The 55,442-nt window shown below is 50.5% G+C and carries 62 protein-coding genes and 1 tRNA gene (1 of these 63 cut by a window edge); 15 read left to right on the top strand and 48 right to left on the bottom strand.

Annotation, left to right across the window (positions count from 1 at the left end; translation table 11 throughout):
* The first annotated feature begins 56 nt into the window (after positions 1-56).
* The 4 genes from ACFQ1T_RS00835 to ACFQ1T_RS00820 all read left to right on the top strand — a co-directional run bounded on the left by ACFQ1T_RS00835 (position 57) and on the right by ACFQ1T_RS00820 (position 5,671).
* A complete protein-coding gene (locus ACFQ1T_RS00835) occupies positions 57-596 on the top strand; it encodes a YfiR family protein (RefSeq protein WP_194749156.1) in 540 nt (179 codons plus the stop codon).
* A gap of 6 nt (positions 597-602) precedes the next feature.
* Positions 603-2,678: a bifunctional diguanylate cyclase/phosphodiesterase gene (locus tag ACFQ1T_RS00830; protein ID WP_275356528.1), complete on the top strand. Its 2,076-nt coding sequence runs from the start codon at positions 603-605 to the stop codon at positions 2,676-2,678.
* Between the two features lie 72 nt (positions 2,679-2,750).
* Positions 2,751-4,025, top strand: a complete 1,275-nt coding sequence (locus tag ACFQ1T_RS00825; RefSeq protein WP_313988519.1) for an OmpP1/FadL family transporter — start codon at positions 2,751-2,753, stop codon at positions 4,023-4,025.
* A gap of 173 nt (positions 4,026-4,198) precedes the next feature.
* Entirely contained in the window at positions 4,199-5,671 is a 1,473-nt protein-coding gene (locus ACFQ1T_RS00820) for a porin (RefSeq protein ID WP_379073416.1), read from the top strand.
* 60 nt (positions 5,672-5,731) lie between these two features.
* Here the strand turns inward: ACFQ1T_RS00820 and ACFQ1T_RS00815 are convergent, their stop codons facing one another.
* The 3 genes from ACFQ1T_RS00815 to ACFQ1T_RS00805 all read right to left on the bottom strand — a co-directional run bounded on the left by ACFQ1T_RS00815 (position 5,732) and on the right by ACFQ1T_RS00805 (position 10,007).
* Positions 5,732-8,329 (bottom strand): EAL domain-containing protein, encoded by a 2,598-nt coding sequence (locus ACFQ1T_RS00815; protein ID WP_379073415.1) that lies wholly within the window; start codon positions 8,327-8,329, stop codon positions 5,732-5,734.
* A 275-nt stretch (positions 8,330-8,604) separates the two neighbouring features.
* Positions 8,605-9,264 carry a pyridoxamine 5'-phosphate oxidase family protein gene (locus tag ACFQ1T_RS00810; protein ID WP_194749152.1) on the bottom strand — a complete coding sequence of 220 codons (660 nt, stop codon included), beginning with the start codon at positions 9,262-9,264 and terminating at the stop codon, positions 8,605-8,607.
* 287 nt (positions 9,265-9,551) lie between these two features.
* The gene (locus ACFQ1T_RS00805; protein WP_275356524.1) at positions 9,552-10,007 is read right to left on the bottom strand and encodes a hypothetical protein; all 456 of its coding nucleotides are present in this window, start codon (positions 10,005-10,007) and stop codon (positions 9,552-9,554) included.
* Positions 10,008-10,307: 300 nt separating this feature from the next.
* On the opposite strand from ACFQ1T_RS00805, the gene ACFQ1T_RS00800 reads away from it, so the two are divergent.
* The gene (locus tag ACFQ1T_RS00800; protein WP_379073414.1) at positions 10,308-12,554 is read left to right on the top strand and encodes an EAL domain-containing protein; all 2,247 of its coding nucleotides are present in this window, start codon (positions 10,308-10,310) and stop codon (positions 12,552-12,554) included.
* Positions 12,555-12,579: 25 nt separating this feature from the next.
* Here ACFQ1T_RS00800 and ACFQ1T_RS00795 read toward each other — a convergent pair whose 3' ends face one another.
* The 3 genes from ACFQ1T_RS00795 to ACFQ1T_RS00785 form a co-directional block, all read right to left on the bottom strand.
* On the bottom strand, positions 12,580-13,314 hold the full coding sequence (locus ACFQ1T_RS00795) for a hypothetical protein (protein WP_379073413.1): 735 nt from the start codon (positions 13,312-13,314) through the stop codon (positions 12,580-12,582).
* A 206-nt stretch (positions 13,315-13,520) separates the two neighbouring features.
* On the bottom strand, positions 13,521-13,955 hold the full coding sequence (locus ACFQ1T_RS00790; protein WP_379073412.1) for a hypothetical protein: 435 nt from the start codon (positions 13,953-13,955) through the stop codon (positions 13,521-13,523).
* A 446-nt stretch (positions 13,956-14,401) separates the two neighbouring features.
* Entirely contained in the window at positions 14,402-14,725 is a 324-nt protein-coding gene (locus ACFQ1T_RS00785) for a hypothetical protein (RefSeq protein ID WP_379073411.1), read from the bottom strand.
* 244 nt (positions 14,726-14,969) lie between these two features.
* Between ACFQ1T_RS00785 and ACFQ1T_RS00780 the strand changes: the two genes are divergently transcribed.
* Both ACFQ1T_RS00780 and ACFQ1T_RS00775 read left to right on the top strand, forming a co-directional pair.
* On the top strand, positions 14,970-15,383 hold the full coding sequence (locus tag ACFQ1T_RS00780; RefSeq protein WP_379073410.1) for a DUF4398 domain-containing protein: 414 nt from the start codon (positions 14,970-14,972) through the stop codon (positions 15,381-15,383).
* Positions 15,383-16,321, top strand: coding sequence for an OmpA family protein (locus tag ACFQ1T_RS00775; RefSeq protein WP_379073409.1), 939 nt, complete (start codon positions 15,383-15,385; stop codon positions 16,319-16,321). The genes ACFQ1T_RS00780 and ACFQ1T_RS00775 overlap by 1 nt, the downstream gene beginning before the upstream one ends.
* Positions 16,322-16,687: 366 nt before the next feature.
* Here the strand turns inward: ACFQ1T_RS00775 and ACFQ1T_RS00770 are convergent, their stop codons facing one another.
* The 6 genes from ACFQ1T_RS00770 to rpsU form a co-directional block, all read right to left on the bottom strand.
* Complete coding sequence (locus ACFQ1T_RS00770; RefSeq protein ID WP_379073408.1) at positions 16,688-17,023, bottom strand: hypothetical protein; 336 nt, start codon at positions 17,021-17,023, stop codon at positions 16,688-16,690.
* A 299-nt stretch (positions 17,024-17,322) separates the two neighbouring features.
* Positions 17,323-17,401 (bottom strand) — tRNA-Ile (locus tag ACFQ1T_RS00765).
* 20 nt (positions 17,402-17,421) lie between these two features.
* A complete protein-coding gene (rpoD, locus tag ACFQ1T_RS00760) occupies positions 17,422-19,371 on the bottom strand; it encodes an RNA polymerase sigma factor RpoD (protein ID WP_194749144.1) in 1,950 nt (649 codons plus the stop codon).
* A 149-nt stretch (positions 19,372-19,520) separates the two neighbouring features.
* Entirely contained in the window at positions 19,521-21,260 is a 1,740-nt protein-coding gene (dnaG, locus tag ACFQ1T_RS00755) for a DNA primase (protein WP_313986364.1), read from the bottom strand.
* A gap of 78 nt (positions 21,261-21,338) precedes the next feature.
* Positions 21,339-21,782 (bottom strand): GatB/YqeY domain-containing protein, encoded by a 444-nt coding sequence (locus tag ACFQ1T_RS00750; protein WP_194749142.1) that lies wholly within the window; start codon positions 21,780-21,782, stop codon positions 21,339-21,341.
* Between the two features lie 151 nt (positions 21,783-21,933).
* Positions 21,934-22,146, bottom strand: a complete 213-nt coding sequence (gene rpsU / locus ACFQ1T_RS00745; RefSeq protein ID WP_018987466.1) for a 30S ribosomal protein S21 — start codon at positions 22,144-22,146, stop codon at positions 21,934-21,936.
* Between the two features lie 139 nt (positions 22,147-22,285).
* On the opposite strand from rpsU, the gene tsaD reads away from it, so the two are divergent.
* Positions 22,286-23,308, top strand: coding sequence for a tRNA (adenosine(37)-N6)-threonylcarbamoyltransferase complex transferase subunit TsaD (gene tsaD, locus ACFQ1T_RS00740; protein WP_379073407.1), 1,023 nt, complete (start codon positions 22,286-22,288; stop codon positions 23,306-23,308).
* A gap of 109 nt (positions 23,309-23,417) precedes the next feature.
* On the opposite strand, the gene plsY is transcribed toward tsaD, so the two are convergent.
* A complete protein-coding gene (gene plsY / locus ACFQ1T_RS00735) occupies positions 23,418-24,029 on the bottom strand; it encodes a glycerol-3-phosphate 1-O-acyltransferase PlsY (RefSeq protein ID WP_194749140.1) in 612 nt (203 codons plus the stop codon).
* Between the two features lie 109 nt (positions 24,030-24,138).
* Here plsY and folB point away from each other — a divergent pair, with 109 nt between their 5' ends.
* Both folB and ACFQ1T_RS00725 read left to right on the top strand, forming a co-directional pair.
* Entirely contained in the window at positions 24,139-24,489 is a 351-nt protein-coding gene (gene folB, locus ACFQ1T_RS00730) for a dihydroneopterin aldolase (protein WP_379073406.1), read from the top strand.
* A gap of 15 nt (positions 24,490-24,504) precedes the next feature.
* Positions 24,505-25,596: a hypothetical protein gene (locus ACFQ1T_RS00725; protein ID WP_379073405.1), complete on the top strand. Its 1,092-nt coding sequence runs from the start codon at positions 24,505-24,507 to the stop codon at positions 25,594-25,596.
* A gap of 21 nt (positions 25,597-25,617) precedes the next feature.
* Here the strand turns inward: ACFQ1T_RS00725 and xerD are convergent, their stop codons facing one another.
* The 22 genes from xerD to ACFQ1T_RS00615 form a co-directional block, all read right to left on the bottom strand.
* Positions 25,618-26,535, bottom strand: a complete 918-nt coding sequence (gene xerD / locus ACFQ1T_RS00720) for a site-specific tyrosine recombinase XerD (protein ID WP_379073404.1) — start codon at positions 26,533-26,535, stop codon at positions 25,618-25,620.
* 6 nt (positions 26,536-26,541) lie between these two features.
* Positions 26,542-27,018 (bottom strand): methylated-DNA--[protein]-cysteine S-methyltransferase, encoded by a 477-nt coding sequence (locus ACFQ1T_RS00715; RefSeq protein ID WP_379073403.1) that lies wholly within the window; start codon positions 27,016-27,018, stop codon positions 26,542-26,544.
* 104 nt (positions 27,019-27,122) lie between these two features.
* Entirely contained in the window at positions 27,123-27,512 is a 390-nt protein-coding gene (gene rplS, locus ACFQ1T_RS00710) for a 50S ribosomal protein L19 (RefSeq protein WP_194749841.1), read from the bottom strand.
* Between the two features lie 33 nt (positions 27,513-27,545).
* Positions 27,546-28,295 carry a tRNA (guanosine(37)-N1)-methyltransferase TrmD gene (trmD, locus tag ACFQ1T_RS00705; RefSeq protein WP_379073757.1) on the bottom strand — a complete coding sequence of 250 codons (750 nt, stop codon included), beginning with the start codon at positions 28,293-28,295 and terminating at the stop codon, positions 27,546-27,548.
* 18 nt (positions 28,296-28,313) lie between these two features.
* Positions 28,314-28,865, bottom strand: a complete 552-nt coding sequence (gene rimM / locus ACFQ1T_RS00700; RefSeq protein WP_338656302.1) for a ribosome maturation factor RimM — start codon at positions 28,863-28,865, stop codon at positions 28,314-28,316.
* 22 nt (positions 28,866-28,887) lie between these two features.
* A complete protein-coding gene (gene rpsP / locus ACFQ1T_RS00695) occupies positions 28,888-29,316 on the bottom strand; it encodes a 30S ribosomal protein S16 (RefSeq protein ID WP_379073402.1) in 429 nt (142 codons plus the stop codon).
* 81 nt (positions 29,317-29,397) lie between these two features.
* A complete protein-coding gene (gene queC / locus ACFQ1T_RS00690) occupies positions 29,398-30,096 on the bottom strand; it encodes a 7-cyano-7-deazaguanine synthase QueC (RefSeq protein WP_194749837.1) in 699 nt (232 codons plus the stop codon).
* 2 nt (positions 30,097-30,098) lie between these two features.
* Complete coding sequence (gene queE, locus ACFQ1T_RS00685) at positions 30,099-30,740, bottom strand: 7-carboxy-7-deazaguanine synthase QueE (protein WP_379073401.1); 642 nt, start codon at positions 30,738-30,740, stop codon at positions 30,099-30,101.
* 84 nt (positions 30,741-30,824) lie between these two features.
* Positions 30,825-31,688, bottom strand: coding sequence for a YbgF trimerization domain-containing protein (locus tag ACFQ1T_RS00680; RefSeq protein ID WP_194749835.1), 864 nt, complete (start codon positions 31,686-31,688; stop codon positions 30,825-30,827).
* On the bottom strand, positions 31,675-32,226 hold the full coding sequence (gene pal / locus ACFQ1T_RS00675; protein ID WP_338656296.1) for a peptidoglycan-associated lipoprotein Pal: 552 nt from the start codon (positions 32,224-32,226) through the stop codon (positions 31,675-31,677). Before pal ends, ACFQ1T_RS00680 begins: the two co-directional genes overlap by 14 nt.
* A gap of 61 nt (positions 32,227-32,287) precedes the next feature.
* Positions 32,288-33,583 carry a Tol-Pal system beta propeller repeat protein TolB gene (gene tolB, locus ACFQ1T_RS00670; RefSeq protein ID WP_379073755.1) on the bottom strand — a complete coding sequence of 432 codons (1,296 nt, stop codon included), beginning with the start codon at positions 33,581-33,583 and terminating at the stop codon, positions 32,288-32,290.
* A gap of 99 nt (positions 33,584-33,682) precedes the next feature.
* Entirely contained in the window at positions 33,683-34,519 is an 837-nt protein-coding gene (gene tolA, locus ACFQ1T_RS00665; RefSeq protein ID WP_379073400.1) for a cell envelope integrity protein TolA, read from the bottom strand.
* A gap of 21 nt (positions 34,520-34,540) precedes the next feature.
* Entirely contained in the window at positions 34,541-34,933 is a 393-nt protein-coding gene (locus tag ACFQ1T_RS00660) for an ExbD/TolR family protein (RefSeq protein WP_194749831.1), read from the bottom strand.
* A gap of 11 nt (positions 34,934-34,944) precedes the next feature.
* On the bottom strand, positions 34,945-35,619 hold the full coding sequence (gene tolQ, locus ACFQ1T_RS00655) for a protein TolQ (RefSeq protein WP_194749830.1): 675 nt from the start codon (positions 35,617-35,619) through the stop codon (positions 34,945-34,947).
* Positions 35,616-36,011: a tol-pal system-associated acyl-CoA thioesterase gene (gene ybgC, locus ACFQ1T_RS00650; protein ID WP_379073399.1), complete on the bottom strand. Its 396-nt coding sequence runs from the start codon at positions 36,009-36,011 to the stop codon at positions 35,616-35,618. The genes tolQ and ybgC overlap by 4 nt, the downstream gene beginning before the upstream one ends.
* Position 36,012: 1 nt before the next feature.
* Positions 36,013-37,059 carry a Holliday junction branch migration DNA helicase RuvB gene (gene ruvB, locus ACFQ1T_RS00645; RefSeq protein WP_194749828.1) on the bottom strand — a complete coding sequence of 349 codons (1,047 nt, stop codon included), beginning with the start codon at positions 37,057-37,059 and terminating at the stop codon, positions 36,013-36,015.
* Between the two features lie 129 nt (positions 37,060-37,188).
* Positions 37,189-37,764 (bottom strand): Holliday junction branch migration protein RuvA, encoded by a 576-nt coding sequence (ruvA, locus tag ACFQ1T_RS00640; protein ID WP_194749827.1) that lies wholly within the window; start codon positions 37,762-37,764, stop codon positions 37,189-37,191.
* On the bottom strand, positions 37,761-38,321 hold the full coding sequence (ruvC, locus tag ACFQ1T_RS00635) for a crossover junction endodeoxyribonuclease RuvC (protein ID WP_194749826.1): 561 nt from the start codon (positions 38,319-38,321) through the stop codon (positions 37,761-37,763). Before ruvC ends, ruvA begins: the two co-directional genes overlap by 4 nt.
* A 59-nt stretch (positions 38,322-38,380) precedes the next feature.
* Positions 38,381-39,109 carry a YebC/PmpR family DNA-binding transcriptional regulator gene (locus ACFQ1T_RS00630; RefSeq protein WP_379073398.1) on the bottom strand — a complete coding sequence of 243 codons (729 nt, stop codon included), beginning with the start codon at positions 39,107-39,109 and terminating at the stop codon, positions 38,381-38,383.
* A 180-nt stretch (positions 39,110-39,289) separates the two neighbouring features.
* Entirely contained in the window at positions 39,290-40,210 is a 921-nt protein-coding gene (locus ACFQ1T_RS00625; RefSeq protein WP_379073397.1) for a DMT family transporter, read from the bottom strand.
* A 16-nt stretch (positions 40,211-40,226) separates the two neighbouring features.
* The gene (locus tag ACFQ1T_RS00620) at positions 40,227-40,601 is read right to left on the bottom strand and encodes a YybH family protein (RefSeq protein WP_379073396.1); all 375 of its coding nucleotides are present in this window, start codon (positions 40,599-40,601) and stop codon (positions 40,227-40,229) included.
* Positions 40,602-40,629: 28 nt separating this feature from the next.
* Complete coding sequence (locus ACFQ1T_RS00615) at positions 40,630-41,139, bottom strand: MarR family winged helix-turn-helix transcriptional regulator (protein WP_275356496.1); 510 nt, start codon at positions 41,137-41,139, stop codon at positions 40,630-40,632.
* Between the two features lie 112 nt (positions 41,140-41,251).
* On the opposite strand from ACFQ1T_RS00615, the gene ACFQ1T_RS00610 reads away from it, so the two are divergent.
* On the top strand, positions 41,252-41,683 hold the full coding sequence (locus ACFQ1T_RS00610; protein ID WP_194749821.1) for a CBS domain-containing protein: 432 nt from the start codon (positions 41,252-41,254) through the stop codon (positions 41,681-41,683).
* A gap of 68 nt (positions 41,684-41,751) precedes the next feature.
* Here ACFQ1T_RS00610 and trhP read toward each other — a convergent pair whose 3' ends face one another.
* From trhP to ACFQ1T_RS00570, 8 genes are all read right to left on the bottom strand, one after another.
* Positions 41,752-43,098: a prephenate-dependent tRNA uridine(34) hydroxylase TrhP gene (gene trhP, locus ACFQ1T_RS00605; protein ID WP_379073395.1), complete on the bottom strand. Its 1,347-nt coding sequence runs from the start codon at positions 43,096-43,098 to the stop codon at positions 41,752-41,754.
* 55 nt (positions 43,099-43,153) lie between these two features.
* Positions 43,154-43,573 carry a secondary thiamine-phosphate synthase enzyme YjbQ gene (locus ACFQ1T_RS00600; protein ID WP_194749819.1) on the bottom strand — a complete coding sequence of 140 codons (420 nt, stop codon included), beginning with the start codon at positions 43,571-43,573 and terminating at the stop codon, positions 43,154-43,156.
* Between the two features lie 116 nt (positions 43,574-43,689).
* Positions 43,690-44,478 (bottom strand): quinoprotein dehydrogenase-associated SoxYZ-like carrier, encoded by a 789-nt coding sequence (locus ACFQ1T_RS00595; protein WP_379073394.1) that lies wholly within the window; start codon positions 44,476-44,478, stop codon positions 43,690-43,692.
* A 95-nt stretch (positions 44,479-44,573) separates the two neighbouring features.
* Positions 44,574-45,002: a VOC family protein gene (locus ACFQ1T_RS00590; RefSeq protein WP_275356493.1), complete on the bottom strand. Its 429-nt coding sequence runs from the start codon at positions 45,000-45,002 to the stop codon at positions 44,574-44,576.
* Between the two features lie 61 nt (positions 45,003-45,063).
* Positions 45,064-45,585 (bottom strand): adenine phosphoribosyltransferase, encoded by a 522-nt coding sequence (locus ACFQ1T_RS00585; protein ID WP_379073393.1) that lies wholly within the window; start codon positions 45,583-45,585, stop codon positions 45,064-45,066.
* Between the two features lie 91 nt (positions 45,586-45,676).
* Positions 45,677-47,467: an aspartate--tRNA ligase gene (aspS, locus tag ACFQ1T_RS00580; protein WP_194749815.1), complete on the bottom strand. Its 1,791-nt coding sequence runs from the start codon at positions 47,465-47,467 to the stop codon at positions 45,677-45,679.
* 33 nt (positions 47,468-47,500) lie between these two features.
* On the bottom strand, positions 47,501-48,100 hold the full coding sequence (locus tag ACFQ1T_RS00575; RefSeq protein WP_275356490.1) for a DUF502 domain-containing protein: 600 nt from the start codon (positions 48,098-48,100) through the stop codon (positions 47,501-47,503).
* Positions 48,101-48,110: 10 nt separating this feature from the next.
* Positions 48,111-48,377 carry an FmdB family zinc ribbon protein gene (locus ACFQ1T_RS00570; RefSeq protein ID WP_379073392.1) on the bottom strand — a complete coding sequence of 89 codons (267 nt, stop codon included), beginning with the start codon at positions 48,375-48,377 and terminating at the stop codon, positions 48,111-48,113.
* 126 nt (positions 48,378-48,503) lie between these two features.
* On the opposite strand from ACFQ1T_RS00570, the gene ACFQ1T_RS00565 reads away from it, so the two are divergent.
* Positions 48,504-48,698, top strand: a complete 195-nt coding sequence (locus ACFQ1T_RS00565) for a hypothetical protein (protein ID WP_379073391.1) — start codon at positions 48,504-48,506, stop codon at positions 48,696-48,698.
* Between the two features lie 26 nt (positions 48,699-48,724).
* On the opposite strand, the gene ACFQ1T_RS00560 is transcribed toward ACFQ1T_RS00565, so the two are convergent.
* Positions 48,725-49,096, bottom strand: coding sequence for a glycine cleavage system protein H (locus tag ACFQ1T_RS00560; protein WP_194749811.1), 372 nt, complete (start codon positions 49,094-49,096; stop codon positions 48,725-48,727).
* Between the two features lie 214 nt (positions 49,097-49,310).
* Between ACFQ1T_RS00560 and pbpG the strand changes: the two genes are divergently transcribed.
* Positions 49,311-50,393, top strand: a complete 1,083-nt coding sequence (pbpG, locus tag ACFQ1T_RS00555) for a D-alanyl-D-alanine endopeptidase (RefSeq protein ID WP_194749810.1) — start codon at positions 49,311-49,313, stop codon at positions 50,391-50,393.
* 57 nt (positions 50,394-50,450) lie between these two features.
* Here the strand turns inward: pbpG and ACFQ1T_RS00550 are convergent, their stop codons facing one another.
* The 3 genes from ACFQ1T_RS00550 to ACFQ1T_RS00540 all read right to left on the bottom strand — a co-directional run bounded on the left by ACFQ1T_RS00550 (position 50,451) and on the right by ACFQ1T_RS00540 (position 51,975).
* A complete protein-coding gene (locus ACFQ1T_RS00550; protein ID WP_379073753.1) occupies positions 50,451-50,852 on the bottom strand; it encodes a DUF3106 domain-containing protein in 402 nt (133 codons plus the stop codon).
* 172 nt (positions 50,853-51,024) lie between these two features.
* Positions 51,025-51,396, bottom strand: a complete 372-nt coding sequence (locus tag ACFQ1T_RS00545; RefSeq protein WP_194749808.1) for a DUF3619 family protein — start codon at positions 51,394-51,396, stop codon at positions 51,025-51,027.
* A gap of 3 nt (positions 51,397-51,399) precedes the next feature.
* On the bottom strand, positions 51,400-51,975 hold the full coding sequence (locus ACFQ1T_RS00540; RefSeq protein ID WP_275356485.1) for an RNA polymerase sigma factor: 576 nt from the start codon (positions 51,973-51,975) through the stop codon (positions 51,400-51,402).
* 318 nt (positions 51,976-52,293) lie between these two features.
* Between ACFQ1T_RS00540 and ACFQ1T_RS00535 the strand changes: the two genes are divergently transcribed.
* Together ACFQ1T_RS00535 and ACFQ1T_RS00530 are read left to right on the top strand one after the other, a co-directional pair.
* On the top strand, positions 52,294-53,886 hold the full coding sequence (locus ACFQ1T_RS00535; RefSeq protein ID WP_379073390.1) for a two-component system sensor histidine kinase NtrB: 1,593 nt from the start codon (positions 52,294-52,296) through the stop codon (positions 53,884-53,886).
* Entirely contained in the window at positions 53,887-55,377 is a 1,491-nt protein-coding gene (locus ACFQ1T_RS00530) for a sigma-54-dependent transcriptional regulator (RefSeq protein ID WP_338656259.1), read from the top strand.
* Between the two features lie 45 nt (positions 55,378-55,422).
* Here ACFQ1T_RS00530 and ACFQ1T_RS00525 read toward each other — a convergent pair whose 3' ends face one another.
* Positions 55,423-55,442 carry the 3' end of a sodium:calcium antiporter gene (locus ACFQ1T_RS00525; protein WP_379073389.1) on the bottom strand. 991 nt of this gene lie beyond the right edge of the window, so 20 of the gene's 1,011 nt are visible here — the last part of the coding sequence; its start codon lies beyond the right edge, outside the window — the gene reads right to left on this strand; its stop codon occupies positions 55,423-55,425.

The raw sequence follows: 55,442 nt of genomic DNA, 5'->3' as shown, positions 1-55,442 counted from the left end.
CCATTTTAATCTAAACCGTTCGATCAGATCCCTCACCCTTTTGGAGTCAGATCAAGATGATTTCAGCGCGCCAGTCTTGTTTTTTTCCACGCTTGCTGCTTCTCCTGCTTTACCCCTGCTTTATCCAGCAAGCACATGCCAGCGTGGAAGAGGCACGCACCTCAAAAAGTGAGTTACTCTACAATCTGGCCCTGTTGAGTCAGACGCCTTATCGCCCACGCCAGGAGATTTACACGGTATGTGCGTTTGAGGAAGACATTGGCCATCTCAAGGCCACCTCGCTGGAATCGCAAAAATTACAACAATCTCCGATTTTTTTGGTGACACTGAAAACACAAGCCGATGTGAAACGCTGTAATTTGCTATATATTCAAGATGTCGTCTCACAAAAGCCGTTAGAATTGCAGCAGATTATTCAAAAAGAGTCCGTGCTCACGGTTGTCCATCAGGGCAACAAGTTTGCCGAGTTTGGCCATGTAGAAATCAGCGAGCTAGACAAACGCTATCAGTTCATGCTGCGTTTGGGCGCGGCCAAACAGGCCGGCATCGTGTTCGACTCCCGCTTGATGAAACTGGCGACTAACCTTATTCAGTGATTTTGTATGTTAAAACTGCTGCCTCACCTTAAGATTGCCCATAAACTGCTGCTCACCGAGCTGGTGATGACTTTGAGTATGTTTCTGGTGTTTATCGTGTTTGCATTTGGCAGCCATTATCACAATCTGCGCACCCACATGATTCGTGACATACTGGTGCAAACTCAGGTCGTGGCCACTTCGATTGGACCCGCGGTCATGTTTGGGGAGGTCAACTCACTGACCAAAACACTGGAACCGCTGACGGATAATCAGAATATCCGCAGCATCACGATTTTTAACCAGCAGCAACAAGCGATCCAGCAACTCTATCCGCAACATCCACAATCCACTGCCGTCTGGCAATGGCTCTACCCTTTTTTCAAGGATCTGGAAGTTGAGACGCCTATCGTGGTGAATGAAAAAACGGTGGGCACCTTGCAAGCAACCATCAAGCAGGCGCAAATTGTCGATGTCCTGATTGGATTTGCCTGGTCTAACGCCATTGCGGTACTGGCAGCCGCGCTGGTCGGCTGTCTGATTATCTGGCGACTTAACCGCAATATCGTCAACCCGATTCACGCCTTACAAAGCTTTGTCAGCAATATCACTCGCAACCATCACTATGACCAACGCATCAGCATCCGCAGTCAGGATGAAATCGGCATGCTAGGCCATGACATCAACAATATGCTGGAAAGCATCCGGCAGCGTGACGCACAGCTACAAACCGAACTGGAACATCGCAAAGTCATTGAAGAAAAATTGCAGTTCCTGGCGCACTACGACAAAAATACCCAATTACTGAACCGTCACGCGTTTGAAGAAGCCATTACGCGTAGAATCACCGCTTCGTCCAATGGCCCAGCCAATGTGTACCTGCTGTTGTTAGACTTGGACCGCTTTAAAATCGTCAATGATTCGTTTGGCCATAACACCGGGGACAAATTGTTGCTGCAAGTGGCGCACCGCCTGCGCGGCAACCTGGCACAAAAGGATGCGATTTTCCGCCTGGGTGGCGATGAGTTTGCAATTCTGCTGGATGCCGCAGGCCGACAAACGATAGAGCAAGTCTGCAAACGGATTATCCAGACGATTTCTGCCCAATTTATCGTCGATGACCATGAAATTAATATTGGGGTCAGCATCGGCATTGCGCAATTGAGAGCCGGATTTGACTCTAAAACCGAAGTGATGAAAAACGCGGATGTGGCGCTGTATCAAGCCAAGGACGCGGGTCGCAACACCTATCGCTTTTACAGTGAAATGGATGAAGCCAATACCTCCGAGCTACGCAATCTGCGTGAGGCGCTGCACTTCGCGCTGCAAAATCAGGAGCTGGAGCTCTATTATCAGCCCATCATCCATACACAGCTGTTGAAAACCATCGGCTTTGAGGCCTTGCTCAGATGGCGTCATCCAACCAGAGGTTTACTTAGCCCTGACCAGTTTATCCATCTGGCAGAAGGCTCGGGCCTGATTATCAGTATCGGTGCCTGGGTGATTCACCAGTCACTCAAGCAACTGGCCATGTGGCAAGAGATGTTTGACCAGGATCTGTTCATGAATGTGAATATTTCTTCGCGCCAGATTGATGACGATAGCCTGTCAGACACTATCCGCCATGCGCTGGATTTTTACCACATTTCGCCACGCACCCTGAACCTGGAAATTACCGAATCCATGGTCATGCGTAATATTGATTCTGCCAAACAAATCCTTTACTCACTGAAGCAGTTAGGCATAGGCATTGCTATTGATGATTTTGGCATTGGCCACTCGTCAATGAACTACCTGAAACAATTGCCGGTAGACATTTTAAAAATTGACAAGCAATTTACGGCGGGCATTCCGCATGACAAAGTCGATATCGCGATTGTCGACGCGTTGGTTGCGTTAGCGGTCAGCCTCAATTTAAAAGTGGTGGCAGAGGGCGTGGAAAGCGCAATCCAGTTTGAATACCTGCAATACAAACTCTGCCATCATGTGCAAGGTTACTTGTTCAGTGCGGCCTTATCTGCGAGCCAAACCACCACGTTTATGGCAGACTTCCCGGAAAGCATTCCGGCAGTGTTCAGAAAAATTGCGAGTGCAGAAAATTAATGCCGTTGATCACGCCGCATGAGTGTAGTGATCAAGCTTAAAAAAATCAAAAAAGTCGTTTTAGGGGGATCCATGTTACGTTTGAAATCTACCAGTTTCTGGCTGGGGCTGGCTTTGGTCAGCACCCATCAAGTCACTGAGGCAGCAGGCTTTGCCTTATCCGAACAAAGTGGCAGCGGGCTTGGGAATGCCTTTGCCGGAGCGGCTGCCGTGGCAGAGGATGCCAGTACGATTTTCTTCAACCCGGCTGGGATGACTTACCTGGAGGGGCGTCAGATCGTGGGTGCAGTTAACCTGATTAATGTCAGGGGAAATTTTGATAATCAAGGTAGTCAAGCAGCCAGAAATCCATCTCTAAATGGAGAAGGCGGTAATTTGGGCAGTTTTGCGGCGATTCCCAATCTTTATTACAAGCAGGACATTAACGATCAACTCAAAATCGGCCTCGGTATTGGCAGCCCATTTGGGCTCAAAACCGAATACGACAACAACTGGATTGGCCGCTTTCAAGCCATTAAATCCGAGCTTAAAACCGTCAACATCAACCCATCACTGGCCTGGAAACTTAATGACCAGTGGTCATTGGGATTTGGCGTGTCTGCCATGTGGGCACAGGCAGAGCTGACCAGTGCAGTGAATTTAGGGGCCGCAGAATCATCGATTAAAACCAAGGGGGACGACTGGGGATTTGGCTACAATCTGGGCGCCATTTACCAAGTCACGCCCGATACCCGGCTAGGCTTGGCTTTCCGTTCAAAAGTCGACCAGCACTTGAAGGGAGAAGCGCGCTCCCCTTTCACGTTGGCCAATGCGAGTCCATCGAGCACATTGAATGCCGACATTACAGCAGATTTATCCTTGCCTGAGACGCTTTCGCTCAGTAGTTTCAGCCGACTGGACGACCGATGGGAGCTACTGACAGACATCACCTGGACACGCTGGAGCCGGTTCAAAGCCTTGAGCATCATGCGCGATAATGGCTCAAATACTGCCATTGGGACCACGCAGGAACACTGGAATAATACCTTACGTTATTCGGTCGGGCTCAATTATCATTACTCAGACACACTCAAACTCAAAACCGGCATTGCTTACGATCAAGAAGCCATAGACAAGCAACATAGAACCCCCCGCATTCCTGGCAATGACCGTATCTGGCTGTCTTTGGGCGCGAGCTGGCAATATAGCCATGAAACAAAACTGGATGTTGGCTATGCACATTTGTTTATCCAAGAAGCCAGTATCTATGACGACCAGCGGGCGCTTACTCCAAGCAGGGGGCTGGTGGCCGGTCAATACAATGGCAGTGCTGATATTCTCAGCCTGCAGTTTAACCACCAATTCTAAGGCTTAAGGGTGCTGCGCACGCAGCGCTCAACCAAGCTCCCACATTTGTGACAAGTCAATTATGACGGGCGTAAGCTTCATGTAAGCCGCATGTCATCTAATCGTCATTTGCCAGCACGAGAATGCGTTGTCTTGTGACAACCCGCAATATCGCATAAAACATTGAGATTAAGATGACCATCAGACATTTTTTTAAACTGGCATTACTTCCAGTCGCAATCGGTCAGGCCCTGACCGCCCAGGCAGAAACGCCTACAACGTCCGCCAACCAAAACGATCAGGCACCAAGCTCGTTCATGACACGTTTCATGAATGATGACAACCCGTTGCGTCTGGACTTCAACGTCGGAGACCATCCATCGAACGTACAAGTGTATGGCATCATCGATATTGCGCGCACCAGTGTTAACCACTCGTTGCCTGAGAACTACGAATTACCTAACAACTTCTATCCTTACAATGGTGCAAAAATCACACCGAGAACCACCTCAAGAACCGAGTGGGTCAATGGTGGTTTGCAAGCCTCCCGTCTGGGCATCAAGGGCGAAGTCGGCAAACTACAAATGTGGGATCGTGACTTTAAATTCATGTACCAGTTTGAAGCTGGCTTCAACCCGCTTGATATGAAGTTGCATGATGCGGCACAGACGCTGGCAGACAACTCCGGGACCAATGCCAACTCTAGCGTCAGCGCGGACTCCTCCATGAACGGTGAGTTATTTGCGCGTCAGGCCTGGGTAGGGATTGATGGCGGCAAGCTGGGGCGTGTGTCATACGGTACCCAGTACAACCCATTTTTTGAAATCACCAACCCTTATGACCCGAATAGCAAGGCAGATACCTTCTCGCCCTTGGGTGAGAGCGGCACGATTGGCGGCGGTGGCGGCATCTCCGAAAACTCCCGCATGAAAAACACGGTGAAATATGGCAATACTTACGATGTTGAAGGGTTAGGTAAGGTCAACTACGCCGGCATGTATCAGTTTGGCAATACCGCAGGCACTTCCGAGGGTTATGGCTACACCGGTCAACTGGGCTTTGAAAATAGCGTATTTGGCGTTCAGTTTGCCTTTAACGGCTTTAACAATGCCGTCAAGGCAGGCTCTGCCGCCGCTGGCAATCCAGCCGCCAACGATACCATTACTGCGTCCCTGTATAACACGGAAGCCACTTTGATCGCGTTGAAATGGACACCGAACAAGGAAATAAAATTCACAGGCGGCTGGGAATGGTACCGCTTGAAGCCTTCATCAGACCGGACCATCAAATACAGCAAACTGTTTGACCAGACCGTATTTGGCGGCGTCGCCACCTCTGCATTACAACCAGGTTACAAACAAGATAACAATGTCTACTACATTGGTGCCAGCTACGACTTTTCGCAGCGCATCCCAGCGCTGGCAGGTCTGACAGCTTCTGTGGGTTACTATGCAACCCGGTTTGATGCAATTGACGGCCCAACAGTCTCTACCAACTCACAAGGTAAAATTGACACCTGGACTTCAGTGATTGACTATAAGATCAACAAGCGTTTTGATACCTATGTTGCTTACACCAATAACCACTTTTCAGGGGACAAGTTTCCGCGTTCGACCTGGTATCAGGACGTGAAGGCGGTAGGTGCCGGTGTACGTTTCCGGTTCTAAGTTCGCGGCTTGTTCATAAAAAGGCCCAAGCAAAGCTTGGGCTTTTTTCATATGCGCAAACTAACCCTGCAGCAGCGCAGCTTCTTGCCGCGATTGTTGCACCAACATTTGCTCAAAGGCCTCAGCAGGCACAGGCGGGGAATAGAAAAATCCCTGGGCAAAATCACAATGGATATCCATCAGCAAATCACGCTGCAGTGCGGTCTCCACCCCTTCAGCGATCACTTTCAGGCCTAGCTTATGCGCCATGACAATGATGGCCTCACACAAGACATAACTTTCATTGCCGGCATTCAGGTTACGGGTAAAGGACTGGTCAATTTTCAAATAATCAATATCAAATTTACTGAGGTAAGAAAGCGAAGAATAGCCAGTTCCAAAATCATCGATCGCAACTTGAATCCCCAAGTCGCGATAGTACAATAAGCGCTGCTCGACGACCGGGTCGGGATTCAGTAACAAGCCTTCGGTAATTTCAACCACCAGATGCTTGCCTGCCAGCGCGTTATCCTGCAAGATTTTTCCCCAGTCATGATGAAAGCGTTGCGGGTCAACGAATTGCACCGGAGACTTGTTGACGCTAATGGCAAATGCCTCCCCCACCAGCGGCTGCCATTTGGACGCATGCGCGACCGCCCGAGAAAAAATCCAATTACCCATCGCAACAATGTCCCCCGTTTCTTCGGCCACGGGAATAAAGAGCGCCGGACTGATCAGTCCGCGTTCAGGATGCTGCCAGCGCATCAGCGCTTCGGCTTTGACGATCTTGCCCGTGTTCAAACTCACAATCGGCTGGTAGTAATCGCGCAACTCATTCTTTTCAAGGGCCGCCTTCAGGTCCCGTGCCAACATCACGCGTTGCGACATGGCCTCTTTAATCGCTAGCGAGAAAAAACGCAGGTTATTACGGCCCCGACTTTTTGCCTCATACATGGCCTGATCCGCATGCTGTATCATTTCTTCAGCATTGATGGCATCCTCGGGATACTGGCTGATGCCGATACTGACCGTGACATAGACGCGCTCCCCGCCAAGAATGGTGGCTTTAGAGATCTCCTGCATCAACTGCTGGCCGAATGCTTGCAAATCGGCACAGGCAGACTCTGGTGCAATAATGGCAAACTCATCCCCGCCCAGCCTGGCCACCTCCATATGATCATACAAGCATTGGCGTATCCGTTGGCCGATCTCAATCAACAACTCATCCCCATGCCGGTGACCGAGCGTATCATTGACCTCTTTAAAGCGGTCTAAGTCGAGCAACAACAGGCTGAGTTTTTGCTGTTGGGTTGCCGCCTCGGCAATCGCCTCTTTTAGGTGGCGATTGAAATAATGGCGGTTAGGTAATTGGGTCAGGCTATCATAATTGGCCTGTTGCCAAATCGCAGCATCGGCCTGCTTCTTATCCGTGATATCAATATGCGTACCGCGCATCATCCACGGCTGCCCGTCGGCTGTACGCGAAATCAGCCGCCCCCGATCCGCGATCCACAACCAGCGCCCGTCTTTATGTTGCATGCGGATATCGCACTCATAAAAGGCAATCTCGCCTTTGAGGTGCTGTTCAACCAAGGCCATGGCCATTTTCCAGTCATCCGGATGCGTCAGACGTTTTGGCGCCTCTACGCCTAAAGGCTGGATATCTTCGAGTTGATATCCCAGAATTTCTGCCCAGCGATGATTAAACTGGCACGCTCCGGTTTGTACATTCCACTCCCAGGTGCCCGCACGCGTCGCATCAATGATTTCAGTCAGACGCAATCGCTCCAGTTCCAGCTCGGCACGCTTGCTTTCAATTTCAGCGGTCTTTCTTTTCACCGCGAGTCTTAGCATAAACACCAGCAATACCAAACTCACGGCAACGATGAATGCCACAGCCAACATCCATAACGCTTGCCCTTCATAGAGGTCTTGCTGCAAGGGACGGCCCTTCCATCGTGCCTCAATCGCAGCCATTTCAGCCGGGGTGATGGCCGCCATGCCTTTTTCAATCAAGGCCAGAATGGGCTCATTGCCCTTTTTTACCGCCCGGTGAAACTCGCCGTGATAAAGGGTAAAAGCACGCAGTACTTTTTGATCCGCCTTTGCGCGATACAGATAATAGCTAGCCGGATAATCATCCATACACAGGATCTTGATTTCGCCCTTGAGCGTGGCGGTGATCATCTCTTCATAATTGTTATATAGCCGAAACGATTGAACCCCGGCTTGCTTCAGGTGAAAAATACAGCCATCGCCTTTTTGCACACCGACGGTAAAGCCACTCAGATGGCTGGAGGATGCCAGGCCACCTATGCTTTTATGCGCATAAATGCCCACCGGGAGCGTGGCATAAGGGGTACTGAAACTGAAGCGCTGTTCACGTTCGGGATCCTGATAAATCATCTCGATCACATCAGCATGCCCGCTCAACAATTGCTGTAGCGCCTGCTCCCAGACCATGGCAAGCAAGGTCACCTTCACCCCGGTTTTTTGCTCCCACAACTTCCAGGTATCCACCACAATGCCCACCGTATTGCCATTTGCGTCCTTAAACAAATAGGGCGGGTAATTATCATCACTGGTAACAGTAATGGTCTGTTCTGCACATCCGATACCAGGCTGCATCAAGCCCATCAAGCACAGCATGCAACCAGCAAGTATCGACACCTTTCGCATGGCGAAATACCGTAGAGATCTCTTTGCACCCTGATGAATCACGTTGACGCCACCCCCGCGGCACCATAGAGATGGTCACCTTATAGATTGATAACAATTCTATGTCGAACAATTATTTATCTTGAGAAATATGATGCATATCGTACACCGAAAAGATACATGAAAATAGCAAAGGCCTCTATCAGAAAACGCAAATCTATTTGCGTTCTGCTGAGAGAGGCCAGTGAATACTGCTTTCGCAGAGTCTATAAGAGCCTTATGAGGTCTGGTGTGAACTAAGCATCTGGTGCGCCAGCCTTGATCCTGGCGATCCAGTCTTCGACCTGAATGAAGCCTGCTTGTTGTGCTTTTTGTGCATCGGCTTCAGAGATCACGTCTTGCACAAATTCCAACCGTTTCCATTCAGCCAACGGGGTTTCGCATTGTGCAGAAGGGACGTAGCGCGAGGCACTTTCGCGCTGATAGCGGTGAATATAGCGTGGACAGTTTTGCCAGAGCTCAGACAAACTTACCTTGACAACAAACTCAGCCTCTTTGTAATGCGCCAACAAAGCTGGATCGGTTGAGACCTCACTGACGCCCTGCAAGCGGATACGATGCGGGCGCTCAAATGAAATAAACAGCAGCCCTACCTCGCCGTTACCCACCATATTGCCTACCGACAGCTGCATACCGTTGCCATTGTAGATCGGGAACATCAGCGTCTGGCTGTCCAGCACGCGGACAAATCCAGGAAAACCACCTTTGTAAGACACCGTAGGTCTGCCATTATGGTCCACCGTAGACAGGAAAAACATATCCAGTGACTCAATAAAGCCCTTGGCATCCTCATCAATTTCAGTTTTACAGGCAATTTCCTCAATACGGTCAGCCAGTTTTCTGGTGCCCTGCGCATCTTGCACCTGACGATGTATCTCTCCGAATAAGCGACTCATAACTCCCCCAATTGGTTAAACGTAGGTTTGCAGCAATCAATCCATTGACTGCAGCTATCTTAGCTTGTTTGGCGCATCATACTTGATTTAAACGGCACTATGTATGGTCTGAACAGTGGTTTCAACGAAAGGGGAACGATGTCTACAGGCACAAAACCGGCAAGCATCGCAGATGGGAAAAGACAGGCGCGCTCAAGCAGGTGATGCCTAATGCTGTTTCACCGCAGAGCCACAAACATCAAAAAGCCCCAGTGAATGAGTGGCTTTTTAATGCGTTTTTGATGATGTTAGGACTTGAAAAACTGGATAGGAAAACTGCGCTTCTGATCATCCACACAGATTCCATCACCAATCACGTAGACGCTACCGAGCAAGCCATCGCCCTCAATATTGATTTTAAAGTCACAATTAAGCACGGCTTTTTGGTTAGCAATTAAAAAGCTTTTGCCTGAATAGGCACGACGAACCACCGCATCAGAGGCACTTTGTGCATCCACCGTACGGATCACCGGGGCCACCGTACTGGTGGCGGTCCACTTGCCAGCAAGCTTGCCATAAGGTGAGTCGTCGAAGTCGATATCGCCATCGTTACTAATATCATTAATCATGATACTTCCCGTATAGACCGCCCCATCCGTACCGATCAATTGCGCTTTATTTTTATAGACGCCCAGCTTTACCATGTTTACAGAACAGCCAGCCAACAGCAATATCGCTGTCAGCAATACACCCATTTTTTTCATTCACCGGACTCCCTTAGCCAGTTATTTATTCAATGCACACCCTCATGCGCAGCCTTACCGGTTAACACCGTTATGATTAGTCTAACAGTCCTTCACTTATTTTTGATGACAGGTGCTTTCCATTGTAGGCAGAAGTTTGACACCTCCGCGAACACGCATTATCCATCATAGTCTAACTTAACGCATACTCACAGTGTTATATAAAAAACTGTATAAAAGCCTTTATATTTTGCATTTCACGCCGTTATAGTCACATACAATTTACAGATAAATTATCCAAAAACCATTGGGGGTTGAATCATGGCTTGCCGCAGAGTGAAAGGGCTATGTTCGGTCGTCCATATTCTTGGTCGCCTGTGTCTGATGCTAGGCATAGGTTTTAGCGGAGCAATGCTACAGGCAGAAGAAATTTTGCCAGGCGAGTTCCAACCATCAAATGCATTGGCACTCACACCACAAGAGCGTGATTGGCTGCAGCAAAATCCACGCCTCAAGGTCGCAGTGAAAAGTGGCTGGATGCCCGTAGAGTTTCAGCTGGAAAATCACAACCATGCCGGTGTCTCCATCCAGTATCTGGAGCAGATCAGCCAGCTCACCGGTTTAACATTTGTTATTGTCAACGATCATGACAACCTCACCCCGGCTGACGCGCCGCTCATGACAGGGATACGTGGTCAAAATCCGCCAGCCGGCTTTCAATTGCTCAAACAACCCTATCTGGTCACAGTCAATGCCATTTATATGGCCGCTAATCACCCTCTGGCACATCATGAAATCAGCCTGCGTGATCTCACAGACAAAACGGTTGCCGTATTCAAGGGCGGCCCCGTCGCACAAAAACTTAAAAATGAAGTCCCCACGATCAAAATCAAACTGATTGATATCGCGGATGAGGCGTTTGATGATTTGCAGTCGGGCTATGTCGATGCCTACGTTGGCAATGAGCTGGTCCTGGACTATCACATCGACTTGCATAAAATCCAGAACATCAAGAAAGTAGGCATCACCGCTATCACCAGTGACGTCTGGATGGGGGTAGACGCAAATCTGCCAACATTGGTCAGCATACTCAATAAAGCGACACAACAGATTGGCACCAATCCGCCCGAGATTATGAATACCTGGAAAGCCTCGCCTGCGCCAGAGCGGACACAATACCTGATTGCGGTCCCGGGAGTGCTTGCCTTGCTTTTGTTTCTGCAACTGCTAAAAGTCTACCGCAGCAGCAAAAAACAGGCGGTGGCCGCACAGCAGGAGATTTGGTTCCAGGCTAATCACGACTTTCTCACCAAGCTCCCTAACCGCTTTCAGTTAAAAAATGAAATTGACCAGGCCATGCAACAGGCCCGCGAATCCAAGCAGTCCCTAGGGGTCATCATTATTGATCTCGATAACTTTAAGCAGATTAACGATACGGCTGGGCATGCTTTTGGCGACGAAGTGCTGATCAAGGTCGCCGCACGCATACAATGCATGATACAACCGCCCAGCCTCACCGCCCGCTTTGGCGGAGATGAGTTTTTGATGATGCTGCCAGGCATTGATCAAGCAGGTCTACAGGCTCTGTGTGAAAAACTATTGCAAGTAATGTCGCCACTCTTCGAGGTTCAATCCAAAACAGTAAGCGTGTCTATGAGTATAGGGGCGGCGCTTTTTCCCGACCATGGTCAAGATGCCGACGAGCTGATTATGTTTGCCGACCAGGCGCTGTATCAGGCCAAGAAGTCAGGAAAACATCAATGTGTGCTGTTCAATCAGGTCATTTATGAAGAGTTTGCACGCAAAATGCAACTGATCGAGGCGCTTAAAGAGGCCATTCCCCAACAGCAACTGTCACTGCATTATCAGCCCATCTTTCGCTTGAGTAATCTGCACTGTGAAAAACTGGAGGCCTTGTTACGCTGGCAACATCCGCAACTGGGCATGATCCCGCCAGACGTGTTTATCCCCATTGCAGAAGAACATAATTTTATTATTGCGCTTGGCGAATGGGTGTTTGCACAAATCATTCAAGACCTGCAACAGATCCAGCAACAGTTTGGCAAGGTAGAAATCTGCATTAATATTTCGTCCCTGCAATTTGCACATCCTGCCAGCCTGGAGCAATTTCTCGTCACCCTCAACGCACAACATATTCCCGGAGAACAGTTCTGTTTTGAAATCACCGAACGGCTATTGCTGGACTCCTCAGTCAATACAATGGCGATGCTCAACAATCTGCATCATGCAGGGATTAAACTGGCGATTGACGACTTTGGGACGGGCTATTCCTCACTCGCCTATCTGCATAAATTCATGATTGATTATGTCAAAATCGACAAATCCTTCATCAGCAGCCTGACAGAAAATGAAAAAAATCAGGCCTTATGCAAAACGATGATTTATATGGGCAATCAGCTCAATATCAAACTGATTGCCGAGGGCGTAGAAACACAGGATCAAGAAACCCTGCTCAAGCAGATGGGCTGTCACTACTCACAAGGTTACTTAAGAGCAAAACCGCATCCACTGATTGCTGTAAAAGAATCGCTCATTCAGCAAGATTGAATCGCATCAGATCGTTAGACCACCCTTACTGAATGGCACTGAGCCGATCAATCTCGAGGTTGTTCTCTATGGTATGACATTGCAACACTTCAGCATCACCCTTCACCAGCGTCAGCTTCTCTACCGTATTGATATTGCTGGCAAACTTGCCATCCAATTCGCCACATTTTTTTGTACGGTGGCTGGCAAAACTCAAATACTCTTTTTTTCTGCCCTCAAGCTGAACGGCAGGCACCGCGCTATCGTTCATATAGGCCGCATAGGCACTTCTGAGCCTGAGTTCGGATACACTCCAGATATTAAAAACAATCATTTTTTTGGAGCTGTCTTTTTGTAAATTCTCTTCACTTGTTGCTGCAGGCACCGGATTCGCTGCCACATGTGCATGGGGTGCTACAACTGTCGTTGAGGCTGGTTGCTCGGTGGCTGGCTCAGGCGATGCATTTTTTTTGTGAGCAAGGGTATCCGTTTTTTTGCCCGATTTTTTCACCGGCATCTCCTCTGACTCAGGGGCTGGCGTCGTCTCAGACACAGCCTGTGTCAGCTCGCTGGTTACTTGTGCGCTCACCTCGGGGGCAGCCACGGCAGAGACCTGATTTTGAATACGCAGGGTTGCTGCACTGCCCTCTTCGCGCTCCTCACCCTTGATAATCAGGCCGAGCAAGATGACGATCAGCACACCTATCAATAGCACATTGATTTTACCAATCTGGATTTCGCCACGCTGAGTAGGCGCAAAATGATATGAGCAGTAGATCATGGTAGGCAAACCCTTATCCCCAAGGGTTGTGTTTGATGTTGAAGATAATGCATATTTCCACAAATTCGGTCAGGTATAGTTTTACGCCAATAGGATATGCAATCTCTAACAATGCCTTAAAAAGAAATAAATTTCAATCATTGCCATTATGTTTACACCCTTTTTCATACATTCTCACCAATGCTTAGCCAATCAAGGCAGCGCATTTAAGCCATCACACGTTTGACTGCACGAAAATGAACCGGCTGCACAGGCAAATGAGCAGTTGCAAGATAAGTGCGGGCAAGGGGTGCCTCTTGCTGCAAGCGCGGCTCTGCAGACGAAGCCATCTCTTCCTCGGCTTCCTCACGGAACAAGGCATCTCTCAAATGCGTATCCGCGCCAGCTTCATTGATCATGGGCGCATTCGTGTAAGTCAACTTGCCATTGAATCCAACGAGTACTTGAGTATCAGCAGGCACGATCGCTGTCGCTTCCACCGCCTTTGCATGCACTTTGACTGACGTTGAATCATCTACCGACAGAATCGTGAAGTACATTCCAATGCACATCACAATTAAGGCCGCAGAGACCGCGCCCATTGTAATGGCAAGTAAAGAGAGTGCGCTTGTAAATGTTCGTGGTGATGTTGTTTTTGGCATATTAACCTCCCCAATCACTGATGACTGTTTTCACACAGCCTCTATGATCCAATAATCAACCACCTGAACGAATACACATCAGGCTGAACCTCTTGTAGGAATTTTCGTACAAGACAGGACAAAACCAGGATCAGTGGTGACCTTGATTTAAAATGAGAAGATTTCAGCCATACAAAGTAAAAAAGCACCTCCGAAGAGATGCTTTTTTTGCATTGAGATCAATATGCGTTTAATCGAATGCAGGGTTTGGTTTACCCCGCTGCACATAACCGAGGTTACGTTCAGTGGTCCTAGTGGTAAATCAAGCCCTCAGTCGCATCATGCCGGGATACCACCAAGTTGCCTATAGGAGTTTTTCCCGAATTGATTCATCACCAAACAACCCTCCCTATTTGGTGATGGCTCAAACCATACCGCTAGCATCTTTCTTTGCGAGGCAGCGCCAGTTAGTGATGATGCTCATGCTTGTTTTCTTTGCTGCCGTCTTCGTGATGATGCTCATGTTCATTTGCATGGCCGTCACTCCCATGATGGTGCTCATGTTCATCCGTATGACCATCTTTGCCATGGTGATGCTCGTGCTCATCCGCATGGCCGTCCTTACCGTGGTGATGCTCATGCTCATCCGCGTGTCCGTCTTTACCATGGTGGTGCTCATGCTCGTCCACGTGCCCATCGCTCCATTTATCCGCAGCAATCACACTCGTTGTAGCTGTCAAATAGAAAAAACCCAGCACTAAAGCCGCAATGACTTGTTTAGGATTATCCATCGTTTACCTTTCCCAAAAATCGGACCTTCATTCTAGTGAGCGCTTGATTTTTAATCAAATACTTCATGGATTAATCCGTGTTGCAGCGGTAATGAAGATTCAGTTAGAGGATTATCGGATCGATGCAAGTTAAGCAACTAAGCCCGATGGCTTATGTACGCCAGTGCACGGAGCATTCAACCGTCGTCTGCAATACTTGTATGCACTAGGTACTAAGTGCCTCGATTCATACAAGGAGAAACACATGGCACACACATTACATTTACCACAGGCAAAGAGTCATCGCCTGTTGTCCTGGGGCTTGGCCCCCGCATTTACAGCATTGTTGCTGCTCAGTGGTTGCGCCTCAACACCCAAACCGCCAACTTCTGCTTTGCAAGCCGCGGAGCAAGCCATCGCGAGTGCAGAAAGAGCAAGTGTTGCGGATTATGCTGCAGTCGAACTGAGTACAGCACGCGACAAACTCTCTGCAGCGCACAGCGCAGTACAAGAACAAAAAATGATTCTGGCACAACGCCTCGCCCAACAGGCACGCTCTGATGCTGAGTTGGCCTCCGCCCTAGCCGAAGTGGCAAAAGCCCGTGTGGTTAACGAGCAGATGCAAAAAGGGACTGACACATTAAAAATGGAAATGAAGCGCAAGACAGGAGATCAATAATGAAACCACAAATTTTTAACGCTAGAACACTCATATCCACCGCTGTGGCATCCATCTTGTTGGTGGCATGTACAGCCAGACAAATACAACCAGAAGCGGTCAACAATGCCCGCAGTAAATTGACCATGTTGCAATCTAATCAGCCACTGGCAAGCCAGGCCCCCGTCGCGATCAAGGAGGCCGAAGTGGCAGTCCGTGCTGCCGAGGTATCTCAAGGCGACAAAGAACAAGTTGCGCACCTGATGTACATCGCAGAACGCAAAGTCGATACCGCACAAGCACTGGCCGAAAGTCGCCTGCTCGTTGAGCAACGCACGGCCTTGAGCCAGCAACGGGAAACTGCACGCCTCGACTCCCGGACAAAAGAAGTTGATATTGCACGCAGCAACGCTGATTCCGCGCGGATAGAAACATTAGCGGCGCAAAAGGAAGTTGAAAACGCGCGCAGCAATGCAGAATCCTCACGGCTCAAAACACTGGCTGCACAACAAGAGTCAGCGAATGCGCAACAGAAAGCTGCTGATTTGCAACGCCAGATTGCAGAACTCAACGCCAAGCCAACCGAACGTGGCCTCGTTGTAACGCTAGGCGACGTGTTGTTTGACACCGGCAAAGCTGAGCTAAAAAGTGGTGCGACGACAAATTTAGCCAAACTTGCGACCTTCCTCAATCAGCATCAAAATCGTTCTGTGATGATCGAAGGCCACACAGACAATGTCGGCAATGCTGACTACAATCAAGCATTGTCACAGCGTCGCGCAGACTCGGTTAAGGGCTGGCTAATGAAACAGGGCATCCATTCAGATCGCCTCGTGACTGCTGGCAAGGGTGAAACCTCACCAGTCTCGGGCAATGATAGTGCATCTGGGCGCCAGTTAAACCGTCGTGTTGAAGTCATCATTGAAAATACAGGTGCTAATGTAGATGAAAAAACATAATGACTCTCAGCTGTACCGAATGCGCATCCTCTACGCATAGCACAATAAGAAAAGGGCTTAGGATTCAACCTAAGCCCTTGATTCTATTGATGGCCCCTCTATGAGTCGAACAGAGCACCAACGGATTATGAGTCCACATTGTTGTAGCACTATGCCTATCATTACGCAACAATACATATACTTAAATTACGTTATGCAACTAAATAGATGCGTCACCTAACTATAGTGTTGAACTTTTGTTGTACCTCTGTAAAGTCTGATATCAACCCTCGTAATATTTGAGATTAGGGGTGCCGTTAGCTATCCCACTTGAATGATGGGTTAGGCATGGTTTAGTTTTTAATCGCATTAGTAGGTGTCGATTGATTAATTGTTTTGATTTTCCAGTCGCTCTTCAATTTCATTTTCCATATAAACATTTGCGATGTGCAGCCTTTGTTTCTCATTCTTCTGTTTATTCTTCTTAATGATGTAAACTGAAACATCCAAATACAAAATCCAGCATCCAACAACAAATATCAACATACCAAAAAAATGATATCTACCAGATATGCTCGTATGAACGCCATAAAATTTGAAATAAAGCTCAGGGGAAAAATAAAAAAGACATGCTACAGAAGCCATGAATATAAAAGAGAAAGCGATGCCGGAAACAGACTCACCTCGCAATACCCAATACACTTCATTTTTATGTTTTTTCATGCTAACAGGTCAAATCCTAATTGTTCTATAAGGCATAACGTTTGAAGTAAGGGGCTTGTTTTAGCACGACCCGCTCATAAGGTTAATCTTAATACGGAAAATCTCCATTTGGTAAACCATCTCATGTGAATACGATTTTCACCATGATAATGCGTTATGCGCATCATTTCCCAGTACATTTACAAGAGACTTTTATGCTTAATGCATGAGCGAAATTATTTCTCGGTTGAACTTTTTGCGAGATGACAAAAAAACAAAGGGCTACGAATTAACGTAACCCTTTGATTTAAAGAGATTTTTGGTGGCCCCTCTGTGAGTCGAACACAGCACCAACGGATTATGAGTCCGCTGCTCTAACCAAGCATGAGCTAAGGGGCCGGAAAGCGTGGGATTATAAACTAATCCTGACCGTTTTCTAAGAAGCTGCGCAGACGTTCCGAACGGGTCGGGTGACGCAGTTTACGCAGGGCCTTGGCTTCGATCTGGCGGATACGTTCACGGGTGACATCAAACTGTTTGCCGACTTCTTCCAGCGTGTGGTCGGTGTTCATTTCGATACCAAAGCGCATGCGCAGCACTTTGGCTTCACGTGGGGTCAGTGACTCCAGCACTTCACTGGTGGCGTCACGCAGGCTGGCGTAAACAGCTGCGTCCATTGGGGCCAGTGTGGTGTTGTCTTCAATAAAGTCGCCCAAGTGGCTGTCTTCGTCGTCACCAATCGGCGTTTCCATGGAGATCGGCTCTTTGCTGATTTTGAGGATTTTGCGGATTTTTTCTTCCGGCATATCCATTTTTTCAGCCAAGGTTGCAGGATCAGGCTCCAAACCAGTTTCTTGCAGAATCTGGCGGCTGATACGGTTCATCTTGTTAATGGTTTCGATCATGTGCACCGGGATACGGATGGTACGTGCCTGGTCAGCGATGGAGCGTGTGATGGCCTGACGGATCCACCAAGTGGCATAGGTCGAGAATTTGTAACCACGACGGTATTCAAACTTGTCCACGGCTTTCATCAGGCCGATATTGCCTTCTTGAATCAAGTCAAGGAACTGCAAGCCACGGTTGGTGTATTTTTTAGCAATAGAGATCACCAGACGCAGGTTGGCCTCGATCATTTCGCGTTTGGCGCGACGGGCACGGGCTTCGCCGGTGGTCATTTGCTTGTTGATTTCACGCAACTCTTTAATTGGCAAGCCGACGCGGATTTGCAGGTTTTGCAACCGCTCTTGCTGGTCCAGAATAGAGTGTCTAAAACGCTCTAAACGCTCACCGTAGGCAGGTTTACCTGCCAGCTCATCATCCAGCCAGTTGAGGTTGATTTCGTTGCCAACAAAGCTCTTGATGAATTGCTGGCGTGGCATATTGGCTTTTTCTACGCAGAAATCCATGATTTTGCGTTCGTGCGTACGCACTTCTTCGACCATGTTACGCACTTGGTCGCACAGAGCTTCAACCTGTTTGGCAGAGAAGCGGAAAGCGGTCAGCTCGTCAAGCACTTGCTGATGCAAAGTCTTGTACTCGGCATCGTTGGTACCTTTAGCCTCGCGGATATTGTTCATTTTGGTATTGGCGGCACGAATCACGGCAAAGCGTGACAGGACCTCTTCTTTGAGTTTTGCCAAGGCCTCGGCCGAAAGCGCAGATGCTTTGGCATCGCTGTCTTCGTCCTCGTCTTCGTCTTCCTCGTCGGCGGCTTCCTCTTCTTCAGCATCCGCCACGGCCAAAGCGTCATCCAGACCGAGATCGCTGTCGATCAAACCATCGACCAGCTCATCCACGCTCATTTCGTCTTTTTCGACTTTGTCCACCATCTCCAGCAATTGGGCGATGGTGGTTGGACAGGCGGCAATCGCCTGCACCATATGCTTGAGGCCGTCCTCAATACGCTTGGCGATCTCAATCTCGCCTTCGCGGGTCAACAGGTCAACGGTACCCATTTCGCGCATATACATACGCACGGGGTCAGTTGTACGTCCAAACTCTGAATCGACCGTAGCCAATGCCTGCTCTGCTTCTTCAGCGGCATCTTCATCTGTCACGGCAGGAGGTGCATCAGACATCAGCAACACTTCGGCATCCGGCGCTTCTTCATACACCTGGATGCCCATGTCGTTGATCATGCCGATAATGCTCTCGATCTGCTCGGAGTCTTGTACATCATCCGGCAGGTGGTCATTAATTTCGGCGTAAGTCAGGTAACCGCGCTCTTTACCTAATACAATCAGGGTTTTGAGGCGTGTACGACGTGCCTCGGCATCCATTGCCTGGGTGGCGGGGTCTTTGTGTGTTTCGACTTCGTTGATTCCGAGTTCTTTGTCTAAACTTTTATCTGCTTTGGGTCTGGCCATGGCCGATTCCACCTCTAAAATGATTGATGCCGAGTGCTGGCAAACGCTGCAGGCACATCACTCGATTTAACATTACGGGAAACCCTCTATTTTACCAGATTTTTGCACGTTTTTTAAGCATGCCCTCACGGTTTTTAGGGAATTACCGACTAGCGCTTGCTGGTTAATTGCCGCAAGGCTTCACGCTCTGCTTCAGACAACATTGAAAATGGCTTTTCAGTTAACTGCCCCAACAGGGAATTTTCACGTGCAGTGACCGCCATGTCTGATAATTGGGTACATGCCCCCTCAAATTCAAGCGTAAAGTCCAGGCTTTCATCCAACAAAGACAACTCGCGCTGCAATTGGTGTCGTAGCGACTCAGAAATATAGGGCGCAATCATCTGCAACAGCACCACAGGACGAGACTCAGGCTTGGCAATCGCGGCCTTCAACACCACGCGCAACATCTGCGCCTCATCACTCTCACCCGCCACCTGCTCGAGTAGCGCGGCCTGCGCCCATTGTGGCCGCATGAGCAACATCAACGCCAAACGCAGATGCAAAGATAACGGCGTACGCGAGCGTTGACGCACGGCTTTTTCCTTGGCTTTGGCGGTATTCGGCAATTTCAGCATGCGCTGCATTTCGCCTTGCGCCAGGCCGGTCATCTCGGCGACTTTTTTACGCAACAGCATGGCATAACGCGGCGCCTGAATTTGCTTGAGGATGGGCTCGGCATCATTCAAGAATTGCACTTTATCCTCTTGCGAGGCCAGCGGGTTATGCTCACTTAAATGCTGAATGATATATTGCGACAAGGGCATGGCCTGATTCATCTCGGCCTCAAAGGCTTCTTTGCCAAACTCGCGCACAAAGCTGTCGGGGTCATGCTCGGCAGGCAAGAATAAAAACCGCAACTTGAGGCCATCTTTGATGGCAGGCAAGGCATTCATCACCGCGCGCCAGGCCGCAGTCCGCCCGGCTTTATCGCCATCAAAACTGAAAACGATTTCATCGGTTTGCCGCATCAGCTTGGCAATATGAAAAGGCGTAGTTGCCGTGCCCAACGCCGCGACGGCATATTCAATGCCATACTGCGCCAGCGCCACCACATCCATATATCCTTCTACCACCAACACCCGCCCCGCATCGCGGATGGCGCGGCGCGCCATAAACAAGCCATACAACTCGTGCCCTTTTTGAAACACGGGCGTTTCCGGCGAGTTGTAATATTTGGGACTGTCTTCAGGGTTAATTACACGCCCCCCAAAGCCGATGACTTCCCCTTTTTGGTTATGGATAGGGAACATGATGCGGTCACGGAAACGATCGTAGCGACGACCCTGCTCGTTTTGCACCACCAGCCCGGCAGTTTCCAGCGGCTCGGCATCATATTGCGGAAAAACGGTTTGCAAATTTTGCCACCCGGCTGGCGCATAGCCAATCTGGAATTTTGCCGCGACCTGCCCGCTTAAGCCGCGTGCTTTCAGATAATCAATCGCCCGCGGTGATTTTTTTAACTCGGCTTTGTAATAATTGGCGGCCTGCTGCAAGGTCTCTTGCAAACTGAGTAGCACGGCTTTAGATGTTGGTGCAGGCTGGTTGGGATCACGCTGCTCCTGCGGCACGATCATGCCAACTTGCTTGGCGAGATCATGCACGGCCTCGACAAAGCTCAAGCCGTTATATTCCATCAAAAAACTCAAGGCCGAACCATGCGCGCCACAGCCAAAGCAATGGTAAAACTGCTTGGTCGGACTCACGGTAAAACTGGGGGATTTTTCGTTATGAAACGGGCAACAGGCTGAATAATTGGCCCCGGCTTTTTTCAGCGGAACAGACTTGTCGATGACATCGACAATATCTACGCGATTAAGCAGTTCTTGAATAAAACTTTCCGGGATCATAAATGCAAGTATCGCTGATGCGGGTCAAAAAAACAAAGGGCGCAAATGCGCCCCTGACTCAATGCCTGCAAAAACACACTACCCCAAGGCCACCTTGATCAAGCCAGACACTTTCGCCATATCTGCCTTACCGGCGACCAATGGTTTCACTGCACCCACCACTTTACCCATATCCTTGGCACCCGCTGCACCCGTTTCAGCAATCACTTTGGCGATCACCGCATTGATTTCTTCTTCGCTCAACTGGGCAGGCAAATAAGCCTGCAACACGGTGACTTCAAATTTTTCCTGATCAGCCAAATCCATGCGGTTAGCGCCTTCAAATGCAGCAATCGAATCACGACGCTGCTTGAGCATTTTCTCAATGGCGGCAATCACGGCATCATCGTCCAACTCAATACGCTCATCCACCTCGCGCTGCTTGATGGCGGCTTGCAACAAACGAATCACGCCCAGCTTGGGCATGTCTTTCGCCCGCATCGCGGTTTTCATGTCTTCAGAGATTTGTGCTTTCAGGCTCATAGCGGGGATTATTCTCAATTAAAGAAGGACGTTAAAGCGTATGCTTTAAAAACAGCTAAAGGTTGCGGAAATCCACAACCTTCGCATATTTGTTTTTTCAAACCGGGTAGCCAAGTGATAGCTTACCCGATCTGCACATCTACTTAAAAAATTAGTAGAGTTTGGTAGGCAACTGCTGGTTGCGCAGACGACGGTACTGACGCTTCACCGCGGCAGCTGCTTTACGCTTACGCTCCCAAGTTGGCTTCTCGTAGAACTCGCGAGCACGCAAGTCGTTCAACAAACCGGTTTTCTCAATCAAACGCTTGAAACGGCGCATTGCAACGTCAAACGGTTCGTTCTCTTTCACACGAATAGCGGTCATGTAATTCCCTATCCTTCAAATATTTGGTTAGACAATGGTGCTTGCGGATTGATGCAGCACTGAAAACCGCGTATTCTATCGCGCTTATTTGGATTTATCAATCCTTTCTGCAAAAAAACGTATGCGAGACTTATCTTAGATGTTGGTATTGGGTATCGAATCTTCTTGTGACGAAACCGGAGTGGCATTATATGACACGCGCCGTGGGTTGCTGGCGCACGCCTTGCACTCGCAAATCGACATGCATGCAGCCTATGGCGGCGTCGTGCCGGAACTGGCCTCCCGTGACCATATCCGCCGTGCACTCCCACTCACGCAGCAAGTCCTGGCGCAAGCCGATAAAACCCTGCAAGACCTCGAAGGCATCGCTTACACGCAGGGTCCAGGCCTGGCGGGCGCCTTGCTGGTGGGCACCAGCATTGCACAATCGCTGGCCATGGCCCTCAATGTCCCGTCTGTGGGGGTGCATCACCTGGAAGGCCATCTACTGGCACCCATGCTCGAAGAAAACCCACCCGCCTTCCCGTTTGTCGCCTTGCTGGTCTCAGGCGGACATAGCCAACTCATGCGTGTGGATGGCATTGGCCAATATGAACTTTTAGGCGACACGCTGGACGATGCGGCTGGCGAAGCCTTTGATAAAACAGCGAAACTCTTGGGCCTGGGCTATCCCGGCGGCCCGGCGGTGTCTAAACTGGCCGATCAGGGCAAGCCACAGTTTCAACTGCCGCGCCCAATGCTCAACAGCCCGGATTTAAACTTCAGCTTTAGCGGCCTGAAAACGGCCGTGTTGACGCTGGTGAACAACCAGCCAGAATTGAATGAAGAAACAATTAAAGATATTGCCTGGGAATTTCAAGAATCCGTCACCGAGATTCTGGTGCACAAATGCCTGAAGGCACTCAAACAGACCAAACTCAAACGACTGGTGGTGTCTGGCGGCGTAGGCGCCAACAAACGCCTGCGTACCCGGCTCAATGAAGCCGCCGCCAAACGTGGTATCAGCGTCAATTATCCACGCCTGGAGTTCTGCACCGATAACGGCGCCATGATTGCCTTTGCCGGTGCGATGCGCCTGCACGCCATGCAGCCAGGCAAACAGGATTACAGCTTTAGCATCCGGCCGCGCTGGGATTTGACTGAGCTCAAAGCCCCTCAGTGATTGCCTGCTAAAGGGCGTTGCTGGGCTGTATTTCTACCGCCGATAAAATCTAAAAAAGATTCTCAAAACGCTCTCCCCAGTTTTTATATCTGGGTTTATCGGCAGTTAGCTATTTCTTTCCAAAACGGCTTTCAGTGCCGGCCAACAGTTTTTCAATATTCGATTGATGACGAATAATCAAAAACGCGGACATCACCACGACCACCGCCACATACACCGGATAAGGTGACAGAAACTGCCAGGCAATCAACGGTGCCAATACGGCAGCGACAAGCGCAGACAACGAAGAAATGCGGCTGATTAAAAACACCGCCAGCCAGACGGCAACCACACTCAACGCCAGCCAACCCGAAAAGGCGATCATCACACCCAATGCCGTCGCCACACCTTTGCCACCTTTGAATTTATGATAAATCGGGTACAAGTGACCAATAAACACCGCCAACCCCACCAGTGCAACCACGTCCATCAACATACCCGCCTGCAGTGCCAACCAAGTGGGCAACCAGCCTTTAAATGCATCGCCCAGCAAGGTCAAAATCGCAGCGGATTTTTTACCGCTACGCGCCACATTGGTCGCGCCGATATTGCCACTGCCTACGGTGCGTGGATCTGGCAGGCGGTACAGCTTGCTGATAATAATGCCAAAAGCAATCGAGCCTATCAGGTAAGCCGCAGCGATCCACACCAATGCTTCAATATCAAAACCAATTTCGTTCATGCGCTTCATTCCACTGAAATGCAGCCGCTTAGCCAGCCACTGCACGATGTTGTATGATGCCGAATCATACTGGATTCCAGCCTGCGCGGAAATAAAAGGACACAGATTCATGGACACAATTTTTCTAGAACAAGTCAAAGTGCAAACCAAACTGGGCGTGCCAGAATGGGAGCGTGCCGTGCCGCAAACTGTGATTCTGGATATTGAAATCGGCTACGACTTTAGTAAAGCCTGCCTCAGTGACGCGATTGAAGACACGATTGATTATGGTCAGGTAGTCGCCCGCATTCGCGAAACATTAGCCGAGCACAGTTTCAAACTGGTTGAGGCCTTGGGTGAACATGTCTGCCAGCTGATTTTGCAGGAATTTAAGGCGCAGAGTGTGAAATTGAAAGTGAGCAAACCAGGGATATTGCCGGGATTGAAGGCACTAGGCATCCAATTATCGCGTCAGCAATAATATCTAAAGGCATATATGTCAACTTTTTTCTCTAACGATTCTCACAAAATAATATTCAACAACTTAAGAAAAAAACTAGCCAACTATGACTTAGATGGCAAGGAATATTTAAGAGATGATCTTCTGTATATACTTGAATTGATTAAAAACCATGATGTGTTTTGGGACGATATCTGTGAATTCAATATAACTCACATTGGCTCTCAACTTATGAGTCAGATTGATAATCTCTTTCATCAAGATCAACAAAAAGAAATTGAATTGAATATTCAGAGTATTTATGTAATGTTTTATAGATTTCTCTGTGAGGCAAACTTCAAAAAAACAAGTAATGCGCAAATAGCCATTAATGTAAATAACTTGATTACAAATATTGATGACCACATTGAGTTATTTAGCATGCAATTAAGAAGTCAAATTATATATGCACGAACAATGATGCCTGCCGCCATCTTGAGTGATTTACTACATCATGAAAATCTAATTGAAGTTAAAGACTTCAACAAAAAGATTCGAGAGATTACTCAGCTAAAGACTAATTGGGACAATGAAATATCTCAGAAAAAACAAGAAGTTGATAACCTAAAGCAATCTCTTGATCATTACAAAACCGCTTTTAACTTTGTTGGTTTATATCAGGGCTTTGAAAATCTCTATTTATCTAAGAGTAAAGAGCTTAGTTGGGCACGCTGGATTCTAGCAACACTTGGAGCAGCCTCAATAATGCCCGTTCTAATTGAGATATTTCTCCTTATGTTTAGAAGTAAGGAGCTCTTTGAATACAAAGAACTACTTTTATACGCTATTTTTCCCACTTTAACTTTGCAATTGATATTGATATATTTTTTTAGAGTTTCTTTATTTAATTTCAAGTCAATAAAAGCTCAGCTACTTCAAATAGAACTCCGAAAGACCTTATGCCAATTTATTCAAAATTATTCTGATTTCGCGAAAAACATGAAGTCAAATGATTCTGTTTCTTTAGAAAAATTCGAAAGTCTCATTTTTAGCGGCTTAATTACCAACGAAGAAAATTTACCATCAACTTTTGACGGTATAGAGCAAATTAGTAAGGTTTTACAGTCATTCAAAACTACGAATCATTAGCTCTAGATCGACTCTTGAACACTACCCCCTCGGGTGATGCACCCTATGCAACTGCTGCAACCGCTCCCTCGCCACATGCGTATAAATCTGCGTCGTCGAAATATCCGCATGCCCCAGCAACATCTGCACTACGCGTAAATCCGCGCCATGATTGAGCAAATGCGTGGCAAACGCATGGCGTAACACATGCGGGCTGATATGTTGTGAAATCCCCGCCTGCAAGGCATACCGCTGAATAATGTGCCAGAACGCATGCCGCGTCATGGCATCGCCACGTGTGGTGACAAATACCGCGTCACTCAGACTGCCTTTTAAAATCTCCGCGCGGGCGCTTGCCAAGTAACGGTCTATCCACTCGGCCGCTTCCTGCCCCATGGGCACCAGGCGGGTTTTGCTGCCTTTACCGGTGACGCGCACCACGCCATCTTGCGTACTCACTTCGCTGATTTTGATATTTACCAGCTCTGAGACACGCAACCCACTGGCATAGAGCAGCTCAAGCATGGCACGGTCTCGCATACCAAGCGGCACATTCACATCCGGGGCATTGAGCAAATCTTCCACCTGCGACTCACTCAGCGTTTTTGGCAGTGACCTAGGCATTTTGGGCGCTTCGATATGCAAGGTAGGGTCTTGCTGAATCAGATTGGCGGCCAGCGCGTACCGGTAAAAACGGCGCAAGGTGGCTATCAGGCGGTTGATACTCCGCACCTTCACTTGCGGGAAACGATGGGCAAGATATGCCTGCACATCATGCGACTGCACCTCCCACAAAGTATGGGTGTGCTGCTTGCACCACTCGGCAAAACCTTTTAAATCATTGCGGTAGCTGGATAAGGTATTCGGCGACAAGCCATCTTCCAGCCAGAGCTGGTCGATAAAGGTATCGATTTCAGGAAATGCTGCCGCCTCGGTCAAAGAATGCGCTTTTTGCTGCATCGGCGTTTATTTGTGGCCTTGCTCATGGGCGAGCAGCCAGCGTTTAATCTCCAAACCACCGTCTAAGCCTTGCATAAATCCGCCCAGCCCATGGCTGGCAACCACCCGGTGACAGGGATTAAACAAGGGCAAAGGATTGGCACCGCAGGCATTAGCCACGGCACGTGGGCCAGAGTCAACCGCTGCCGCCAACTGGCTGTAAGTCCAGGTTTCACCGACAGGGATCGCACGCATGGCCTGCCAGACGCGTTGCTGAAAAGCCGTGCCCAGAGTAGAGTGAATAGGTTGCCAGACCATATGCGGATTTTCAAGATAAGTGGCGACTTGATCGGCCACGGCTTGCGCACGCGGATTGGGGCTGGCTTTGACGGGCAATGCATGTAGCAAGAACTGCAGCCGCTCACCGGCCTCATCGCTACGCACACCAACAAAGCCAAAGGGCGCAGGCACCAATGCATCGAGTTCATCATCAAGACTGTTCATGCGCCTATTTAACTGTAATCTTGGCCCGGGTGCAACCAACGATCATTAGAATATGGCAATAAAAAAGCCCTTCAACTGAAGGGCTTTTTGCTGCAACGCTTGAATTAAGAGTTGTCTGCTGCGATGTCTTTTTCGCGCGCAACCAGTTTCTCTTTAATACGTGCAGATTTACCTGAACGCTCACGCAAGTAGTACAGTTTAGCGCGACGCACGTCACCACGGCGTTTCACTTCGATAGAAGCGATCAGTGGGGAGTAAGTCTGGAATGTACGCTCAACGCCTTCACCTGAAGAGATTTTACGCACGATGAAAGAGGAGTTCAGACCTCTGTTACGCTTGGCGATTACAACGCCTTCGTAAGCCTGCACCCGTTTACGGTTACCTTCAACCACGTTTACACCTACAACTACGGTGTCACCTGGCGCGAAGTCAGGGATAGCTTTGTTTAAACGAGCAATTTCTTCTTGCTCTAACATTTTGATAATGTCTGCCATGTCAGTTCCTTTTAATTGTAAAGTGACTCGTTCCTACTCGAAGCCTTTTGATGCAACGTCTTTAAGTAGCCTAGCCTCTTCTTTCGTCAACGGCCTTTCAGCCAATAAATCCGGGCGTTTAGCCCTTGTTAGCAGCAGCGATTGTTGTAATCGCCATTGTCTAATCTTTTCATGGTGCCCGGACAACAATACGTCGGGCACCTTTAATCCTGCAAACTCTTCCGGGCGCGTGTAGTGCGGATAGTCGAGCAGGCCATTCACAAATGAATCTTCCTGCGCCGAATCAGCATCGCCAAGTGCCCCAGGCAATTGGCGGATGATGGCATCCAGCAACACCATGGCAGGCAACTCACCGCCACTTAACACATAATCGCCGATGGAGAGTTCTTCATCCACCAAGGTATCCAGCACGCGCTGGTCTACGCCTTCATAGCGGCTGGCTAACAGCACCAGCCCCGGTAATGCTTTGAGCTGCATCACTTTTTCGTGTGTCAGCGGTTTGCCCCGTGGCGATAAGTGGATCACCCTGGGCGTTATTTCTTTCGCACTTAAGCGTGCTTTGGCTTCGCCAATGGCATGTGCCAACGGCTCCGCCAGCATCACCATGCCTGGTCCACCACCATACGGCCGGTCATCAACGGTGTGATGCACATCCTGCGTATATTGGCGCGGATTGGTCAGGGTTAACTGATACAAGCCACGCTGTCTGGCACGACTAGTAATCCCGTATTCCGTCAGTGCTGCAAACATCTCAGGAAACAAACTGATCACTTCAATCTGCATCATGAGCTGCGCTTTCTTTTAAAAATCGGCATCCCACTCCACAAGCACGGTACCCGCCTGGATATCCACCTCTGGCACAGCATCACTGGTAAACGGGATCAAGCGCTCGCGATACTCTTCGCGCAGTTTGCCATCCTTGCCTTTGACCTGTGTCGGCTGCTTTTCACGCACGACCAGCACATCGTTCGCGCCGGTTTCCAACACTTGCGTAATCTTGCCGAAATCCACGCCTTCAGTATTGCTGACTTGCAAACCAATCAGATCAGACCAGTAATACTCGCCCTCTTCCGTCTCGGGCAAGGCCTCACGCGGCACAGCAATTTGCTGACCTTTGAGCGCGAAGGCGGCATCTCTATCGCCCACCCCTGACAACTTGATCAGCAACACATCGTTATGGATTTTGGCTTGCTCTACCGTCGTTTCACGCCAATTCGGCGCTTTACCGATCCACCAGGCTTCGTAGTCCAGCAGGCCATCCAGATACTCAGTATCAGGCACGACTTTTACCCAGCCATAAACGCCATATGGGGCGACAATGCGCCCCATCACAACCATGTTCTCAAACGCCATCTGTATTCAGGCGTTGAAACAATTACTCAGCAGCTGGCGCTTCAGCGGCAGCTGCTTGTGCGGCGGCAGCTTCTGCAGCAGCAGCAGCAGCGTCGGCTTCTGCTTTAGCCTTGGCAGCGGCTTCTGCAGCGGCAGCAGCAATGGCTTTCTCTTTGGCAGCTTCAGCTTTAGCAACTTCTTTCGCTTTAGCAGCAGCCATGCCTTCAACGCCTTTAGCGTGGAATTTAACCAGACGTGCTACGGTGTCGGACAGTTGTGCACCGTTCTCAACCCAGTATTGTGTACGTGCTTCATCGATACGCAGGCCTTCAGCGCCAGCGCGTGCAGATGGATTGTAGAAACCAACGCGCTCGATAAAACGACCGTCACGACGGTTGCGGGAATCTGCCACAACAACGCTGTAAAACGGGTTCTTTTTGGAGCCACCACGTGATAAACGAATAACGACCATAATCTTGTTCTCTTAAAAATGAATTTCTTTGCAGAAAGGCGCGGATTATACTTGATTTTTTAAAACAGTGGCAAGTCTTTTTCACTCACCTGACGATGCATTCCTGTACAGCGTCGGATCAGCCACGCCCGCTTGTATAAATCCCGCTTTGCGGAAGCGGCAGGAGTCACACACGCCACACGCGGCGCCTTGACCATCGGCCTGATAACAAGAAACGGTTAAGCCATAATCCACCCCCAGCGCATGGCCGGTGCGGATAATGTCAGCCTTGGTCATATCGATCAACGGTGCATGCACGGTAATGGTTTGCCCCTCTACCGCAGCTTTAGTGGCCAGATTGGCCATTTGCTGGAAGGCTTTGACATATTCACCACGGCAATCAGGGTAGCCGGAATAATCCAGCGCATTGACGCCGATAAAAATATCCCGCGCCTGCAACACCTCGGCCCAGGCCAGGGACAAGGATAGCATAATCGTATTGCGTGCCGGCACGTAAGTGACAGGAATGCCCTGCGTCTCTTGCTCAGGGACTGCGATCGCATTGTCAGTCAGTGCCGAACCACCAAACAAGGACAAATCCAGCTGTACGGTTTTATGCTCGGCTGCCCCCAAGGCTGCCGCAACGCGTTGGGCGGCCTGCAGCTCAACATTATGGCGCTGATGATAATCCAGACTCAGGCAATAACAGTCGTAGCCTTGCGATTTGGCAATTGCCAATACCGTACTTGAGTCCAGGCCGCCCGATAATAAAATCACCGCCTTAGGGTTTGCTGCTGTCACGCTTATACTCCTTGTTTCTCGCCCCAGAGAATTTTATGTAATTGAAGCTGCATACGCACCTTGAGGTGATCTTGCAAAATCCAGCTGGCCAAAGTTTCGCCACTGACCTCATGAAAGCTGGGCGAAAATAACTGATCGCAATCGACCGGGAATGCCCGGGTCTGCAACATCAATTTGGCCCAGTCATAATCTTCCCGGCTGCAAATCACCCATTTCACTTCATCACCGGCTTTCAGCAAAGGCAAGTTTTCCCAGCGGTTTTTTTCTACTTCACCCGACCCAGGCGTTTTGATGTCCATAATGACTTTCACGCGTGAATCGACCTCGGCGATATCCATGGCACCACTCGTCTCCAAAGACACCTGATAGCCAGCATCGCCCAGCCTGGTCAGCAATTCGATACAGCCCTTTTGCGCCAGCGGCTCGCCGCCGGTCACGCAGACGTAACGGGTATCGTAGGCTGCAATCTGCTGCATGATGTCATCCAGCATCATATTGCTGCCGCCTTTAAACGCATACTCCGTATCACAATAACCACAACGCAATGGGCAGCCGGTCAGGCGGATAAAAATCGTAGGCAGCCCGACACGTGAGCTCTCGCCCTGCAGGGAGTAAAAAATCTCGAAAATTTTGAGTGTGGTCATGGGGAAACTAAAAGTAAACGGGCAGATATTGCTATCTGCCCGCTATTATCGCTGAAATAAGGTCATTTCAATAACGAAAATCTGCTATTTGATCGTTTCGAGCACTTTCAAGCGTTTTTGTGCGCTAGGCGTCACTTCAGCCGATGGATAGGCCGCAATGAGATCCTTCAAGGTCTTTTTGGCGGCCGGAATCTGCCCCAACTGAATCTGACTATTCGCCAGATTGAGCATGGCATTCGGTGCCAAGGGATGCGTCGCATAACTCTCCAGAAACTTCTGCTGTGTGGCAGCAGAGGATTTGTAGCTCTTCAGTGCAAACTGGGTATATCCCATGCCGTACATGGCATCTGGCACCAGCTTGCTATTAGAGTAAGTCTTCAGGAACGCATCATAGGCATTAAAGGCCTCTTTGTACTTGCCTGCCTGGTTGAGCGACTCTGCCTCGGCAAACGCGCTGGTTTCCTGCTGGGAAACATCAGCTTTTACATCGCCAGTCGTACCACTCGCGCCTGCGACGGGTAAGCCTTGACCATTTGTCACTGATTGTGCCAAGGTTTCCAGCTTGCGCACACGCGTATCCAGATCGGTGTAAGACGCATTCTGCTTGGTACGCATATCCTCAAGCTGATGGGTCACCACTTCAAGATCACCCTTCAGTTGTGCCACATCCTGACGGAGCTGCTCCAGCTGATTCTGCATGTCCAGCAAACCCTTGCCGTTGATCAGCATTTCCAGACTTTGCACGCGTCTGTCCAGCGATTGCTGGGTGCGTGTCAGGTCTGTGATGGCTTTTTGCTGTGCATCATAATCTGCACCCTGCTTGGTTTCGAGCTCAAGAATACGCTTTCTGGCTTCAGTATCATCGAATAAAGCCGCCTGGCTGACGGTAGACACCGTCAAGCCAAGGGCCATCAATACCGCAGCGTATCGCAAATTACTGACCTGCATAAACGATGTCTACGCGGCGGTCTTGCTGGAAGCAACCGTCATCCGCGCAGTTTTGTTTCGCACGCTCTTCACCGTAGCTCACAGTTTCGATCTGGCTATCGCTCACGCCCAATACGTTCAGCGCATTTTTCACAGCCACGGAACGACGCTGACCCAATGCCAGGTTGTACTCGTGCGTGCCACGCTCGTCGGTGTTACCTTGCAGTACCACTTTAGTTTGTGGGTGGGCGATCAGGTATTTGGCGTGGTTAGCAATCAGGCTCTTGTACTCTTCACGAATCGCGTCGCTGTCGTAATCAAAAAATACCTGACGCTTGGCCAATTCAGCGGCACTCAACTCGTCTTTGCTGGTATCCACATCAACGGTTTTGATATTGATTTTGTCTGTGCTTGCAGAGCCATCATTACCATTGCCGTTTTGTTTTGCCATTGGGCGAGTCACGCTGGAATCTTCAACCTTGGCTGGGTTCATCGGGGTGCTTTTACAAGCGGTTAGCACTAATGCCAGTGCTGCAATTGTCCAAATACTCTTGTTCATACTTTCTCCTTAAAAATGATTGACTGAATAAAATTAACCAAAAAGACGATTATTGTTACGACTACTTGGCTGAAGCTTGTGCAGGACCCCAGGCGGGCTCACGAATATCACCGCCGGCCTCAGACAGACGCTGTCTGACCAGACCATCCACGGTCACTGTCGCCAAGGTCCCCTTGCCGCCCACCCGGGTGGCATACATGATGGTACGTGCGTTCGGGGCAAAGCTCGGCGACTCATCTTGCGAACCATTGCTCAGCAGTTTGACATTGCCAGACGCCAACTCCTGAACGGCTACTTTAAAAGAACCGCCGTCATTGCGAATATAGGTTAAATACTTGCCATCGGGGGAAAAGCGCGGGCTCACGTTATAGCCACCCTCGAAAGTCACGCGCGAAGGGGAGCCACCAGAAGCAGGCACCTTGTAAATCTGAGGACGTCCGCCACGGTCTGAGCTGAAGTAAATAAACTGGCCATCAGGCGAGAACGCTGGCTCGGTATCAATCGCACTGCTTTTGGTGATTTGCTGCAAGTTGGAACCATCCGCAGCAATAGTATAAATCTGCGAGTTGGCGCCATAGGTCAACACCACCGCCAATTTGCTACCGTCTGGCGACCAGGCCGGGGCACTGTTATTCCCCTTGAAGTTAGCCACCACTTTGCGCTCACCCGTATACAAGGACTGCACAAACACAATCGGTTTCTTTTTCTCAAAAGACACGTAAGCCATCTTGGTGCCATCTGGCGACCAGGCCGGTGAAATAATCGGCTCATTCGAAGACACCAGCGTTTGTGCATTGTAGCCATCGTAATCCGCAATTTGCAGCGTAAAGCGCTTACCTGTTTTGGTAACGTAAGCAATGCGCGTGGCAAAGGCGCCAGGCTGACCGGTAAACTTTTCATAAATCTGGTCGGCAATCATGTGCGCGACATGGCGGTATTGACTAGCAGAGACGGTATAGGTCAGTTGCAGCAACGCCGTTTGACGCAACACATCCATCACCTGCACCGAGATCTTGAGATTGCCGTTGCCTGTTGACTGCACTTCACCCAAGCTCAAGCCTTGTGCCTTGAGCGCAGCCCAGTCGGTATATTTGATTTGAGAAGCATTGGTCGGCAATGCCGGCATACCACTGGTATTGATAATACGGAACATGCCACTGCTACGCAGGTCGTTACTGATGATCTCATGCAAACGGCTTTGTGCTTGCGGATTGTCTGTCTCGGCCATCGGCAGAATCGCGACTGGAATCTGAATGGCACTACCGCCACTGATCTCAAGCTCTAGTGCCGCATGGGCAGGGATAACCGCCAGCAGCGCAACGAATCCGGCAAAAATCGCCGTAGCAAATGCGTGCATCAAACCTCGTGTGTGTGTTTTCATGGTGACAATATTATTCATCTGGTTTGCTTATATATCTGAATTATAACGAAAAGCCGCTTCATCGTCATTGCTTGCCTAGCCACGTGGCTTCAACTTCAAGCGAATCTGATCTACCATTTTTCTACGTGCCGCAGGATCATCCGGCAAATCGAAGGGCTTGGCCGCCAAAATGGCACGGATCACTGCATCATCACAAATGGCATCGCCCGACCCTCGCACCAGCTTGGGCATGCCGGAAATATCTCCCGAATTCATCATCTGGATATCTACCAGCAACTCGGGGTTAGAAACAGGGCACAAGCCGGGGTTCACATTGCTACGGATTTTGCGGCTCATCAAGCCCATGTAATAACTGAGCACAGACGGATCAACCGCTGCAGCCGCCGCCGACTGCTGTGCGTCCAACTCTTGCTGGCGCATCGCATCCTGAATTTTTTTCAGCTTTTCTTCTTCCTCTTGTTTACGCAAGGCTTCCTGAATTTTTTTCAGTTTTTCTTCCTGCTTTTTCTGCTCAAGTTCCTTCTTTTTCTCTTCGTCCAGCAGGCGCTTCTTCTCTTCCTCCTGCTTTTTGAGTGCAATTTCCGCCTCTTGTTCCGCTTGCTTGACTTGAGGCGCAGGCTCAGGCTTGGGTTGCGGTTTAGGTTCTGGCTCAGGCGGCCTGGGCGGCGGTGTCGGTTCTGGTTTGGGTTCAGGTGGTGGTGGCGGTTCTACCGGCTTTTCCACTGGCTTGGCAGGCTGTTTACTGGGCAAGCTATCCCACAAGGTCGCCTCCATTACGCTGGGGGTCACGTGGACCGCTTTCCAGTCAACCATAAAGATCATGCCCAAGCACAGCAACACGTGCATGAGCACGGATAAGATCGCTGCCCGTTTGCGTATCGCCTGATCTTGTGGGGAGTAAGTGACTTTCATGCGCTTTAAGCAACCTGCCCGTTATTTCTCATTCTGAAACAGCAAACCAACTTGATTCACCTGCGCCTGTTTGAGCAAATCCATGACGGACACCACTTCACCATAAGGCGTGTTTTTATCTGCAGACACCACCACCGGCTTTTGTGTCTCAGACAGGCGCTGACGAATCAAAGCCAGCATATCGTCACGCTGCATTTCTTTGCCTTCCATCATCACAGTGCCTTCTTTTTGCACGGTGATCACAATCGGGTCACCACTCTGCTTGAGCGCCTGCCCGACTTTGGGCAACTCCACCATACCGGGATTGGTCATGGGCGCGGTCACCATAAAAATCACCAGCAACACCAGCGTGACGTCGATATAGGGGACGACGTTAATCTGGTTCATCATGCGACGTTTACGCGTTCTGCTCATCGCGGCTCCTATCAGGCTCTACGTTGCAAAATGTTGGTAAATTCTTCGATAAAGCTCTCGTAACGGACAGAGAGGCGGTCTACGCCCGCGGCAAAGCGGTTATAGGCGATCACGGCTGGGATCGCGGCAAACAACCCGATCGCAGTCGCCACCAGCGCCTCGGCAATGCCAGGGGCAACCTGGCTCAATGTCGCCTGCGCAACGTTAGACAAGCCACGGAAGGCGTTCATAATGCCCCACACTGTGCCGAACAGGCCGATGTAAGGACTGACCGAACCTACGGAAGCCAAGAATGGCAGGTGCGCATCCAGATAATCCAGTTCGCGGTTATATGCTGCACGCATGGCACGACGCGTCGCCTCCATCACATCACTGACTTCGGTATCTTTTTGCTGCTTGTAGCGGATAAATTCTTTTAACCCGGCCTGAAAAATGCTGGCCATACCTTGAGGGGTTTTGCGACCAGTCGTGATGCGCTCGTACAGCTCGTTCAAATCACCGCCGGACCAGAATTGCGCTTCAAACTGATCCACATTTTCGTTGGCAGCCTTAAGTGAAAAAACCTTAATGAAGATATACCACCAGGAGGCGAGTGAGGTCAGCAGCAGAATCAGCATCACCAGCTGAACTGGCAAACTAGCCCCGCTCACCAGGGTAAAAATCGACATATCGTTCGCTACATTCATGAAGACTCCAGTGCAATTTTGATACGGGCCGGAATACCCGTGGGTTTAAATGAATCCGCATCGACACAGGCGACTTTCACCTGTGCCTCAATTAAAATCGTTTCATCACGCATGACCTGCTGCTGGCAGCTAAAACTGCCACGCCCCATCTCCAGCAACTGCGAAACCACCCGCAACTGGTCATCCAGCCGGGCCGGTTTTTTAAATTGTAGCTGCATGCTGTGGACGACAAACAACACATGTTCTTGCTGCTTGAGCGCGCTTTGGTCAAAGCCCGCAGTCCGCAACCACTCGGTGCGCGCACGCTCCATAAAATTCAGGTAGCGGCTGTGATAGACCACACCACCGGCATCGGTATCCTCGTAATACACACGTACAGGAAACTCAACCATGTTATTGCCCGGCATCTTGCCATAAATCGGCTGACACCATGCTGACAGGCGCTTTCAAGCCAAAATGCTGGTAAGTCAACTGCGTGGCCACGCGTCCGCGCGGCGTGCGCATCAGATAGCCTTGCTGAATCAGATAGGGCTCCAGCACATCTTCTATGGTGTCACGCTCTTCACCAATGGCCGCAGCAAGATTGTCCAGTCCCACTGGCCCGCCACCAAATTTTTCAACCACCGCCTGCAATAACTTGCGATCCATCACATCCAGCCCTTGCTGATCGACATCCAGCATTTTCAAGGCGGCATCGGCAATCGTATCGGTCACAATGCCATCCGATTTGACTTGCGCATAATCCCTGACCCGGCGTAGCAGACGATTGGCAATCCGCGGTGTGCCGCGTGAACGTCTGGCAATCTCCAGCGCGCCGGCCGCTTGCATTTCAACCTCGAGCAAGTTGGCCGACCGCATGACAATCTTGGATAGCTCGGCGTGACTGTAAAACTCCAGCCGCGCCACAATGCCAAAGCGGTCACGCAAGGGGTTGGTCAACATGCCCGCGCGCGTGGTCGCCCCCACCAGCGTAAAAGGCGGCAAATCCAGTCGCACACTGCGTGCTGCAGGTCCTTCACCGATCATGATATCGAGTCGGTAATCTTCCATGGCCGGATACAATATCTCCTCAACCACCGGGCTCAGGCGATGAATCTCGTCAATAAACAAGACGTCGTTGGGTTCAAGATTGGTCAGCAATGCCGCCAGATCGCCGGCTCGCTCCAACACTGGGCCCGAGGTCATGCGCAGGTTCACGCCCATCTCTTTAGCCACAATGTGAGCAAGCGTGGTTTTACCCAGACCAGGCGGGCCGAACAGCAGCACATGATCAAGTGCCTCTTGTCGGCCACGGGCCGCATTAATAAAGATTTCGAGTTGACCGCGCGCCTTCTCCTGCCCCACATACTCATCCAGATGCTTGGGACGCAAGGCACGCTCAAGCGCTTCTTCTTGAGTGCTGGCAGTAGCGGGAGCGACGAGTCTATCGGTTTCTATCATGGGTGATGGGCGATGAAGTGCAATGCAATACTCAACAATGAAGGCCTCATGCCGCGATTGAATCAGTTATTTTTGTCATCATACCATGCAGCGTATGACTATTACAGACTCGCGCTCGGCCTGGCCGGACTACTTGGCCAGATACTTGAGCGCCTGCCGGATACCATCGCTCACACTAATGCCAGGCTCCAGCAACTTCAGGGTCGCAGCCGCCTCACGCTCATGGTAACCAAGCGCCACCAGTGCATTGAGGATATCATCTGTCGCCGCTTTGACGGCTGGTTGCGCCGAGGTGGACCCCGTCACCACAAATTTGTCTTTGAGCTCGAGTAACAAACGCTCGGCCGTTTTTTTGCCGATGCCAGGAATACGCGTCAGCAAGCCGACCTCTTGCTGGCTGACAGCCAGCATCAAATCATTCACGCTGACACCACTCAAAATCGCCAGCGCAGACTTGGCACCAATACCATTCACCTTCAGCAACTGCTTGAAGGTATTTTTCTCTTGCTCACTGCCAAAGCCATACAGCAGTTGCGCATCCTCGCGCACCACCATATGCGTCAAAATCTGCACAGGTTGCCCCAGATCGGGCAAATTATAAAAAGTGCTCATCGGCACCTCTACTTCATAGCCCACGCCATTGCAATCCACCACAATCAAGGGTGGGGACTTTTCCAGCAAGCGGCCATTCAGACGTGCGATCATATCAATCTTCCATTTCTAACTCTGAAGCCGGTCGTCGCCAAAGCCCCCAGGCCCTGACCGCCATGTGCATGACAAATCGCGCAAGCCAAGGCGTCGGCAGAGTCCGGGCTAGGCGTAGCCGGTAATTTAAGCAGGCGCTTGACCATCTCTTGCACCTGCTCTTTTTGCGCATGGCCATTACCCACGACCGATTGTTTGACTTGCAGCGCCGTATATTCGGCCACCGGCAGTTGACGGATCACCGCCGCAGAAATGGCGGCACCGCGCGCCTGACCCAATAACAGCGTGGACTGGGGGTTGACATTAACAAACACTTTTTCAATCGCCACTTGCGTGGGCTGATAGGTTGAAATCACCTCAAACAAGCCATCCAGAATAACCTTCAGGCGCTCGGGCAAGGCCTCTTTTTCTGACTCGCCCTCTGCGGTTTTTTTGGCTGATGCGGTTTTAATCACGCCACTGGTCACGTAGGACAATTTGCCATCCACGGCTTCTATCACACCGAAACCCGTAATTCTCAGGCCGGGGTCTATGCCCAAAATACGCTGACTACTCACGTCAAGACACCCAGTTCAAGTCGGTTGGCAAGAAAGGCGTGCACCGCCAATCGCGCCATTTAATCTTCTTCAATCACGGCAGAAGTGTAGACCTCTTGCACGTCATCGAGGTCTTCGAGCATGTCGAGAATTTTTTGCATTTTGACCGCATCCTCGCCAGTGAACACCACTTCATTCAGCGGCTTCATGGTCACTTGCGCCATCACTGCCTTCAGCCCCGCAGCCTCAAGCGCTTCTTTCACCGTGACAAAATCGGCAGGGGCCGTGATCACTTCTATACTGCCATCTTCATCAGCAATCACATCTTCCGCGCCGGCTTCCAGTGCCGCTTCCATGACGGCATCTTCCGAGACGCCAGGCTCAAACACCAGCTGACCACAGTGCTTGAACATAAAGGCCACGCTACCATCAGTGCCGAGGTTGCCGCCATGCTTGGTTAGGGCATGGCGCACGTCCATCACCGCACGCTGACGGTTATCGGTCAGACAATCAATAATGATGGCTGCACCATTAATGCCATAGCCTTCATAACGAATTTCTTCGTAGTTAACACCCTCGAGCTCACCCGTGCCTTTTTTGATGGCACGCGTGATATTGTCTGAAGGCATATTCTCTTCTTTGGCCGCCGCCACGGCCGCCCGCAGACGCGGGTTCATGGCTGTATCACCGCCACCCATGCGCGCAGAGACCGTGATCTCTTTAATCAGCTTGGTGAAGATTTTGCCGCGCTTGGCATCCTGGCGACCTTTACGATGTTGGATATTGGCCCATTTACTATGTCCAGCCATATGACTTCCTTGTATTTTTTAACAACGGGATGAAATGTTTTAACTGGCGGATTTTACCACAGGCGCAAGCAGGCTTGGCGGCGGCTTGATTGAGGCAGATAGGCAAGACAAATAAGAACAGGGCCTGATTTACGCAAGCCCTGCGCAATGAAAAACCCGGGAGAACAGCGAAAAATGGCGCTAAACGTTGGCACTCGCCGGCGGGATACCGTGATAGGCTGGCCGCATCATCAGGATGGAAATCAGACTGAGCGAAAAAAGAATCAGTGCCATGCCGATCATCTCCATGCCATCCGGCACTTCATGCAACTGTATCCAGGCCGCAATCACCCCAATCACGGGTGCCAGCATGGAGGCCATACTGGCCACCCCGGCGGGCAACCGCTGCAAGGCAAACAGCCAGAGCAACCAGGCCAACGCGCCACATAACACCACATTAAACAATACCGCGCCGATCAGATAACCCGACCATTGCATACTCGGCGCAGGGACCAGAAAGGCAATCAGCACCATAGGCAGCGAACCCAGCAACATTGGCCAGGCGGTCAGATTGATCAGGTCTAGCGTTGGATGACGTCTGTGCAATTGCTTGGTCATAATCGCAGACACCGCCCACGACACACCAGACAACACTGCCAACAGCATGCTGAAGCTGTCTGCACGCAAATGCAAAGGATCAAAAATAAACAACATGCCCAACACAGCCGAAATCACCGCCAGCCATTGCCAGCCGTGGATACGCTCACCGAGCATGGGCCAGGCAAACAGCAAGGTCCAGAAAGGCATGGTATAAGTCAGCACCGCCGTCTTGCCCGCGCCGCCTTGCACCAGCGCCCACATAAGCACGCCGGTAAACCCCACATTCTGCAAAATGCCGAGCAGCAGCATGGTTGGAAACTCGGTCAAGCCCATTGGCCGCCGCGTCACATACAGCACCAAAAACAACACCAGCGCGCCAAAAAAGGTACGCATGGCGGCAAACTGGAACGGCCCCGCATATTGCAACGCGCTTTTCATCACCACCCAGTTATAGCCCCAGATCAGCGTCAGCACCAGCAGTGCTGTCAGTGCCTGTGAACGCTGTTTAACCAATTGATCCATGCCGTTATCCGCTGATTTAGTTCCAGATATGGGTCACAGCCAGCCACCGCCCATCGGGTTGCTTTTGAAACACCACTTGCACATTGCCACCAAACTGCTGCTTGACGCCATCCTCAGCCATCATGGCTGCTGCCCAATGTCCGGTTTGAGTGACCAGCGTTTCGCTGACCACCGCCTCGTTCATCGTCAGCGCATGTTCAATGACCCCAGCCTGAATCAGGCCAGCAAAAAAATCTGCAACCGCCTGACGGCCCTTCACGACCTGGCCAGCGGGCGCAGGCATCACGATCGCCTGCTCTGCATATAAGGCCGCAATCGCCTGTGGATTTTTGCTGTTAAAGGCAGCATCAAACTGCTGGTTTAACGCTATGAAGTGATCAACATTAGTCATACAAAACTCCTGAATTAAAGACACATTACTATTTAAAATCCCAGGCTGAGATGCCCTGGTCTATCACCCCTAACAGCGCTTGCAAATCCTGGCGCTGCTGCTCGTTTAACCCTTGCATAGACTGGCGCAGCCGCGTGTAATAATCCGGCATCACGGCATCCAGCCGGGCTTGCCCGGCTTCAGTCAGACGCACTTTGACACTGCGCCTGTCTTCTGGCACCAAGATACGCTGGACCAGGCCACCTTGCTCCAGGCCATCCAACAACCCAGTCATGGTGGCGCGCGTCACCCCCAGCTTTTCTGCCAACACCGAGGGCGTAGAAGTCAGGTCAACTTCGCGCATCAACAAAATCAACACCCACCAGCGCCCCTGCAACAAATCGTGTTTACTCAGGCAGGCATCCAGCGCCACTGACAAATCGGTGGCCACACGCAGCAACATCAAGAAGCTCGCAATGGCCGTGACATCGGCTTCCGGATAGCGCTGGGCAAACCGTTGCAGGACTTCTGGGGTAGGAAGATCTCTAAGTTGTAACATAATTAGCCACATTATAGTTAGCCGGCTAATTATGTCAATAAAAATCTGAGGTTTTACTCCACGACACATCGGTGTATATTTAAACGCTCGTGCCCTATGAAAGGAGGAAGTCATGAAGACGCTTCAGCAAGTACTCACTCATAAAACACATCAAGGCATCATTAGTATTGCGCCCAACCGACCGGTGTTTGACGCACTGGTGATTCTGGCGGAATACCAGATTGGTGCACTGGCTGTGATCAAAGACGGCGAACTGGTGGGAATCTTCTCGGAACGCGATTATGCGCGCGAGATTATCCTGAAAGGCCGCTCATCCAAAACCACGCAAGTCAGTGAAGTGATGACGGAAAAAGTCATCACAGGCAAACCGGGTGACCTGGTCGAGTCGGCCATGAACACCATGCTGGAAAAACGTATCCGCCACTTGCCCGTGGTCGATCATGGCAAACTGCTAGGTATGCTTTCGATCGGGGATATTCTCAAAGAGACGATCGACTATCAGCAATCACTGATCAAGCAACTGGAAAGCTATATTCATAGCTGATGCATTTCAGCAGACAACAAAAAAGGGGAGCTCACTCCCCTTTTTTGATTGCCCAGATTGATTCGCACTTACAGATATTTGGCAACCATGGCATTATCCAGGGCAGATGCGGCAATCGGCAGTTTGACAAAATGCCCGCTGCCAGCGGCCTGCTGCACGGCTTCGCCCCGCTTATCAAAAAGCTGCTCCACCACAATGTCGCGGTTACCACTGGGGTGTATCAGTTGCAATTTGTCACCTACAGCAAATTTGTTACGCGCCTGAATGAAAGCCAGCCCCTGCTCTGCATCATAGGCCACCACATCGCCGACATACTGGCTGCGATTGGCACTCGAGTGCCCCTGGACGTAATTTTGGTGCTCGGCGGTATGGTGACGCTGGTAAAAACCATCGGTGTAGCCCCGGTTGGCCAGGTTCTCCAACTCGCCCAGCAAACGCCAGTCAAACGGACGCCCGGCTACGGCATCATCAATCGCCTGGCGGTAATTCTGGCTGGTACGCGCCACGTAGTAGCGCGACTTGGTACGTCCTTCAATCTTGAGCGAATCGACGCCAATGGCAATTAGCTTCTCCACGTGCTCAATCGCCCGCAAGTCCTTGCTATTCATGATATAGGTGCCGTGTTCGTCTTCCATGATAGGCAAAAGCTCGCCAGGACGGCCTTTTTCCTCGATCAGGTAAACCTGGTCTGCCGCCGGATGGCGCGGTAATGAGCCACAGGAAGACAGATTGGATTGTTCCAGCTCGGCCTGAAAATCAAACTCTTTTAAACGGATCACGCCTGCGGCATCGGGCTGGGCATCATGCACCTTGTAATCCCAGCGGCAACTGTTAGTACAGGTCCCCTGATTAGGATCGCGCGAATTGAAATAGCCTGACAGCAGGCAACGGCCGGAATAAGCGATACACAAGGCACCGTGAATAAACACCTCAAGCTCCATATCCGGACACTCCTGGCGGATTTCGGCAATCTCGTCCAGCGATAACTCACGTGACAAAATCACCCGTGTCAGGCCCATGCGCTGCCAGAACTTAACCGAAGCGTAATTGACCGCATTGGCCTGCACCGACAGATGGACAGGCATGTCCGGCCATTGCTCGCGTACCATCATGATCAGGCCAGGGTCGGCCATAATCAATGCGTCGGGCTGCATTTCAATCACCGGCGCCATATCGCGCATATAGGTTTTCACTTTGGCGTTATGCGGTGAAATATTGCTGGCGACAAAAAACTTTTTGCCGCGTGCATGCGCCTCCTGAATGCCAATTGCCAAGTTTTGCATTGAAAAATCATTTTCACGCACGCGCAAGCTGTAGCGCGGCTGACCGGCATACACCGCGTCTGCGCCGTAATCAAACGCCGTACGCATGCGATCAAGATCACCGGCGGGCGCTAACAATTCAGGGGATTTCATTTCAATTTAGTCCATTAAAAAAGCTTATAGCTCAATCACTTGCAGCGAATGCCATTTATTCGCCGATAATTTTCACCAGTACACGCTTGTTACGGCGGCCATCAAACTCACCGTAAAAAATCTGTTCCCATGGGCCGAAATCCAGCTTGCCTTCAGTAATCGCCACCACCACTTCGCGGCCCATGATCTGGCGCTTGATATGCGCATCTGCATTATCCTCACCAGTATCGTTATGGCGGTAGCCACTCACCGGCTCGTGCGGCGCCAACTTTTCCAGCCATATTTTGTAATCATGGTGCAGGCCGCGCTCATCGTCGTTGATAAACACGCTGGCAGAAATATGCATGGCGTTAATCAGCACCAGGCCTTCTTGCACGCCACTTTCACGCACACACGCAACCACGTCACTGGTGATATTCTTGAAATCCATGCGTGCCGGAATGTTAAACCACAGCTCTTTACGAAAACTTTTCATGCTTTCCCTTTCCCCAAATAATGTTATTTTAACATTGACGGTGAGCAGGCCAAACGCGCCCACGCAGCGCAAATAAAAAAGGCCTCCTGAGAGACCTTTTTATGCATACATCACGATTAACTATGGACATCCAGGCTTTGGCTAAACGTCTTGCCCTCATTATCCGTGGCAACCACTTCGAGCTTGCCCGGCGCATCGGGGATAAAACTAAATTTCATGTAAGGATCTTCACTGGTGCCCACACCGACATCGACCGTCATCAACTCCTTGCCGTTGTAGGTAAAGGTGGTTTTGTTGATATAAAACGCAGGCACATAGCCTTGTGAAACCAGGTCGCGCTGCAAGCCGGTTCGCATCACATGTTTAATGTTGAACGTTGCAGTGGCAGGCTCGCCAAATTTTGGCGCATCCACACTCATTTTGATCTTGCCCGCCGCCGCCCGCACTTCGGATTCATTATTATCGACGGTACCGCCACAGCCGCCCGCCGCACGAATCTCGCGCTTACCCATATACAGCTTGCCATCTGCAGTTTCGCCAATCAGGCGCACATAAGAATCGGTTTCCTGACGAATACGGGTCGCCATCTGAAAGCCGTTCAAGCCGTCGGTTAAATGATAAGTGGACGCCAATTGTATCGGGTTGGCATCGACGATCACATACAGTTTCTTTAACTGGATGCCGTTGGCCGCCGCCTTGTCGTAAATGAAAGTGACGGGCACCTGTGCGCCGCTCTCGGCGCGGCGTGGCCCCTCCACTTTCAGGAAGTCAACTTCCTGAATCTCCCGTTTGGGGAAAAAAGCCTCTTTCACTACTGTCCATAACTTGGGATCCGCCTCTGCATGCACCACACTTGCCGCACAGAAAGCCAACAACCCTACGACCATCATCCATGTTTTTTTCATACGATTCCCCATCTTCCATTTTTATCTTAGATTGCATGAAAAGGATTTTCTTATGCTTTGACAAATACAATATGTGATACGCATCACATTGACCCTCACATTTTGCTCGGGTCGCCAGATGGCCGCATCACATACGCCGGGTCACGGTACTCTTCAAAATTCAGCTCCACGCCATTACCGGCCGGATCCCGCAAGTTGATCTGACGAACCCCATTGGCCAGGATGCGCGTGGTGTAAGTGATGCCGTGCGCCTGCAAGTGCGCCTCCATGGCAGGCATGTCTGTGCAGGTGAATGAAACATGGTCATAGGTGCCATGCACATGCAACTGCGGCGCTTCTGCCGTTTTGTACTCGGCCAGATGAATCACATCGTTATCACCGATATACAGCCAATAGCCATAGGTGGTACTCGCCACCCGCTTGCCCACCGTCAGCCCAAGCACCTCGCAATAAAAATCGCGCAGTTTGTGCATGGTTTCGCGGTCAGAGCGAAAATTGACATGATTGATTTCGGTCAGTGGCATAGTAATCCTGTGAGGTCCCGTGTGTTAAGTGGCATGCAAGTCGGCCACTATAGTACAAAACTTAATCGCCCTCAAATTGATACAAGGCAAAGCCTTGGACGCCAGCATTGGCTAAATGTTGCATCCCGCCCAAATCGGGCAGATCAATGATAAAAGCAGCCTGCGTTACCAGCCCGCCCAGCTGCCGAATCAACGCGACCGCGGCCAGTGCGGTGCCACCGGTAGCGATCAGATCATCCACCAGCAAAATGCGCTCATTTGCCTGAATCGCATCGGCATGAAGCTCCAGTGTATCGGTGCCATATTCGAGACTGTAAGACTGCTTGATGGTCTGCGCTGGCAATTTGCCCGGTTTGCGCACCGGCACAAAGCCTGCTCCCAAGCGTGCAGCCAATGCTGCGCCAATAATAAAGCCCCGCGCCTCCACGGCGACCACCTTATCTACCTGCATCAGGGAACAATGTGCTGCCAGCGCATCCAGCATCGCTGCAAACCCCTGCTTATCCTGCAACAAAGGCGTAATATCCCGAAACTGAATGCCGGGTTTTGGGTAATCGGGAATCGTGCGTATCAGTGACAACATACTCTAAACATCCAATAAAAAACGCGCCCGTCTGGGCGCGTTGATCACAAAACAGAGACCTGCAACAATCTCGTGGCAAGTCGCCCGCATGTTAGCTGCCAGCAGCGTTTTGCTGACGTACGCGAATATGCAATTCACGCAATTGCTTCTCGTCCACCTCGTTAGGCGCATTGGTCATCAGACATTGTGCGCGCTGGGTTTTCGGGAAGGCAATCACATCACGGATTGATTCGGCGCCAGCCATCAGGGTAACCAAACGATCCAGACCAAATGCCAAGCCGCCATGCGGTGGCGCACCGTATTGCAGTGCATCCAGCAAGAAGCCAAATTTCTCTTGCGCTTCTTCCTTGCTGATCTTCAATGCATCAAACACCTTGGACTGCACCTCTTGCTTGTGGATACGCACGGAACCACCACCCACTTCCCAACCGTTGAGCACCATGTCATACGCTTTAGACAAGCAAGCGCCTGGATTGCTGACCAACAGGTCTTCATGACCATCTTTCGGTGCAGTAAACGGGTGATGCAAGGCGACCCAACGGTCTGCATCTTCGTCGTGCTCAAACATCGGGAAATCCACCACCCACAATGGCGCCCACTGACGACCATCGACATGGCCTTTTTCATGGCCAACCTTGGTGCGTAGTGCGCCCAGGGCTTCATTGACGATCTTGGCTTTATCGGCGCCAAAGAATACGATGTCCCCGTTTTGCGCACCCGTGCGCTCAAGCACGGCTTGCAAGGCATTCACGTGAATGTTCTTCACAATCGGGCTTTGCAGACCTTCTTCGTTCAGTTTGGTAATGTCGTTGATCTTGATATAAGCCAGACCTTTGGCGCCATAAATTTTGACGAATTCGGTATAGGCATCAATCTCAGAGCGGCTGATGGCCGCTCCGTTAGGCACGCGAATCGCAGCCACGCGGCCACCGGCCATATTGGCAGCACCGGCAAACACTTTAAAATCCACATCCTTCATCACATCGGTGAGCTCAGTGATTTCCAGTGTCACGCGCATATCAGGCTTGTCAGAACCGTATTTGTTCATGGCCTCAGAGAAGGGCATGCGCGGGAATTTGGCGGGCAGGTCGATGTCCTGCACCTTTTTCATCATGCGACGAATCATCTCTTCGACGATGTCCATGATGTCGTTTTCTTCCAGGAAAGAAGTTTCAATATCCACCTGGGTAAATTCTGGCTGGCGGTCTGCGCGCAGGTCTTCGTCACGGAAACATTTGGTGATTTGGAAGTAACGGTCAAAACCGGACACCATCAGCAATTGTTTGAACAATTGTGGTGACTGTGGCAGTGCAAAAAACATGCCGTGGTGTACGCGTGAAGGCACCAGGTAATCACGTGCGCCTTCTGGCGTCGAACGGGTCAGCATCGGCGTTTCTACTTCGATAAAGCCATTTTCATCGAGGTAGTCACGCAGGTTTTTCGCCACTTTGTAACGCAACATGAGGTTTTTCTGCATGGCCGGGCGGCGCAGATCGATATAGCGATGCTCCAGACGAACGGTCTCAGTCAGGTTGTCGTCATCCAGCATGAACGGCGGTGTCAATGAAGCATTCAGCACTTCGATCTCTGTCGCCAGCATCTCCACTTCGCCGGTTGGCAGGTTGGGATTCACGGTGCCTTCAGGACGGGCACGCACTTTACAGACCACACGCAACACAAATTCATTACGTACGGTTTCTGCGATGGCAAATGCGTCTTTGGTATCCGGGTCAATCACGATTTGCGCCAGACCTTCGCGGTCCCGCAAATCAATAAAAATCACCCCCCCGTGGTCGCGACGACGGTGAGCCCAGCCACACAGGGTCACGGTTTGTCCAATATGTTCGCGGTTCAAGTGACCGCAGTAATGTGTACGCATCATAATAATTTTATAAAGTTTAAAGTGGTGTTGCGGTTAATGTTGTTTAGGCAAGGGCGCCACTGTACCCATGCTGATGATGTATTTCAAGGCCTGATCTACGCTCATATCCAGCTCGATCACATCTGCCTTGGGCAGCATCAAAAAGAATCCTGAGGTCGGATTAGGCGTGGTCGGCACATACACACTGACATATTCTCCCTGCAAGTGCTTGCTCACATCGCCACCCGGCGTGCCGGTTAAAAAAGCGATGGTCCAGACGCCCTGCCGTGGGTACTGAATCAACAATGCCTGGCGAAATGCGTTACCGGAGTCAGAAAACAAGGTATCTGATACTTGCTTGACGCTGGAATAAATAGACTTGACCACAGGCACGCGGACCAGCAAGCCTTCCCATAACACAATCAGTTGCTGACCAAAAATGTTGGTCGCTACCAGACCGGTCGCCAAAATAATGCCCACGGTCAGAATCACGCCAAACCCTGGAATATCCACACCCAGCCAGGCTTCTGGCCGCCAGGCGGCGGGCAACAACAGCAGACTCTGGTCCAGCGTTTGCACTAAAGTTTTTAGCACCCACACCGTAATGAACAATGGAACCAGTACCAATAACCCTGTAATAAAGTATTTTTTCATGCTTGTCTTTTTAGTGGCAGGCGCAACCCGGTGAGCACTTGGCAGCGTCTCCGGTACTGGCAGATTCAGACGTAGAACTGCGCTTGGCTGACTGGTTGTTTTTGAAATCGGTGGCATACCAGCCACTGCCGGTCAGCTGAAAATTGGGCGCCGACACTTGCTTGCTAAAGGTTTGCTGCTGGCATTGCGGACAAGCCTCCACTGCAGGCGCAGAGACCTTACGCATTAACTCTTGCTGGTAACCACAGGCGGTACATTGAAAATCGTAGATAGGCATTTTGAACGTCAACCGAAAGATAACTTGCTTAAAAACTAAACAAAAACAAATTATACCCGATTCGCGTTACAAATCATAAAAAGCAGCGCGATGTATTTGAATTAAAAAGACTTTAAGGAACCCGCCATGCAATCACTGTCACTTAAAACACCCCTTAGCCTGATCGCACTATTTTTTCTGAGCTTAGCCAGCCGCGATTTGAACATCCATCACACCATGCTATCGCTAGATCAAAAAGCCGACACAGTGAAAGTAGCAGCCCTCACGCCAGCCGAATTGGCAGCCACCCAGCGCCCACTCAGGATCAAACAGGCGGACTAAGCACCCCCCAGCTAAACCATCAGCCACTAAAGCTGTGATTCATAAGCTGATTGGTCAAGCAGCCCTTCTGCACCACTGGCAGTCGCTGCCAGCTTGAACAACCAGGTGTCATAAGGATGATCATTAATGCGCTCAGGTGAAGATAACGCCTGTTCATTGACGGCGTCCACGACCCCGGTCAAGGGCGCATAGAGATCAGAACCGGTCTTGACTGACTCAATCAGGCCGCACACCGCCCCTTGCTCAACAGACTGCCCCACTTTGGGCGGGTCCACAAACACCACATCCCCCAGCATATTTTGGGCGTAATCAGTAATCCCAACCAGCCATAATCCATCTTCGCCTTGCGCTGCCCAGGTGTGGTCTTTGGAAAAGAAGTATTTCAAGCCTGCTGACATAGAATTTAAAAATCAAAAGTTTAGTAGATAATTATTGTGCCATAGTCTGCACAACGCGCCAAAACTTATTCAGACAGGCAAGCAAATTGCTTAACTTTTCACACGAAAAAATTGCGATAAGTGATTGACGCTGAATAATTACTGGGCAATAATGAGGCGGGTTTCAGGAAGGTTGATTATGAGTTTTTACAAGCACTGTTTTAAAGTTTTACTAATGTGTTCAATTGCTTTTGCACCTGCGGGTCAAGCCATTGCCAAATCATCCTCCAAGAAACAAACCGTTTCTGCGAGCAAAAGTAAAAAATACAGCGCGCGCGTTTCTTCACAGTACCGCGTTAACCCTGAAAAAACCAAAGGGATGCGCCCGGTGAAATTACACTCACATGCCAGAAAAGCGGCGCGACCGACGGTCGATGCCGAGATGTTTGATTCGTTCCAAGGCAAATCGCTCAACAATGGCAATTTGTCCATCGCCTCAACCAAGGCGCTGGTGATGAACCAGAACACGCACGAGATCATTTACTCCAAAAACCTCGATACGCCGACACCGATTGCCTCTGTCACCAAACTCATGACTGCCATGGTCGTGCTGGATGCAAAACTTAACCTGAATGAAGAAGTATCCATTACTGAAATGGACGTTGACTACCTGAAAGGCACTTCTTCACGCCTGCCTGTCGGCACCACCATGACACGTGCCGACCTGTTGAACCTGGCTTTGATTGCCTCCGAAAACCGTGCAGCTTCTGCGCTGGCAACGCACTATCCAGGTGGTAAGGCCCGTTTTATCCAGGAAATGAACGCCAAAGCAGCCAGCCTGGGCATGATGAATACGCATTTTGAAGACTCCACCGGCCTGACCAGCAACAATGTCTCAACCGCCATGGACTTGGCCAAAATGGTTCACGCCGCGTATCAGTACCCATTAATACGCCAGATTACGACCACATCTGATTACGACTTATATGTGAATAGCAGACGCCAGCCGATACACTTTCACAATACCAATGCGTTGGTGCGTGACAGCTCCAACAGCAGCTGGGAAATTGGCCTTTCCAAAACAGGGTACATCAGTGAAGCAGGCCGCTGCCTAGTAATGCAGGCAACCATTGCGGGTGAACCACTCATCATGGTGTTGCTGGACTCCGTTGGCAAATTGACCCGGATAGGCGATGCCAAACGCATCAAAAAATGGATGGAACACAACTACAGCACCCTGACCTCCCAGAGCGCGGGCTCCGGCATTGTGCTGACCGGCCTGTCGATGAGCAAGTCTCTGAATGAAGAAGCCAATTAATCCTGAACTCTCATAAAAAAGGCCCGCATCCAGCGGGCCTTTTTTATGAGAGAAAGTTTAATGCTCTGCGCCATCAAACTCAGGATCATAACCTTCACTGATCGCCGATTTTTGCTTGTGCTGCTGCCACTGTTTGCGCAAAGCTTCTTTTTTCTCGGGACTCAAGCTTTGAAACTGCTGGTAACGTTTGCGCGCATTCTCGCGCTCGTAGGGCGTCATGCGGCTCCATTTCACCAGTTGATGCTGGATGCGCTGCTGCTTCTGCGCATCCATTTTTGGATACTCCTTGGCAATATCGAGCATTTTTTCACGCTGCCAGGGCCGCAAGCTATCCCACTCACTGGCCAAAGGCGCCAACACGGTTTTCTGCTGTTCCGTCAACTGTGCCCAAGTCACATTGGCCGCAGGATCGGCCGGGGCCAGGTCATTCTTGATCGCCCCGATATCGGCCATCGCCATCACACTCGAGGCAGCGGCCTCGCCCGGGAACGCTTCTGCAGCCACAAAACTCGGCAACGAAGTGCCGAAACAGAATATCCACCCTATCCACAAAGAATGATTTCGTATCATTTCTCATTATTCCATGAAAGCATTTTGTATCGCCCGGCGCACAACCCTACCCAAAGCGCCATCAAATATCTTCTGAATACTGCCAGGCAGCAAACCCGTTATCGACAAATGCCTCGACAGGCATATCATCGCTGAGCAACAGCGCATCATCATTCTGGCTGTTAGAGATAAACATCAAGCCCACCGCAAAAAAGATAGAGAACGCGGCCATCCCAGCGACACGGGGATGCCCCCATGAAGCCCATGACAACACATCCGACCAACCGGAACGGGCCTGATGCGCAGCTGCATGTTGCGCCAAAGCAGCCTGACGGGCCTTCGCCAACCGGTCTTGTACTGCGGCAGACAGCGGCCGATCATCCTGCTTGAGTGCCTGCACCCCTTCGCGCAGAGGGGTGGGCAAGTCATCATCCACGTGACGTTGTATCCTCATGCCTTACTCCTTGTTTGGCAGTTTCCGGCGACCAATGCCGGCCTGCTCCATTAACGTTGATAACGCACTGACTGCTCTGGAGCAGTGCGTTTTAACACTTCCTTCTGAACATCCCATCACCGACGCTGTTTCAGCAACGTCTAATTCCTCCCAATAACGCAGGACGAAGGCTTCCCGTTGACGTGCCGGTAATTTTGCCAGGGCTTTTTCAATCAGGCGCATCACTTGTGACCGCTCGAGTTGCTCGGCAGGATCCCCTTCCTGGGTTTCCACCTCTATCGTTTCAAGTGGGTCATAGTCTTCATCCTCTTGCGAACCGAGTGACGAAAACAGACTGGTCCACAAGTTGCGCACTTTCTGCCGCCGCCAGTAGTCGCGCATGGTATTTTGCAAAATGCGCTGAAACAACAATGGATATTCTTCAATCGGCTTGCTGGCGTATTTTTCAGCCAGCTTCATCATGGCATCCTGCACAATATCCAGTGCGGCATGATCGTCACGCACCGCATACGCCGTTTGCCTGAAGGCCCGTTTTTCAACCTGGCGTAAAAAATCCGATAGTTCTTGCGCACTCGCCACTACAAATTCCCATTCCCGCGATCGTCAGTTTCTCATGCTGACAAAGGTGCCATTTTTGCGACATTGTTGTGAGTGTTTATCCGTCTAAAACAAATATGCACGGTTTTATCTCTCTCTGACAGGGAGTATATCAGTTTTAAATTTAATTACTGTTAGAATAAGCCTGCGAATTGCCACGTGATAACGGCCACAAGCTCAATAGCAAAAGCACACTATTTATGCTCACAATTAAAAAATAATGTTTATGCCTTATCCAGTAAATTGCCAAGTAGTGCAAGCCGCCGCTCGGCAACCCTGCGTTTTTTCTGCGTGCGACTTATGATGATCAGCACGATTGAAAGAACCCCTGATATCCAGCACTTGCGCCTGTACACGCTCTTCAGGCTCGGAGCCTCGGGCATGTTGTTTGGCAGCCAGTTGTGGCCATTTTTTCGCAATGCCCCGGCAGAACCCTCGCTCACCTTTTGGGCATTGCTGCTATTCTTTTTATACGCGATTGCTGTCAGTGTCAGCTTTGAGTCCCTGCAATGCAAGCAAGGGCTAGCCGTCAAGATCCAGACTAGCCTCGACATTGTTTTTATCGTGCTCATGCTGCATTTTTTACCTGGCAACCAGAGTGCGATTGGGTTGCTGCTCATCATCAATATCATCTTTGCCGGGCTGATCAGCGATGGCCGCTTTGCCATGTTTTATGCCGCCATTGCCACCATAGGCATTCTGCTCGAGAACACTTTTCAGCTGTTAAACCGCAACGTGCCCATGAACGACTACAGCAATGCAGTGCTGTTGTCATTGAGTTGCTTTGCCACGGCCTGGCTGGCACAAACGCTGACTGCACGCATGCAAAGCAGTGAAAAGCTGGCCAGCCAGCGTGGGCGTGATATTGAACATTTAGCCAAAACTAACGCCCTGATCACGCAAGAAATGCCTAACGGGGTGCTGGTGATAGACCAGCACCAGCAGCTCAAACACTACAACCTGCAAGCCTGCAAGCTGCTGGGGTTGGAAGAATCACAAATGCTGGCAGCGCTGGAACTCTCCACCCCGGTGGAGCAACTGATTCCGGCAATCATGCAATTATTGCGCACGACGCCCTCGGCCAAACTGGCCTCGCCAGATGCCACCAAACTCAGTATCAACAATCGCGACCTCGGTATCCGCTTTCACGCCATCTCAGAAAATGCAGACAATGGTGTGGTGATTTTTATTGAGGACTGGTCACAAATACAAACCCAGGCCCACCAGGTAAAACTGGCAGCACTGGGCAGACTGACAGCGAATATCGCGCACGAAATCCGCAATCCGCTCAGTGCGATTAGCCATGCGACGCAACTCATGCAAGAAGACTCGCAGCAGCCAGGCACGCAGCGCATGCTGCAAATTATTTCTGACAACGTGCAGCGGCTGGACCAGATTATCAAGGATGTGCTGGAGTTGAACCGGCGCGACCGCACCAATCAGGAAAAATTAAATATCAACAGCTTTGTGCTGGAGTTTTATCAACAGTTTTGTGCGGTAGAAAAGATTGCCCTGAGTGATTTCACACTCAGCTTGCCTGCAGCAGAGACCGGCATTATTTTTGATCGTCGACACATCAACCAGATTTTATGGAATCTGTGTAAAAATGGATGGCGGCACAGTCAGCAACAGGCACAAAGCCTGCAACTGAACGTCGTGAGCGATAAAAGCGGACAGTTTATTCACCTGCTGGTCAAAGACGATGGCCAAGGCGTGGACCCGAAAATTCAACCCCACTTGTTCGAACCGTTCATGACCACGGAGAAAACCGGGACAGGGCTGGGCTTGTTTATCGCAAGAGAGCTGGCTGAGGCCAATGGCGCAAAATTAAGTTATACCACGGGGGCCGGTGGCACCCAATTTTCACTGACAGTTAAAAAGGCAATTGTTTAAATGGCAAACACTTATCGTTGTCTCGTAGTTGATGACGAAACCGATATTCGCGAACTGGTCGTCCTGACACTGGAACGTATGGGCATACAGGCCGAGAGCGCCAGTACCGTCACCGATGCAAAACATATGCTGCAGTCTTTCAGCTATGACTTGTGCCTAACCGATATGCGTCTGCCGGATGGCTTGGGCCTGGAACTGGTACAGCACATCAATGCACAATTTCCGGGGCTACCCGTTGCGGTAATTACGGCTTATGGCAGTGCAGAAAATGCGGTTTCTGCGCTCAAGGCCGGTGCCTACGACTACATCACCAAACCGATTTCACTCAAACAGTTGCGGCCATTGGTCGAGTCTGCGCTCAAGCTTTCCTCGCAAAAAGAATCTCAAGGAGCCAACACCGTCGATTTGATTGGGGCGTCTCCGGCCATGGGCTATGTCAGGACCATGATTGCCAAGCTGGCACGTAGCCAGGCCCCTGTTTACATCAGCGGGGAGTCTGGCAGTGGTAAGGAGCTGGCCGCACGTCTCATCCACCAGAACAGCGCCCGCAAGGACCAGTCTTTTGTCGCAGTTAACTGTGGCGCCATCCCCGAGAACCTGATGGAAAGCGAATTCTTTGGCTATAAAAAAGGGGCTTTTACCGGCGCCGTTCAGGATACGCAAGGCCTGTTTCAGGCCGCCAGTGGGGGCACCTTGTTTCTGGATGAAGTAGCCGACTTGCCATTGGCCATGCAGGTGAAACTGCTGCGCGCGATTCAGGAGAAAAAAGTCCGCGTGGTGGGGAGCACCATTGAAGAAGCGGTGGATGTACGCATCATTTCTGCCACGCACAAAAACCTCAATGCCATGATGGAAAAAGGCGAATTCCGGCAGGATTTGTATTACCGGCTCAATGTGATTCAGCTCAAAATGCCGGCCTTGCGTGAACGCCCCGAAGACATTCCGGAGTTGACAGAACGTTTGCTGACCAAGTTGTGCCAGACACAAGGCATAGACATCCCGGTGATTGCCGATGATGCCAAAGTGTTTATTCAGCAACTGCCCTTTCATGGCAATGTCCGTGAACTCGAAAACATGCTGGAACGCGCACTGGCGCTATGCGATGGCCAGACCATTACGGTAGAGGACTTGTCGCTGGAGGACATGCCGGCGCAACTCAGTGATCGCCCGGTGTTGCCCTGGAAGGCCCCTGTATTGGAGCGCGCCAACGAACCCGTGGCGAAAGCGGCTGAGGTGGTCCCGCCAGCCAGCGCCGCACCCGCGACGGCCCCCGGGACCATGTTACCGATGGATGTGAGCTTGTCTGATTATCTGGAAGACATTGAAAAGCGCACGATTCTGCAAGCCCTGGAGAAAACCAACAACAATAAAACTGCGGCGGCCAAATTACTGGGCATCAGTTTCCGCACTTTGCGCTACCGTTTATCCAAGCTAGGATTATCGAAAGAGCAAGACGCGGACCTGGAGGACGCAGACGGCGACGAAGAGTAAAACAAAAAGGCGACCAGAAGGTCGCCTTTTTTCATCCAGTCAGGGTTAGCTTAATACAATCGCCA

Source organism: Methylophilus glucosoxydans (assembly GCF_042676145.1).
GTDB lineage: Bacteria > Pseudomonadota > Gammaproteobacteria > Burkholderiales > Methylophilaceae > Methylophilus > Methylophilus glucosoxydans.
Note: the sequence above shows the minus strand (reverse complement) of the source record. Positions and strands in the feature narration are given on the sequence as shown.

What these genes read in the sequence shown, in the direction of transcription:
- ACFQ1T_RS00825 (WP_313988519.1), top strand. Translation starts at nt 2,751, where the DNA reads ATGTTACGTTTGAAATCTACCAGTTTCTGGCTGGGGCTGGCTTTGGTC.
- ACFQ1T_RS00775 (WP_379073409.1), top strand. Translation starts at nt 15,383, where the DNA reads ATGAAACCACAAATTTTTAACGCTAGAACACTCATATCCACCGCTGTG.
- ACFQ1T_RS00660 (WP_194749831.1), bottom strand. Translation starts at nt 34,933, where the DNA reads ATGAGCAGAACGCGTAAACGTCGCATGATGAACCAGATTAACGTCGTC.
- ACFQ1T_RS00835 (WP_194749156.1), top strand. Translation starts at nt 57, where the DNA reads ATGATTTCAGCGCGCCAGTCTTGTTTTTTTCCACGCTTGCTGCTTCTC.
- ACFQ1T_RS00800 (WP_379073414.1), top strand. Translation starts at nt 10,308, where the DNA reads ATGGCTTGCCGCAGAGTGAAAGGGCTATGTTCGGTCGTCCATATTCTT.
- trhP (WP_379073395.1), bottom strand. Translation starts at nt 43,098, where the DNA reads ATGAAATCCCCTGAATTGTTAGCGCCCGCCGGTGATCTTGATCGCATG.
- ACFQ1T_RS00790 (WP_379073412.1), bottom strand. Translation starts at nt 13,955, where the DNA reads ATGCCAAAAACAACATCACCACGAACATTTACAAGCGCACTCTCTTTA.
- ruvA (WP_194749827.1), bottom strand. Translation starts at nt 37,764, where the DNA reads ATGATCGCACGTCTGAATGGCCGCTTGCTGGAAAAGTCCCCACCCTTG.
- rimM (WP_338656302.1), bottom strand. Translation starts at nt 28,865, where the DNA reads ATGGCGTTTGAGAACATGGTTGTGATGGGGCGCATTGTCGCCCCATAT.
- rplS (WP_194749841.1), bottom strand. Translation starts at nt 27,512, where the DNA reads ATGGCAGACATTATCAAAATGTTAGAGCAAGAAGAAATTGCTCGTTTA.
- ACFQ1T_RS00725 (WP_379073405.1), top strand. Translation starts at nt 24,505, where the DNA reads ATGTCAACTTTTTTCTCTAACGATTCTCACAAAATAATATTCAACAAC.
- ACFQ1T_RS00830 (WP_275356528.1), top strand. Translation starts at nt 603, where the DNA reads ATGTTAAAACTGCTGCCTCACCTTAAGATTGCCCATAAACTGCTGCTC.
- tolQ (WP_194749830.1), bottom strand. Translation starts at nt 35,619, where the DNA reads ATGAATGTAGCGAACGATATGTCGATTTTTACCCTGGTGAGCGGGGCT.
- ACFQ1T_RS00530 (WP_338656259.1), top strand. Translation starts at nt 53,887, where the DNA reads ATGGCAAACACTTATCGTTGTCTCGTAGTTGATGACGAAACCGATATT.
- tolB (WP_379073755.1), bottom strand. Translation starts at nt 33,583, where the DNA reads ATGCACGCATTTGCTACGGCGATTTTTGCCGGATTCGTTGCGCTGCTG.
- ruvB (WP_194749828.1), bottom strand. Translation starts at nt 37,059, where the DNA reads ATGATAGAAACCGATAGACTCGTCGCTCCCGCTACTGCCAGCACTCAA.
- ACFQ1T_RS00820 (WP_379073416.1), top strand. Translation starts at nt 4,199, where the DNA reads ATGACCATCAGACATTTTTTTAAACTGGCATTACTTCCAGTCGCAATC.
- ACFQ1T_RS00600 (WP_194749819.1), bottom strand. Translation starts at nt 43,573, where the DNA reads ATGAAAAGTTTTCGTAAAGAGCTGTGGTTTAACATTCCGGCACGCATG.
- ACFQ1T_RS00585 (WP_379073393.1), bottom strand. Translation starts at nt 45,585, where the DNA reads ATGTTGTCACTGATACGCACGATTCCCGATTACCCAAAACCCGGCATT.
- ybgC (WP_379073399.1), bottom strand. Translation starts at nt 36,011, where the DNA reads ATGGTTGAGTTTCCTGTACGTGTGTATTACGAGGATACCGATGCCGGT.
- pbpG (WP_194749810.1), top strand. Translation starts at nt 49,311, where the DNA reads ATGTGTTCAATTGCTTTTGCACCTGCGGGTCAAGCCATTGCCAAATCA.
- queE (WP_379073401.1), bottom strand. Translation starts at nt 30,740, where the DNA reads ATGACCACACTCAAAATTTTCGAGATTTTTTACTCCCTGCAGGGCGAG.
- ACFQ1T_RS00545 (WP_194749808.1), bottom strand. Translation starts at nt 51,396, where the DNA reads ATGAGGATACAACGTCACGTGGATGATGACTTGCCCACCCCTCTGCGC.
- ACFQ1T_RS00620 (WP_379073396.1), bottom strand. Translation starts at nt 40,601, where the DNA reads ATGACTAATGTTGATCACTTCATAGCGTTAAACCAGCAGTTTGATGCT.
- folB (WP_379073406.1), top strand. Translation starts at nt 24,139, where the DNA reads ATGGACACAATTTTTCTAGAACAAGTCAAAGTGCAAACCAAACTGGGC.
- trmD (WP_379073757.1), bottom strand. Translation starts at nt 28,295, where the DNA reads ATGCAGATTGAAGTGATCAGTTTGTTTCCTGAGATGTTTGCAGCACTG.
- ACFQ1T_RS00560 (WP_194749811.1), bottom strand. Translation starts at nt 49,096, where the DNA reads ATGTCAGCAGGCTTGAAATACTTCTTTTCCAAAGACCACACCTGGGCA.
- ACFQ1T_RS00615 (WP_275356496.1), bottom strand. Translation starts at nt 41,139, where the DNA reads ATGTTACAACTTAGAGATCTTCCTACCCCAGAAGTCCTGCAACGGTTT.
- ACFQ1T_RS00565 (WP_379073391.1), top strand. Translation starts at nt 48,504, where the DNA reads ATGCAATCACTGTCACTTAAAACACCCCTTAGCCTGATCGCACTATTT.
- ACFQ1T_RS00570 (WP_379073392.1), bottom strand. Translation starts at nt 48,377, where the DNA reads ATGCCTATCTACGATTTTCAATGTACCGCCTGTGGTTACCAGCAAGAG.
- pal (WP_338656296.1), bottom strand. Translation starts at nt 32,226, where the DNA reads ATGAACAAGAGTATTTGGACAATTGCAGCACTGGCATTAGTGCTAACC.
- ACFQ1T_RS00715 (WP_379073403.1), bottom strand. Translation starts at nt 27,018, where the DNA reads ATGAACAGTCTTGATGATGAACTCGATGCATTGGTGCCTGCGCCCTTT.
- ACFQ1T_RS00680 (WP_194749835.1), bottom strand. Translation starts at nt 31,688, where the DNA reads ATGCAGGTCAGTAATTTGCGATACGCTGCGGTATTGATGGCCCTTGGC.
- ACFQ1T_RS00550 (WP_379073753.1), bottom strand. Translation starts at nt 50,852, where the DNA reads ATGGCGATGGCCGATATCGGGGCGATCAAGAATGACCTGGCCCCGGCC.
- plsY (WP_194749140.1), bottom strand. Translation starts at nt 24,029, where the DNA reads ATGAACGAAATTGGTTTTGATATTGAAGCATTGGTGTGGATCGCTGCG.
- rpoD (WP_194749144.1), bottom strand. Translation starts at nt 19,371, where the DNA reads ATGGCCAGACCCAAAGCAGATAAAAGTTTAGACAAAGAACTCGGAATC.
- aspS (WP_194749815.1), bottom strand. Translation starts at nt 47,467, where the DNA reads ATGATGCGTACACATTACTGCGGTCACTTGAACCGCGAACATATTGGA.
- ACFQ1T_RS00590 (WP_275356493.1), bottom strand. Translation starts at nt 45,002, where the DNA reads ATGCCACTGACCGAAATCAATCATGTCAATTTTCGCTCTGACCGCGAA.
- ACFQ1T_RS00595 (WP_379073394.1), bottom strand. Translation starts at nt 44,478, where the DNA reads ATGAAAAAAACATGGATGATGGTCGTAGGGTTGTTGGCTTTCTGTGCG.
- ACFQ1T_RS00810 (WP_194749152.1), bottom strand. Translation starts at nt 9,264, where the DNA reads ATGAGTCGCTTATTCGGAGAGATACATCGTCAGGTGCAAGATGCGCAG.
- ACFQ1T_RS00785 (WP_379073411.1), bottom strand. Translation starts at nt 14,725, where the DNA reads ATGGATAATCCTAAACAAGTCATTGCGGCTTTAGTGCTGGGTTTTTTC.
- ACFQ1T_RS00625 (WP_379073397.1), bottom strand. Translation starts at nt 40,210, where the DNA reads ATGGATCAATTGGTTAAACAGCGTTCACAGGCACTGACAGCACTGCTG.
- dnaG (WP_313986364.1), bottom strand. Translation starts at nt 21,260, where the DNA reads ATGATCCCGGAAAGTTTTATTCAAGAACTGCTTAATCGCGTAGATATT.
- ACFQ1T_RS00795 (WP_379073413.1), bottom strand. Translation starts at nt 13,314, where the DNA reads ATGATCTACTGCTCATATCATTTTGCGCCTACTCAGCGTGGCGAAATC.
- ACFQ1T_RS00780 (WP_379073410.1), top strand. Translation starts at nt 14,970, where the DNA reads ATGGCACACACATTACATTTACCACAGGCAAAGAGTCATCGCCTGTTG.
- ACFQ1T_RS00750 (WP_194749142.1), bottom strand. Translation starts at nt 21,782, where the DNA reads ATGAGCCTGAAAGCACAAATCTCTGAAGACATGAAAACCGCGATGCGG.
- ACFQ1T_RS00770 (WP_379073408.1), bottom strand. Translation starts at nt 17,023, where the DNA reads ATGAAAAAACATAAAAATGAAGTGTATTGGGTATTGCGAGGTGAGTCT.
- ACFQ1T_RS00815 (WP_379073415.1), bottom strand. Translation starts at nt 8,329, where the DNA reads ATGCGAAAGGTGTCGATACTTGCTGGTTGCATGCTGTGCTTGATGGGC.
- ACFQ1T_RS00610 (WP_194749821.1), top strand. Translation starts at nt 41,252, where the DNA reads ATGAAGACGCTTCAGCAAGTACTCACTCATAAAACACATCAAGGCATC.
- tsaD (WP_379073407.1), top strand. Translation starts at nt 22,286, where the DNA reads ATGTTGGTATTGGGTATCGAATCTTCTTGTGACGAAACCGGAGTGGCA.
- ACFQ1T_RS00805 (WP_275356524.1), bottom strand. Translation starts at nt 10,007, where the DNA reads ATGAAAAAAATGGGTGTATTGCTGACAGCGATATTGCTGTTGGCTGGC.
- ACFQ1T_RS00630 (WP_379073398.1), bottom strand. Translation starts at nt 39,109, where the DNA reads ATGGCTGGACATAGTAAATGGGCCAATATCCAACATCGTAAAGGTCGC.
- tolA (WP_379073400.1), bottom strand. Translation starts at nt 34,519, where the DNA reads ATGAAAGTCACTTACTCCCCACAAGATCAGGCGATACGCAAACGGGCA.
- rpsU (WP_018987466.1), bottom strand. Translation starts at nt 22,146, where the DNA reads ATGACCGCTATTCGTGTGAAAGAGAACGAACCGTTTGACGTTGCAATG.
- xerD (WP_379073404.1), bottom strand. Translation starts at nt 26,535, where the DNA reads ATGCAGCAAAAAGCGCATTCTTTGACCGAGGCGGCAGCATTTCCTGAA.
- rpsP (WP_379073402.1), bottom strand. Translation starts at nt 29,316, where the DNA reads ATGGTCGTTATTCGTTTATCACGTGGTGGCTCCAAAAAGAACCCGTTT.
- ACFQ1T_RS00575 (WP_275356490.1), bottom strand. Translation starts at nt 48,100, where the DNA reads ATGAAAAAATACTTTATTACAGGGTTATTGGTACTGGTTCCATTGTTC.
- ACFQ1T_RS00535 (WP_379073390.1), top strand. Translation starts at nt 52,294, where the DNA reads ATGATGATCAGCACGATTGAAAGAACCCCTGATATCCAGCACTTGCGC.